At 70.0% G+C, this 56761-nt stretch carries 54 protein-coding genes (2 of these 54 only partly in view); 18 read left to right on the top strand and 36 right to left on the bottom strand.

Translation table 11 applies throughout. From position 1 onward, the window contains the following. The 3 genes from OG883_RS33500 to OG883_RS33490 all read left to right on the top strand — a co-directional run. Positions 1–497, top strand: partial view of a HEAT repeat domain-containing protein gene (locus tag OG883_RS33500; RefSeq protein ID WP_266548873.1) — the 3' portion only. 37 nt of this gene lie to the left of the window's left edge; the window shows 497 of its 534 coding nt (coding positions 38–534); its start codon lies off the left edge, out of view; the stop codon is at positions 495–497. Positions 498–750: 253 nt separating this feature from the next. After that, complete coding sequence (locus OG883_RS33495; protein WP_266548870.1) at positions 751–1344, top strand: type 1 glutamine amidotransferase family protein; 594 nt, start codon at positions 751–753, stop codon at positions 1342–1344. Further along, on the top strand, positions 1341–1826 hold the full coding sequence (locus OG883_RS33490; protein ID WP_266548868.1) for a MarR family winged helix-turn-helix transcriptional regulator: 486 nt from the start codon (positions 1341–1343) through the stop codon (positions 1824–1826). The genes OG883_RS33495 and OG883_RS33490 overlap by 4 nt, the downstream gene beginning before the upstream one ends. Here OG883_RS33490 and OG883_RS33485 read toward each other — a convergent pair. Beyond that, complete coding sequence (locus tag OG883_RS33485; RefSeq protein ID WP_266548866.1) at positions 1780–2280, bottom strand: VOC family protein; 501 nt, start codon at positions 2278–2280, stop codon at positions 1780–1782. The two genes, OG883_RS33490 and OG883_RS33485, sit on opposite strands and share 47 nt — an antisense overlap. A 171-nt stretch (positions 2281–2451) precedes the next feature. On the opposite strand from OG883_RS33485, the gene OG883_RS33480 reads away from it, so the two are divergent. Beyond that, positions 2452–4203: a serine/threonine-protein kinase gene (locus tag OG883_RS33480; protein ID WP_266549690.1), complete on the top strand. Its 1752-nt coding sequence runs from the start codon at positions 2452–2454 to the stop codon at positions 4201–4203. 3 nt (positions 4204–4206) lie between these two features. Here the strand turns inward: OG883_RS33480 and OG883_RS33475 are convergent, their stop codons facing one another. Together OG883_RS33475 and OG883_RS33470 are read right to left on the bottom strand one after the other, a co-directional pair. After that, entirely contained in the window at positions 4207–5433 is a 1227-nt protein-coding gene (locus OG883_RS33475; RefSeq protein WP_266548864.1) for a hypothetical protein, read from the bottom strand. A 76-nt stretch (positions 5434–5509) separates the two neighbouring features. After that, positions 5510–5917, bottom strand: a complete 408-nt coding sequence (locus OG883_RS33470) for a hypothetical protein (RefSeq protein WP_266548861.1) — start codon at positions 5915–5917, stop codon at positions 5510–5512. A 156-nt stretch (positions 5918–6073) separates the two neighbouring features. Here OG883_RS33470 and OG883_RS33465 point away from each other — a divergent pair, with 156 nt between their 5' ends. From OG883_RS33465 to OG883_RS33455, 3 genes are read left to right on the top strand one after another with little or no spacing between them, the layout of a single operon-like run. Then, complete coding sequence (locus OG883_RS33465; RefSeq protein WP_266548858.1) at positions 6074–6910, top strand: helix-turn-helix transcriptional regulator; 837 nt, start codon at positions 6074–6076, stop codon at positions 6908–6910. Beyond that, positions 6907–7143, top strand: coding sequence for a DUF397 domain-containing protein (locus tag OG883_RS33460; protein WP_266548855.1), 237 nt, complete (start codon positions 6907–6909; stop codon positions 7141–7143). Before OG883_RS33465 ends, OG883_RS33460 begins: the two co-directional genes overlap by 4 nt. 20 nt (positions 7144–7163) lie before the next feature. After that, positions 7164–8534, top strand: a complete 1371-nt coding sequence (locus tag OG883_RS33455; protein WP_266548853.1) for a cytochrome P450 — start codon at positions 7164–7166, stop codon at positions 8532–8534. Here OG883_RS33455 and OG883_RS33450 read toward each other — a convergent pair. The 3 genes from OG883_RS33450 to OG883_RS33440 form a co-directional block, all read right to left on the bottom strand. Further along, positions 8521–8784 (bottom strand): hypothetical protein, encoded by a 264-nt coding sequence (locus tag OG883_RS33450; RefSeq protein WP_266548850.1) that lies wholly within the window; start codon positions 8782–8784, stop codon positions 8521–8523. The genes OG883_RS33455 and OG883_RS33450 overlap by 14 nt on opposite strands. Before the next feature lie 148 nt (positions 8785–8932). Next, positions 8933–9334, bottom strand: coding sequence for a hypothetical protein (locus OG883_RS33445; RefSeq protein ID WP_266548847.1), 402 nt, complete (start codon positions 9332–9334; stop codon positions 8933–8935). Next, the gene (locus tag OG883_RS33440) at positions 9331–9594 is read right to left on the bottom strand and encodes a hypothetical protein (RefSeq protein WP_266548845.1); all 264 of its coding nucleotides are present in this window, start codon (positions 9592–9594) and stop codon (positions 9331–9333) included. Before OG883_RS33440 ends, OG883_RS33445 begins: the two co-directional genes overlap by 4 nt. A gap of 309 nt (positions 9595–9903) precedes the next feature. Here OG883_RS33440 and OG883_RS33435 point away from each other — a divergent pair, with 309 nt between their 5' ends. Further along, the gene (locus OG883_RS33435; protein WP_266549687.1) at positions 9904–11430 is read left to right on the top strand and encodes a substrate-binding domain-containing protein; all 1527 of its coding nucleotides are present in this window, start codon (positions 9904–9906) and stop codon (positions 11428–11430) included. 122 nt (positions 11431–11552) lie between these two features. Here OG883_RS33435 and OG883_RS33430 read toward each other — a convergent pair whose 3' ends face one another. Beyond that, complete coding sequence (locus tag OG883_RS33430; RefSeq protein WP_266548842.1) at positions 11553–12836, bottom strand: adenylosuccinate synthase; 1284 nt, start codon at positions 12834–12836, stop codon at positions 11553–11555. A 153-nt stretch (positions 12837–12989) separates the two neighbouring features. Between OG883_RS33430 and OG883_RS33425 the strand changes: the two genes are divergently transcribed. Beyond that, complete coding sequence (locus tag OG883_RS33425) at positions 12990–13841, top strand: diacylglycerol kinase (RefSeq protein ID WP_266548839.1); 852 nt, start codon at positions 12990–12992, stop codon at positions 13839–13841. A gap of 150 nt (positions 13842–13991) precedes the next feature. Here the strand turns inward: OG883_RS33425 and OG883_RS33420 are convergent, their stop codons facing one another. The 20 genes from OG883_RS33420 to OG883_RS33325 form a co-directional block, all read right to left on the bottom strand. After that, positions 13992–15197: a cytochrome P450 gene (locus tag OG883_RS33420; RefSeq protein WP_266548836.1), complete on the bottom strand. Its 1206-nt coding sequence runs from the start codon at positions 15195–15197 to the stop codon at positions 13992–13994. 252 nt (positions 15198–15449) lie between these two features. Continuing rightward, positions 15450–16109, bottom strand: a complete 660-nt coding sequence (locus OG883_RS33415; RefSeq protein ID WP_266548833.1) for a response regulator transcription factor — start codon at positions 16107–16109, stop codon at positions 15450–15452. Beyond that, complete coding sequence (locus OG883_RS33410) at positions 16106–17470, bottom strand: sensor histidine kinase (RefSeq protein WP_266548830.1); 1365 nt, start codon at positions 17468–17470, stop codon at positions 16106–16108. The genes OG883_RS33415 and OG883_RS33410 overlap by 4 nt, the downstream gene beginning before the upstream one ends. A gap of 51 nt (positions 17471–17521) precedes the next feature. After that, entirely contained in the window at positions 17522–18391 is an 870-nt protein-coding gene (locus tag OG883_RS33405; protein ID WP_266548827.1) for an NAD(P)H-binding protein, read from the bottom strand. 111 nt (positions 18392–18502) lie between these two features. Next, positions 18503–19171 carry a response regulator transcription factor gene (locus OG883_RS33400; protein ID WP_266548824.1) on the bottom strand — a complete coding sequence of 223 codons (669 nt, stop codon included), beginning with the start codon at positions 19169–19171 and terminating at the stop codon, positions 18503–18505. Then, on the bottom strand, positions 19168–20460 hold the full coding sequence (locus tag OG883_RS33395; RefSeq protein WP_266548821.1) for a sensor histidine kinase: 1293 nt from the start codon (positions 20458–20460) through the stop codon (positions 19168–19170). Before OG883_RS33395 ends, OG883_RS33400 begins: the two co-directional genes overlap by 4 nt. Before the next feature lie 10 nt (positions 20461–20470). Beyond that, positions 20471–21601, bottom strand: coding sequence for an acyltransferase (locus OG883_RS33390; protein WP_266548818.1), 1131 nt, complete (start codon positions 21599–21601; stop codon positions 20471–20473). Then, entirely contained in the window at positions 21594–22541 is a 948-nt protein-coding gene (locus OG883_RS33385; protein WP_266548816.1) for an alpha/beta hydrolase, read from the bottom strand. Before OG883_RS33385 ends, OG883_RS33390 begins: the two co-directional genes overlap by 8 nt. 275 nt (positions 22542–22816) lie before the next feature. Then, positions 22817–23686 carry an alpha/beta hydrolase gene (locus tag OG883_RS33380; RefSeq protein ID WP_266548813.1) on the bottom strand — a complete coding sequence of 290 codons (870 nt, stop codon included), beginning with the start codon at positions 23684–23686 and terminating at the stop codon, positions 22817–22819. Between the two features lie 85 nt (positions 23687–23771). After that, positions 23772–24965, bottom strand: a complete 1194-nt coding sequence (gene kynU, locus OG883_RS33375; protein WP_266548810.1) for a kynureninase — start codon at positions 24963–24965, stop codon at positions 23772–23774. Then, complete coding sequence (locus OG883_RS33370; protein ID WP_266548807.1) at positions 24958–25779, bottom strand: tryptophan 2,3-dioxygenase family protein; 822 nt, start codon at positions 25777–25779, stop codon at positions 24958–24960. The genes kynU and OG883_RS33370 overlap by 8 nt, the downstream gene beginning before the upstream one ends. Before the next feature lie 136 nt (positions 25780–25915). Then, positions 25916–27037, bottom strand: a complete 1122-nt coding sequence (locus OG883_RS33365) for a DUF3152 domain-containing protein (protein WP_266548804.1) — start codon at positions 27035–27037, stop codon at positions 25916–25918. Positions 27038–27189: 152 nt separating this feature from the next. Next, entirely contained in the window at positions 27190–29484 is a 2295-nt protein-coding gene (locus tag OG883_RS33360; RefSeq protein ID WP_266548801.1) for a DHA2 family efflux MFS transporter permease subunit, read from the bottom strand. Between the two features lie 24 nt (positions 29485–29508). Continuing rightward, positions 29509–30666 (bottom strand): MalY/PatB family protein, encoded by a 1158-nt coding sequence (locus OG883_RS33355; RefSeq protein WP_266548798.1) that lies wholly within the window; start codon positions 30664–30666, stop codon positions 29509–29511. A 106-nt stretch (positions 30667–30772) separates the two neighbouring features. Continuing rightward, complete coding sequence (gene fbaA / locus OG883_RS33350; protein ID WP_266548795.1) at positions 30773–31795, bottom strand: class II fructose-bisphosphate aldolase; 1023 nt, start codon at positions 31793–31795, stop codon at positions 30773–30775. A gap of 220 nt (positions 31796–32015) precedes the next feature. Next, complete coding sequence (pyrE, locus tag OG883_RS33345) at positions 32016–32564, bottom strand: orotate phosphoribosyltransferase (protein WP_266548792.1); 549 nt, start codon at positions 32562–32564, stop codon at positions 32016–32018. A 10-nt stretch (positions 32565–32574) separates the two neighbouring features. Further along, positions 32575–33441: an aldose 1-epimerase gene (locus tag OG883_RS33340; RefSeq protein ID WP_266548789.1), complete on the bottom strand. Its 867-nt coding sequence runs from the start codon at positions 33439–33441 to the stop codon at positions 32575–32577. A 26-nt stretch (positions 33442–33467) separates the two neighbouring features. Continuing rightward, the gene (locus OG883_RS33335) at positions 33468–34352 is read right to left on the bottom strand and encodes an SRPBCC domain-containing protein (protein ID WP_266548786.1); all 885 of its coding nucleotides are present in this window, start codon (positions 34350–34352) and stop codon (positions 33468–33470) included. 158 nt (positions 34353–34510) lie between these two features. After that, complete coding sequence (locus OG883_RS33330) at positions 34511–36106, bottom strand: polyamine aminopropyltransferase (RefSeq protein ID WP_266548783.1); 1596 nt, start codon at positions 36104–36106, stop codon at positions 34511–34513. A gap of 57 nt (positions 36107–36163) precedes the next feature. Further along, on the bottom strand, positions 36164–36682 hold the full coding sequence (locus tag OG883_RS33325; protein WP_266548781.1) for a DUF2617 family protein: 519 nt from the start codon (positions 36680–36682) through the stop codon (positions 36164–36166). Positions 36683–37429: 747 nt separating this feature from the next. On the opposite strand from OG883_RS33325, the gene OG883_RS33320 reads away from it, so the two are divergent. Beyond that, positions 37430–38623, top strand: a complete 1194-nt coding sequence (locus tag OG883_RS33320) for a pyridoxal phosphate-dependent aminotransferase (protein ID WP_266548779.1) — start codon at positions 37430–37432, stop codon at positions 38621–38623. Between the two features lie 334 nt (positions 38624–38957). Here OG883_RS33320 and OG883_RS33315 read toward each other — a convergent pair whose 3' ends face one another. Next, positions 38958–39506 carry a YbjN domain-containing protein gene (locus tag OG883_RS33315; RefSeq protein ID WP_266548776.1) on the bottom strand — a complete coding sequence of 183 codons (549 nt, stop codon included), beginning with the start codon at positions 39504–39506 and terminating at the stop codon, positions 38958–38960. A gap of 103 nt (positions 39507–39609) precedes the next feature. On the opposite strand from OG883_RS33315, the gene OG883_RS33310 reads away from it, so the two are divergent. Further along, positions 39610–40080, top strand: a complete 471-nt coding sequence (locus tag OG883_RS33310) for a hypothetical protein (RefSeq protein ID WP_266548773.1) — start codon at positions 39610–39612, stop codon at positions 40078–40080. A gap of 42 nt (positions 40081–40122) precedes the next feature. Here the strand turns inward: OG883_RS33310 and clpB are convergent, their stop codons facing one another. Further along, a complete protein-coding gene (clpB, locus tag OG883_RS33305; protein ID WP_266548770.1) occupies positions 40123–42708 on the bottom strand; it encodes an ATP-dependent chaperone ClpB in 2586 nt (861 codons plus the stop codon). A gap of 133 nt (positions 42709–42841) precedes the next feature. Here clpB and OG883_RS33300 point away from each other — a divergent pair, with 133 nt between their 5' ends. Then, complete coding sequence (locus OG883_RS33300; protein WP_266548767.1) at positions 42842–43258, top strand: pyridoxamine 5'-phosphate oxidase family protein; 417 nt, start codon at positions 42842–42844, stop codon at positions 43256–43258. Positions 43259–43475: 217 nt separating this feature from the next. Here OG883_RS33300 and OG883_RS33295 read toward each other — a convergent pair whose 3' ends face one another. After that, a complete protein-coding gene (locus tag OG883_RS33295) occupies positions 43476–43793 on the bottom strand; it encodes a (2Fe-2S)-binding protein (protein WP_266548764.1) in 318 nt (105 codons plus the stop codon). Positions 43794–44275: 482 nt separating this feature from the next. Between OG883_RS33295 and OG883_RS33290 the strand changes: the two genes are divergently transcribed. Then, positions 44276–45259: a helix-turn-helix transcriptional regulator gene (locus tag OG883_RS33290; protein ID WP_266548761.1), complete on the top strand. Its 984-nt coding sequence runs from the start codon at positions 44276–44278 to the stop codon at positions 45257–45259. A 218-nt stretch (positions 45260–45477) separates the two neighbouring features. Beyond that, the gene (locus OG883_RS33285; protein ID WP_266548758.1) at positions 45478–45996 is read left to right on the top strand and encodes a hypothetical protein; all 519 of its coding nucleotides are present in this window, start codon (positions 45478–45480) and stop codon (positions 45994–45996) included. Positions 45997–46140: 144 nt separating this feature from the next. Here the strand turns inward: OG883_RS33285 and OG883_RS33280 are convergent, their stop codons facing one another. From OG883_RS33280 to dnaK, 4 genes are read right to left on the bottom strand one after another with little or no spacing between them, the layout of a single operon-like run. Further along, positions 46141–46584 (bottom strand): helix-turn-helix domain-containing protein, encoded by a 444-nt coding sequence (locus OG883_RS33280; RefSeq protein WP_266548755.1) that lies wholly within the window; start codon positions 46582–46584, stop codon positions 46141–46143. A 1-nt stretch (position 46585) separates the two neighbouring features. After that, a complete protein-coding gene (gene dnaJ, locus OG883_RS33275; protein WP_266548753.1) occupies positions 46586–47788 on the bottom strand; it encodes a molecular chaperone DnaJ in 1203 nt (400 codons plus the stop codon). Between the two features lie 30 nt (positions 47789–47818). Then, positions 47819–48469: a nucleotide exchange factor GrpE gene (gene grpE / locus OG883_RS33270; RefSeq protein WP_266548750.1), complete on the bottom strand. Its 651-nt coding sequence runs from the start codon at positions 48467–48469 to the stop codon at positions 47819–47821. Continuing rightward, on the bottom strand, positions 48466–50331 hold the full coding sequence (gene dnaK, locus OG883_RS33265) for a molecular chaperone DnaK (protein WP_266548749.1): 1866 nt from the start codon (positions 50329–50331) through the stop codon (positions 48466–48468). The genes grpE and dnaK overlap by 4 nt, the downstream gene beginning before the upstream one ends. A 249-nt stretch (positions 50332–50580) precedes the next feature. Here dnaK and OG883_RS33260 point away from each other — a divergent pair, with 249 nt between their 5' ends. The 4 genes from OG883_RS33260 to OG883_RS33245 all read left to right on the top strand — a co-directional run bounded on the left by OG883_RS33260 (position 50581) and on the right by OG883_RS33245 (position 56150). Further along, entirely contained in the window at positions 50581–51117 is a 537-nt protein-coding gene (locus OG883_RS33260) for a sugar transferase (RefSeq protein WP_266548746.1), read from the top strand. Between the two features lie 129 nt (positions 51118–51246). Beyond that, entirely contained in the window at positions 51247–53517 is a 2271-nt protein-coding gene (locus OG883_RS33255; protein WP_266548743.1) for a (Fe-S)-binding protein, read from the top strand. A 419-nt stretch (positions 53518–53936) separates the two neighbouring features. Beyond that, complete coding sequence (locus OG883_RS33250) at positions 53937–55058, top strand: VCBS repeat-containing protein (protein ID WP_266548740.1); 1122 nt, start codon at positions 53937–53939, stop codon at positions 55056–55058. Positions 55059–55244: 186 nt separating this feature from the next. Continuing rightward, positions 55245–56150, top strand: a complete 906-nt coding sequence (locus tag OG883_RS33245; protein ID WP_266548738.1) for a Yip1 family protein — start codon at positions 55245–55247, stop codon at positions 56148–56150. A gap of 104 nt (positions 56151–56254) precedes the next feature. Here the strand turns inward: OG883_RS33245 and OG883_RS33240 are convergent, their stop codons facing one another. Together OG883_RS33240 and dcd are read right to left on the bottom strand one after the other, a co-directional pair. Beyond that, complete coding sequence (locus OG883_RS33240) at positions 56255–56752, bottom strand: phosphoribosyltransferase (protein WP_266548735.1); 498 nt, start codon at positions 56750–56752, stop codon at positions 56255–56257. Positions 56753–56759: 7 nt separating this feature from the next. Beyond that, positions 56760–56761 carry a 2-nt sliver of a dCTP deaminase gene (gene dcd, locus OG883_RS33235; protein WP_266548732.1) on the bottom strand. Its footprint extends 574 nt past the window's final position, so only 2 of the gene's 576 nt are visible here; its start codon lies off the right edge, out of view; its stop codon straddles the right edge of the window (only 2 of its three bases are visible, at positions 56760–56761).

Genomic DNA, 56761 nt, shown 5'->3' with positions numbered 1-56761 from the left:
TCAAGGGTGGATACGTCGGCAAGAAGAAAGCCGCCGCCGTCGCCGAGGCCGTGCCGGAGGCGGCGTCACCGGCCGTCCTCGACTGGCTGCGCACGCTGGCCGCCGCCGGCGAGTGGGCACGTTTCGGCAGGTTCGCGGGCCTCGCGGCCGAGCTGCACCCCGAGGGCCTCGCCGAGGTCCTCGTCCCGGCGATCGAGTCGGGGGAGGCCGGGGCGGTCCTGGAGGATCTCGTCGACATCGCGGGCCAGATCGGGGCGCCCGAGGCCGTCCCGGCCCTGTCCCGGGTGATCGACACCCACCGTGAGCCGGACGCGCCCTACTTCCCGCTGTGCATCAAGGCCATCCAGTCCCTGAGCGAGATCGGCACCCCCGAGGCGGAGGCGGTCCTGCGCACGGTGGCGACGGGTGACGGTCCCGCCCCGCTGCGCTGGCACGCGGCGGAGGAGCTGGGCATCGAGGAGGAGCTCGGATACGACGAGGACGAGATGTTGTCCTGACCCCGTCGGGCTCGCCCGCCCGCCCGGCGGGGCGGGCGGGCGAGCCCGACGCGCGAAGTCCGCTTCTGCGCGCGAAGTCCGCCTCGGTGCACGGGGGCGCTCGATGCACGGGCGGACCGTGCACGGGGGCTCGACGCACGGGTGGTCCGACGCACGGGTGGTCCGCCGGCGCACGGCCGAACGTTGACAGCACACTGTCGTCATGACAGTCTTCTGTCATCGAGCTGAGGCAGTTCGCGCCAAGGAGGGCACCATGACCCGCAAGACCGTTCATCTGGCCGTGTACGACACCTTCGCCGACTGGGAGACGGGCCACACCACCGCCCACCTCACCCAGCACGGCTTCACCGTGAAGACGGTCGGACCGACCACCGACCCCGTCACCACCATGGGCGGTGTCCGTGTCCAGCCCGACCTGGCACTGGCCGATCTGAGCCCCGAGGACAGCGCCCTGCTCATCCTCACCGGCGCCCACCTCTGGGACACCGGCGACGACCTCGCCCCCTTCGGCGCCAAGGCACGCGCCTTCCTCGACGCCGGAGTCCCGGTCGCCGCCATCTGCGGCGCCACCGCCGGGCTGGCCCGCGAGGGCGTGCTGGACGAGCGCGCCCACACCAGCGCGGTCTCCTTCTACCTGGACGCCACCGGCTACAAGGGCGGCGAGCACTACCGCGACGCGGACGCCGTCACCGACGGCGACCTGATCACCGCCGGCCCGACCGAGCCGGTCGCCTTCGCCCGCGAGGTCTTTGCACGGCTCGGGGTCTACGAGGGCGAGAAGCTGGATGCCTGGTACCGGCTCTTCCACGACTCCGACGCCTCCGCATACGAGATCCTCGAAGCATGAGGCCGGAAAACCACCCGCAGGAGCTGCTCACCCGGACGGCGCTCGGCGTCTTCCGGCTGAACGGCCAGTTTCTCTCCGTGTCCGACGACCTGGCGAGAGAGGCGGGGCTGACGGCGGCCCGGTGGCAGGTTCTCGGCGCCGTGGTCCGCGAGCCCCGGACCGTCGCCGGGATCGCCCGCGCGATGGGGATCACCCGCCAGAGCGTGCAGCGCATCGCCGACCTCCTGGCCGGGCAGGGGCTCGCGGAGTACGGCCCCAACCCGGCTCACCGCCGGGCCAAGCTGCTCCACGCCACCGACGAGGGGCGCGCGGCGATCGGGAAGATCGACCCCGGTCACGCGTGGCTGGCGGGCCGCCTCGAATCCGCTCTCGGCACCGAGCAGTTCGCCGAGACGGCAAGGGTGCTGGAGCAGCTGTCCGAGGCCCTGGACAGCATCAGCGAGGAGAGCCCGGAGACCCCGGGAAGAAGTCCGCGCCCGTGACGTAGTCCATCGCCTCGGTGAACACCGGGTCGCCGAGGCGGCGTTCCATCTCCTCCTCGCTCACATCCTCGATGTGCGTCTGGATCCAGTAGAGGTTGCCGAAGGGGTCGCGCACGCGCCCCACCCGGTCCCCGAAGAAGAGATGCGTCACCTCGGTCACCGATGTGCCGCCGGCCTCCACCGCCCGCCGGTGGACGGCGTCCGCGTCCTCCACGTACAGCCGGAGGAACGCGGGCGTCGGCGGCCAGTCGGCGCTCGACGCGTCGAACATCATGACCACCGCGTCCCCGATCCGTACCTCCGCGTGTCCGATCCGCCCGTCCCCGCCGGTCACCCGGTGCAGCTCCACCGCCCCGAAGGCGGCCTTCAGAAAGTCGATGACGCCTGCCGTGTCCTGCGAAATGATCCACGGCGTGACGCTGGTGTAGCCCTCGGGAACCGGCTTGACGGCCATGACAGTCTCCTCGCATAGGGGGTCGCGTTCGTGAGACCGACCGTAGCCACCAACGAGGCCAGTTACTGACCTCATTGGCCCCTGCGCGGTCGCACTATCCTTCCTCCGTCGAACGTCGACGTCGAACGCCGAACAGAGCATGTCCGGTATGGGGGGAAGGGCCGCGTGGCGATGGAGCAGCTGGCACCAGGGGATCCGCAGCACATCGGCGCCTACCGGCTGCTGGCCCGCCTCGGCGCGGGCGGCATGGGCCAGGTCTACCTCGCCCGCTCCGACCGCGGCCGCACTGTCGCCGTCAAGCTCGTGCGCGGTGAACTCGCCGAACAGGAGGAGTTCCGCAGCCGCTTCCGCCAGGAGGTCCGGGCGGCGCTGCGCGTCGGCGGCGAGTGGACCGCGCCCGTCCTGGACGCCGACACCGAGGCCCCCGTCCCCTGGGTCGCCACCGGCTATGTCGCGGGCCCCTCGCTCCACAGCGTCGTCTCCGGCGACCACGGCCCCCTTCCCGAGCGCAGCGTCCGCATCCTGGCCTCCGGCCTCGCGCACGCGCTGGAGAACATCCACGGCGCCGACCTCATCCACCGTGACCTCAAGCCCTCCAACATCCTGGTCACGATCGACGGCCCGCGCGTCATCGACTTCGGCATAGCGCGCGCCCTGGAAACGGTCACCGACGGTGGCCTCACCCGCACCGGCGCGCTCATCGGCTCCCCCGGCTTCATGGCCCCCGAGCAGGTGCGCGGCGACCGCGTCACCGCCGCCTGCGACGTCTTCTGCCTCGGCGCCGTCCTGGCGTACGCGGCGACGGGCCGGTTCCCCTTCGGCTCGGCCGACAGCGGCGTCCACGCGCTGATGTTCCGTATCGCGCAGGAGGAACCGGACCTGGCGGGCCTCCCCGAGGGCCTGCTCGGTCTCGTACGCGACTGTCTGAACAAGGACCCCGAGGCCCGCCCGTCGCTCGCGCAGATCCTGGAGCGTACGACCTCCGACGCGGACGGGGAGCCCTGGCTGCCGGGCGCGCTGATCGCCCAGCTCGGCCGCCACGCGGTGCAGTTGCTGGAGGTGGAACAGCCTGCGGACACACCGCCGGCGCCTCCGGCACATCCGGCACCGCCCGCACCGCCCGCACCCGTCGCACCGCAGGGCGAGCACGCGCTGCCGACGATGATCTCGGCTCCCTCGCCCCCGCCGCCGATGCCCGCTCCCCCGGCCCCTGCCCCGGCCCCGGCCCCGCCCCCGCCCCCGCCCCCGGCATACGGCTACCCGCAGCAGCAGCCCCCGCCGTACGGCTACCCGCAGCAGCAGCCGTACCCCCACCAGCCCCACCAACCGCACCAGGCCTTCCCGACGTACGCCCCCGAACCCCCACGCCGCGGCAACCGCGGAGCAACCGCCGCCCTGATCGCGGTGGCCCTGGTCGTCGCGGTCGTCGCGGGCGGCTCGGTCTACGCCTTCATGGGCAAGGACGGCAAGAAGACCGCCCAGCCGGAGGACCCCAAGCCGCAGTCGACGAACTCGGCCCCGACAACCCCTGGCACAAAAACCCCGTCCGCCACGCCCGGGGCCACGCCCGCGACGACCCCCGCGGCCGGGGGCGTCCCGGCGGAGTACGTCGGCACCTGGCAGGGCTCCTTCGAGACCGCCGACGGCACCAACACCCGCGTCATGACGATCACCCAGGGCGGGACGGGCGAGACCGTCATGACGCTGACCGGAACGGGCTCGAACTACGACTGCCGCTGGTCGGCCACCCTCCGCGCCTCGGGCCCCCCGCTCGAACTCGGCCCCACCCAGGTCACCTTCGGCGACCCGAAGACCTGCTCCCCCGGCCAGTGGAGCCGCCTGAACATGCCGAACGACACCACGATCGTGCGCGAACTGGTCGGCTCGAGCGGCGAACCCATCACGTACACGAAGACGAGCTGAGGCTCACACACCGAGCCTGATCCGGTAGACACGCCGCCGCGACGGGTGCTCACCGAGACACCAGAGGCTGGGCCGCGGACTCTCGTCGTAACTGAGGTCTTCGGGACCGATGGCGAGTACTCCGTACACAACCGGCGTGCCGTCCCGGCCCGCATGGCGCCACAGTCTGCCCGGCTCGGCGGGTTTGCCGGCCGGGGTGTCGACGTTGGCGGCGTAGTACGCATCCCTGCCCACGCTGACCGCGCCCTGCACCCTTGCGGTGTTGAGCGGCCAGTCGCCGTCGGACTGTCCGTCGTCGGCTATGTATCCGTTGGTGTCCAGCTCCCAGCGGACGGCGCGCCCCCTGCGCTTGTCCCAGAACTCGCTGACGACGAGCGAGTGCACGGAGCCCTGTGTCCGGTCCAGGGACGCCTGCGAATGCCACGGCCTGCCACTCGTGTTCTCGTACAGGTGGTGCAGCGGAAGGATGTAGTCGTAGCCGTACGCCTTGGCCTTGTCCGCTCCCGTCACCTTGGCCATCTTGCTGATGTCGAAGACGCTCAGTCCGCCCAGCCTGAAGTCCTTGTCGTCCCCGGGCCTGTTGGCGACATAGAGGAAGTTCCCGACCCAGGCGATACCCCCGGCGTGGATTCTCACCGGTTCGAAGGTGGCCCTGCGCTTCGGCCGCTGGACGGGTTCCACCAGCAGCACATGCTGGTATTTCGGATTCTCGGGATCTCCCGTCACGTCGGCAAAGGTGACGCGGGCGCCTCTCGGCTCGTAGTCGCCCTTGCCGTACCAGGTCACCGCCATGACCTTCTTGCCGCTGCTCGGCTCGACGCCGCCGTAGCCGTCGTAGCTGGTGGTGACGCCCTGTGGGTACCACTGCCTGGTCCTGCCGTCCAGTTTCCCGTGCGGGTCCTTGGTCTTGTCGTCCCAGGCAAAGCCGTACGCGAACCCGTCCGGCTTCCGGCCCTTTTCCTTCTCCCCGTCGTGCCAGTCCCCGGGGTCGATCCCGCGGCGAGTGGCGGTGGCGAGCACCGTCGCCACATTCGCCGGGGACAGACGTCCCTGAAGTCCGTCGCAGGCAGCGGCCCAGGTGAGATACCCGGCGTACCTGCCACGTCGCATCGTCAGGGTGAAACCGGGGGCCGCCGCCTGCGCCGTGGAGGGGACGAGAAGCCCGCCGGCCGTCGCCATCAGTGGGGCGGCGGCCATGCCGCGCAGAATGTTTCTCCGTGTGGTGTCCATGGCGATGGACCGTAGACACCGCACGACCGGCCCGTCCCGCTTCTCGCTGTCCGGGACATGTCCCGGACAGCGCAGGTCACTTCAACAGCAGGGCCGCCGCATTGAGCAGCAGCAGCGGGTGGACGAACCGCCCCGGTCCACTCGGCGGAAACCGCCACGACAGCGGCCAGGTACGCCCACGCAGTGCGGGCACGGGTACGTAACTCACGTGAGAGGGACCTGAGTTGAGGCGCGTCACACCGGGCGGCCACGGCCGGTGTGACGTACTCCCCGCCGGCAGGAGGAAGTACACGGACCGCCGCGCGTAGTCCTCTATGACAACGGGACCGGGATCGCCGCCGGTCATGGTCTCCAGCAGATCGGCGAGCCGACGGCCGTCGTCTCCGTCGACGCGGGCGGCATCGAATTGCACACCGGCCTTGCGGAGTTGAAATCCGGAAGCCGGAATCCAATCGAGGTTTACTTCGCGACTTTGCGTATCCACAAGAACAGTGTGGGTGAGCTTGGCTAGCGTTTTCCATGACTCGCAGAGGACGTCGGGCGGGGGTTGACCTGCGCGAACTTCCTTCAAAGTGAGTCGAATTCGGCGGGGACTGGTTGAGACCGGTTGAGTCCGGTTGAGTCGAAATGGTGATCGCAAATGGCACGAGCGGAGAACAAGGAAACGGCGGGTTCAGCGACGCGGTTGGTGGCGAATATTGCCCGCAAGATGCGTGTACGGAAGGGATGGACTCAGGAGCAATTGGGCAGCGAGCTCGGCTTCTCGGGCGCGGCGGTGAGCGCAATGGAGACGTGTGCGCAGCCTGCGAGCGACGAGATGCTGATCAAGCTGGAGCGGGTGTTGGGGGACGGTCTGGGGATCTTCGAGCAGGCGAGGGAGTACGTACGCCTGGACAAGCTCCCGGCTCAGTTCAAGGACTATGCAATGCTGGAGCAGCGAGCCCTGACACTGTGCTCGTACATCACGCTGGTCGTTGACGGCCTGTTCCAGACCGTGGAGTACGCCCGCGCACTGATCGGCGGCGGGTATCCCCCACTCTCGGACCATCGAGTGGAAGAGCTGGTCGAGGCGCGGATGGCCCGCAAGGCGCTCTTCGACCGCGACCCGCCCGCGCTGATCGAATTGGTGCTCGAAGAGTCTGCCCTGCATCGCACCGTCGGTAGCCAGGAGATCATGCGCAGCCAGCTGCTCCAGCTTGCCGAGTGCGCCCAGCGGCGCAATGTCACAGTCCAGGTAGTACCTCTGGACCGTGGGCGTCGGGGCGAACATGCAGGTATGCGAGGTGAGATGAAGCTGCTGGAGACTCCCGAGCATGACCACCTGATCTACATGGAGCCCCAGGACGAAAGCCTGCTGATCAGCGATCCTGCAAAGGTGAGTACCTACACCCAGCGGTATGCGAAGATCCGTTCACAGGCCCTGTGCCCGGACGAATCGCTGGGCCTCATCGAGCGGTTGGCAGGAGACCAGCAATGAGCGACACCCTGCGGTGGTTCAAGTCCAGCTACAGCGACAGCGGCGGTGCCGACTGCATCGAGGTCGCCTTCGACTGGCGCAAGTCCTCGTACAGCAGCGACTGCACCGGCAACTGCGTCGAGGTCGCCGCCTGCCCCCACAGCGTCCACATCCGCGACTCCAAGGTCACCGACGGCCCCACCTTCGCCGTCGCCCCCACCACCTGGACGAACTTCCTCGACTGGGCGAGCTGAACCCCTACGTAGGCGGAGCCATGACGATCACTGGCACACCGGTACCCGGTCCGGCGGGGCTGCCGTTGCTGGGCTCGATGTTCGAGCTCAAGCGGGACTCGCTCGGCACCTTCCTCAACGCACAGCGCGAACACGGAGACGTCGTCAGGATCACCGCGGGCCCTCCCGGACTGCGGGCCGAGCTGTACGCGGTGTTCTCCGCCGAGGGCGCCCAGCAGGTACTGGCCACGGAATCGGCCAACTTCCGCAAGGACAACTCCTTCTACCAGGAGGTCCGGGAGTCGTTCGGCAACGGTCTGCTGACCAGCCAGGACGCCGACTACCTCCGGCAGCGGCGGCTCGTGCAGCCGCTGTTCACGCGCCGCCGGGTCGACGGCTACGCCGACTCCATCACCGCCGAGACCTCGGCCATGCTCTCCACCTGGCGCAGCGCCCCGGACGCCACCGTGGACGTGGCCACCGAGACGACCCGGCTCACTCTGCGTGCGGTCGCCCGCATCCTGTTCGGCACGGACGTCGAGGCGGCGGTCGACGTCGTGGAGCGGTGCTTCCCGATCATCGGGGAGTACACGCTCACCCGCGGCTACTCCCCCGCCAACTTCCCGCGCAGCTGGCCCACTCCCGCCAACCGGCGGGCCGCCGCCGCGACGGACGAGCTGTACGCGGTGTGCGACGGGATCATCGAGAAGCGCCGCGCCCACCGCGGCTCCGCGACCGGCGACGACCTGCTCACGCTCCTCAGCCAGGCCGAGAGCGCGGAGGACGGGAGCCTCGACGCGTCCGAGATCCGCGACCAGGTACTGATCTTCCTGCTCGCCGGGCACGAGACCACGGCGACCTCGCTCGCGTTCGCGCTGCATCTGCTGGCCCGCCATCCGAAGGAGCAGGAGCAGGCGCGGGACGAGGTCGTCCGCGTACTGTCCGGGCGGCGGCCCGAGGCCGCCGATCTCGACGCACTCCCGTATCTGACGAAGGTCCTCAAGGAGGCCATGCGGCTCTACCCGGCGGGGCCGGTCGTCGGACGCCGGGCCGTCGCCGCTGCCGAGGTCGGGGGGCACACGATCCCGGCCGGTGCGGATGTGATCGTGGCGCCGTGGGTGACGCACCGCCATCCCCGGTACTGGGACGACCCGGAACGGTTCGACCCGGAGCGGTTCACGCCGGAGCGCGAGAAGGAACGCCCCCGGTATGCCTGGTTCCCGTTCGGGGGCGGGCCACGGGCCTGTATCGGTCAGCACTTCTCGATGCTGGAGTCGGTGCTGGCGCTCGCGATGATCCTGCAGGAGTACGAGCTCGCGGCCGTCGATGTCGAGGTCCCGGTGGACACGGGCATCACCCTGCGGGCGGCTGGTCCGGCGAGGTGTGTGCTGCGCCCCGTCACCGCCCGCTGACGGCCGACCCGCCGGGCCGGGGAGCCCTGACCTGCTTCCTGCCCGGGAAGTCGACGTCGGCCCCGGCGGGAGGAAGCGGCCGGTGGCCTTCGGAATGATCGTTGACCCAGCCGCAGACGCCGCAGGCGTATCGCCCGTCCAGACCGGCGACGCGTGTGCCGCACTGACGGCACTCGGTCTCGGTGATGTCCGGAGCGATGACCGCCTCGGGATCGGACAGCGGCTCGGTGTCCGGCAGCCAGTTACTCATGGCCGCAGGCTACCGCCGCGGGGTCGGGGCGCGGGCCTGATGCCCCCCGTACCGCCGGCACAGGAGAAGCCCCCGGGGGAGCGCCCGTCTGCGCCTGCGCGCCGGCTGCGGGGCCCGGGCGCGATCCCGGGCCCCGCGGCTGGGCCTGTCAGCGCTGCTCGGGCAGCCTGATCGTCCGTACGAGCGGCATGTCCGCGTACAGATCCGGCAGCGCGGTCACCACAGGTCTTCCGTCCGGCCAGTCGATGGTCGGGCGGGAGAGGTGGATGGCGTGGCCGATCCGCCACTCCACACCGTCACGCACGAGCGCCCCTACTGCCGAGGCGCCCGCGAAGTCCAGCTCCACGATCTCTGCGGCGGGCAGAGCCCCGATGTGGTCCGCCAAGCCCCTTCGTGCGCCGTCGGCCGCCGCAAGACACATGGCCGGGACAAAGACGTGCCGGGTTGGTCCCCGCTGCGTGTTGGCAATGAACTGTGAAGCCAGGACATTGCCCGAGCCCAGCGCGAGCAGTGCAGAGTTGTCGTAGACGACTGCCGTGGAACGACTCACAGGCTGTCCACAGGCCGGCCGGCCTCGAGCTCCTGCCATACGTTCTCGGCCCTGTCGTGGTCCTCGTCCGTGAGGGTCACGCCGAAGTGGGTCTCGCAGTACGCCTTGGTCTCCTCGTACCGCTTCTGGAGCTCCTCCTTCGTCGGCGTCGCTCCCGCCAGCTCCGCGATCAGGTCGCGCATCGTCATGCCGCGCTCGCGGGCAAGCACCAGGAGGCGGTCGCGGACAGCGGGGTCAACCTTGACGGTGGTGTCAGCCATGACGGCAGTATACCGCCGGTATACCGTCTCGGGCGGGGCAAGTAACAAGGTCATTCGTCTTCGCTTCCGTTCGGCCGGATGGCACGTCATGCGCCATGGATTGGGCATGTGCCAACGGACTATGCCAGCGCCAGAGTTGACCCACCCGCCACATCGAGATCGTTCACCCGTCAGAGTGAGGTCGCCCCACCCCCGCCCGACACCCTGAACGGTCGGCGAACATCCGGCGTCGGAACCGCCAAGCCGCTCCCCCGCCGCTCGCACTCTCGTACGGTGGCCGCGCCCGCGAAGGAGTGCGAGGAGAACCCCGTGGAGTGGCTCAGCGCCGAGAACGTCGTTGCCGTGCTCACCGCCGTGCTCGGCATCCTGGCCTCCGCCGGCGTGCTCTGGTACGAGCGCCGGGTACCGCGCCGCAAACGCATCGGCTACCGCGTACAGATGGACACCCCCATCGGCAGCAACGTCCGCAGTGGGCGGCCGAACATCCGGCTCGGGCTGTTCAACGAGACCCCGGACATGTCCGACGCCACCCTCGTACTGCTGCGCATCGAGAACGACGGCTCGCAGAGCATCGCGGACAACGACTACACCGGCCGCGAACTGCACGGCCTGACCGCCGAGTTCACCGACCGCACCATCCGGGCCATCGCCGTCACCCAGCCGCCCGGCGCCGACCACCTGATGGACCACTTCGCCCCGGCCGCGGGCATGCGGCACACCGGCAGCACGATCTATCTGCCGCGCGTCCCGCTCAACCGCGGCCAGCACTTCAAACTGCTGGTGCTGCTCACCGGCGCGGGAGTGGGCAGCGAGGTCACCGTCACCGGCGGCATCCGCGACGGCGAGGTGATGCCCAACCGGAGCACGACGCCCGACGACAAGCCCCCGCAGTTCAGCAGACCCGCCCGGCTGATCACCGTGCTGCTCACCGCCTGTGTGGTCACGCTCGCGTCCATCATCGTCGTACGGGAGGACGCTCCGCCGCCCATCGGCTGCGCGAAGGGCGCGCTGACCGTGACCGGATCCACCGCCTTCGCCCCGGTGGTGCAGGAGCTGGCGAAGAAGTACGAGAACGACTGCGAAGGGGCCACGGTCACCGTGGACGCCCATGGCAGCACGGCGGGGATACGGGCACTGGCCGACACGGGCGCCCGTGCCAAGAAGGGCTCCCCGGCGCTGATCGCCCTCTCCGACGGTCCCAAGCCGGACGGCTATCCGCAGCTGCGGGACACCCGCGTCGCCGTCTCCGTGTTCGCCCTCGTCGTCAATGACCGTGTGCCGCTGCGGAACCTGTCGATCGCCGACATCCAGAAGCTCTACCGGGGAGAGATCAGCAACTGGAAGGACCTCGGCGGCCCCGACCTTCGCGTCCACCTGGTCAGCAGGGACGCCAACTCCGGCACCCGCGAGGTGTTCCAGCGCCGCGTACTGGAGCGGAACGAGCCGGCCAACTCCTCCCGCGACTGCGAGCGCAAGGACGATCCGGAGGCGACGGTCGTACGCTGCGAACTCGACAGCACGGAACAGGTGCTGACGACCGTGGCCCGGCTGCCGGGCGCGATCGGCTACAGCGAGCTGCGGGCCGGGACCGGCCTGAAGGGGCTGCACCGGCTCGACATCGCGGGAGACGCCCCGTCCGTCGACGACATCGGCAAGAGCGCGTACCCGTACCGGGAGATCGAGTACGCCTACACCTTCGGCCAGCCGCCCGCCGACTCACTCGCCTCCAGCTTCCTCGGCTACCTGAGCCGGGGCAGCGGGCAGGACGTCATCCGCACCCATGGCCATCTGCCGTGCGCGACCCCGAAGGGACTGCGCATCTGCGGCGAGGACTGAACGCCGGCGCCGCGCCGCACGTACCGGTATCTGGAGGAACGCAGAGCGCCCCGGCCGGCCGAAAGGCCGGCCGGGGCACTCTGCGAGAACCGGGGCGCTCTGCGGGAAAACGGACTCCCGGATCAGATGAACGAGTTGATCTCGATCGTCTCGGTACGGCCGGGGCCGACGCCGATCGCCGAGATCGGCGCGCCCGACATCTCCTCCAGCGCCTTCACGTAGTCCTGCGCGTTCTTCGGCAGGTCCGCGAAGGTCTTCGCCTTGGTGATGTCCTCCGACCAGCCCGGCAGCATCTCGTAGATGGGCTTCGCGTGGTGGAAGTCGGACTGGCTGTACGGGAGCTCCTCGACGCGCTTGCCGTCGATCTCGTACGCGACACACACCGGGATCTGCTCCCAGCCGGTCAGCACGTCGAGCTTGGTGAGGAAGAAGTCCGTGAGGCCGTTGACCCGGGTCGCGTACCGCGCGATGACCGCGTCGAACCAGCCGCAGCGGCGGTCACGGCCGGTGGTCACGCCCCGCTCGTGGCCGATGCGGCGCAGTGCCTCGCCGTCCGCGTCGAAGAGCTCCGTGGGGAACGGGCCCGCGCCGACACGCGTGGTGTAGGCCTTGAGGATGCCGATGACCCGGCTGATCTTCGTCGGGCCCACGCCCGCACCCGTGCAGGCGCCGCCCGCGGTCGGGTTCGACGAGGTCACGAAGGGATACGTGCCGTGGTCGACGTCGAGCAGCGTGCCCTGGCCGCCCTCGAAGAGGACGACCTTGCCCTCGTCGATGGCGTTGTTCAGGATCAGCGTGGTGTCGGCGACGTACGGCTTGAGCTGCTCCGCGTACTGGAGCATCTCCTCGACGATCTTGTCGGCCTCGATCGCGCGCCGGTTGTAGACCTTGGCGAGCAGCTGGTTCTTGGACTCCAGCGCCGCCTCGACCTTCTGCTCCAGGATCGACTCGTCGTAGAGGTCCTGGACGCGAATGCCGACGCGGTTGATCTTGTCCGCGTACGTCGGGCCGATGCCACGGCCGGTCGTGCCGATCTTCCGCTTCCCGAGGAACCGTTCCGTCACCTTGTCGACGGTGACGTTGTACGGAGTGATCAGGTGAGCGTTTCCGCTGATCAGCAGCTTGGACGTGTCGACGCCGCGGTCGTTCAGCCCGCTCAGCTCGGAGAGCAGAACCGCCGGATCCACAACGACGCCGTTGCCGATGACCGGAGTACATCCGGGCGAGAGGATTCCGGAAGGGAGGAGATGCAGCGCATACTTCTGGTCGCCGACGACAACCGTGTGGCCGGCGTTGTTACCGCCCTGATAGCGCACAACATAATCCACGGATCCACCGAGCAGGTCGGTGGCCTTTCCCTTGCCTTCGTCACCCCACTGAGCACCGAGCAGCACAAGTGCGGGCACAGGCGTACACCCCTTCCGGGCGGGGCAAGACCAAGGTCAGGGGGCCTGAGCCGTGCCTGAGTCTTCGGACCGGTTGCCCCGGAATAGACGAAGCCCCTGGCGCAATAGCGCAAGGGGCTCTTGCACAAAGATGCTACCCGAGGAAGGACCGAGGTGTCGGCTCACGACCAGCTACTGGTGGTCATCGACCCGGTCGCCCGCCGAAGTGACGGCGAGTCCGTGCGAATCGCGAAGGATGTGCTGTGTGGCGGGGCGGAGGCGAAAATCTGCCTCCCCGAGGGACCGGAGGAGTTTGCGCGGGCGCTCGCCCGCAGAGGCAGTCGGCGGCCCGTGGTGGTCGGCGACGACCGGGCTCTGCTGCGGGCGGTGGCACTGCTGCACCGGGACCGGTGGCTGGGCGACGGGGCGCTGGGGCTGGTCCCGGTAGGGGCGTCGGTGGAGCTGGCGCACTCGCTCGGCGTGCCGGAAGGGCCGGTGGCGGCGGCGCGTGCGGTGCTGGACGGGGCCGTACGCCGTCTTGACCTGCTGGTGGACGAGAGCGACGGAGTGGTGCTCGGCGACCTGAGCATCCCGGCGGCACGGGGACCGGCGCGGGGAGCGACCACTTCCGTCACGGGCGTCTGGGTGTGGGACACCTGCCGCTCCCTGGTCCGCACCCTGGTGCGGCCGGCGGCGCCGCCCGCCCAGGTCGTGCGTACGCACCGGCTGCGGGTCGAGGCGGACGGCGTGCTCCTGACCGACCTCGACAGGGTGGTGGAGGCGGTCACGGTTCGCGCGGGCGACGGGCGCGCGGAGGTGACGGTCCGCCACGGCGCGGACACGGAGCCGGTGAAGGCGCGTGCGCTGACGGTGACGGTGTCGGGAGCGGACTTCCGATACCGGGCGGATGCGCTGATCACGGGGCCGGTACGGACCCGGACGTGGACGTTGCGGCCGGAGGCGTGGGGTTTGACGCTGCCGGCGGTGGCGGGTGCGGAGGCGGCGGCTGCCGGGGCGGGGAGTTAGCGGGGCCGGGGGCCGGCGGGGCCGTACGCCGTCCGGCAGCCGGTTCGTCCTCAGACGCCGGACGGGCTGATCCGCTCGGGCTGCCCCGAGGAACGCGCGGTGCCCGGACCCGTGGCGGAGTCCGGGCGCCATGCCTTTCGTACCGGTCGGCTACAGCTGTACGAGGAGCTCCTGGACGCCGCGGATGACATAGCCCGGCTTCCACACGGGCTCCGCCGCGAGCTTCATCGTCGGGGCCTCGCGGAGCAGCTCACCGAAGGACGCGGCCAGCTCGATGCGGGCGAGTGGGGCGCCGAGGCAGTAGTGGATGCCCGCGCCGAAGGTGACATGAGGATTGTCGGGGCGGGAGAGGTCGAGGGTGTCCGGGTGGTCGAACTTCGCCGGGTCCCGGTTGGCCGAGCCGAAGAGCAGAGCGAGCTCGGAGCCGCGCGGGATGACCGTTCCGTCGATCTCGATGTCGTCGAGAACCCAGCGCTCGAACATCTGGAGCGGGGTGTCGTAGCGCATCAGTTCTTCCACAGCTGTGGACAGAAGGGTGGGATCGGCACGGAGGGCGGCAAGCTGCTCGGGGTGGCGGAAGAGGGTCCACCAGCCGTTCGCGGTGGTGTTGACCGTCGCCTCGTGACCGGCGTTCAGCAGCAGCACACAGGTGGAGATCATCTCCTGCTCGCTGAGCCGGTCGCCCTCGTCGTGCGCGGCGATGAGCGCGGAGATCAGGTCCTCGCCTGGCGCGGTGCGCCGCCGGGCTATCAGCTCCCTCAGATACGCGCTGAATTCCAGCGATGCCCGCACGGCGCGGGCCGCCGTCTCCTCGGAAGGGTTCAGCTCGAACATCCCGCAGATGTCCGCCGACCAGGGACGGAGCAGTGCGCGGTCGGCGGCCGGGATGCCGAGCATCTCGGCGATGACGGCGACGGGCAGCGGCTCGGCGACCTCGGCGAGCAGATCACCCCCGCCGGCGTCCCGGACCCCGGCGACCATCTCGGCGGCGAGCCGCTCCACGGTGGGTACCAGCGCCTCGACGGTCCGCGGAGTGAAGGCCTTCGACACGAGCCGCCGGATGCGGGTGTGGTCGGGGGCCTCCAGATCGAGCATCCCGTTGTCGTTGAGCGTGTGGAACGGCTCGTGCGCGGCGGGCGGGGCCGTACGCCCGAACTCCTCGTGCGTGAAACGGTGCAGATACGTCCGGCCCAGCCGCCGGTCGCGCAGCAGCGCGGAGACATCGGCGTACCGCGGGACGAGCCACTGCCGCGTCGGCTCGTAGTAGTGCACCCGGCCACGGGAGCGGAGCTCGGCGTAGGCGGGGTAGGGGTCGGCGACGAATGCGGGTGACCAGGGGTCGAACGTCTCTGCCATGGCCCGACGCTACCGGCCGGGGTGCGCTTTCCCCAGCCCCCAGCCCCCAGCCCCCCAGCCCCCTGCCTTCCCGGCCCCGCAGCTCGGCGTACCCGCGTACCCCCGCCTCCCCGGACCCCGCGTCTCCATCGCCGGCGGGGGCCGCATGGCAGCCCGTCCGGCGATGGAGGACACGGCCGAAGGCCGTACGGGCTCTGGGGGCCTGCCCCCAATTACGGGAAGGGGCGGAAAGGGCGGGCAGGGGCACACCGCCTAGCCCGGGGTCACCAATCGCGCCTCGTACGCGAACACCGCCGCCTGCGTCCGGTCCCGCAGCCCCAGCTTCACCAGCACCCGGCTCACATGCGTCTTGATCGTGGACTCGGCCACCACCAGATGCGAGGCGATCTCCGCGTTCGACAGGCCCTGCGCGATCAGGACCAGGACCTCCGTCTCGCGCTCCGTGAGATCGCCGACCTGGGTCAGGGCCGCCGGGCGCGGGGTCTGCGAGAGCTTGGAGAACTCCGTGATCAGGCGGCGGGTCACGGTGGGCGCCAGCAGAGCCTCGCCCGCCGCCACCACCCGTACGCCGTCGGCGAGCTGGCGGGCGGAGGCGTCCTTCAGCAGAAAGCCGGACGCTCCGGCACGCAGCGCCTGGTACACGTACTCGTCCAGGTCGAAGGTCGTCAGCACCAGCACCTTGGACTCGCTGTGCGCGGCGACGATCTCGCGGGTCGCCTCGATGCCGTTGAGCTCCGGCATACGGATGTCCATCAGCACGACGTGGGGGGCGAGCTCGGCGACCTTGGAGACCGCCTCGCGGCCGTTCACCGCCTCACCGACGACCTCGATGTCGGGCATCGCGTTCAGCAGGACCGAGAAGCCCTCGCGCACCATCATCTGGTCGTCGACGACCAGAACACGGATCGTCATGAGGTCTCCCCGGAGTCGGCCGCGGCAGCGGTTTCGGTTGCGGCGACCGCGGCGACCGGAATGAAGGCGGTCACCTCGTAGCCGCCCTCCTCCGTGGGCTCCGCGGTCATCTCGCCGCTCAGCATCGTCACCCGCTCCCGCATGCCCGTGATGCCGTGGCCTGCTCCCGGCGAGGCCTTGACCAGGCCCTGGGGCGCGGTGTTCACGATCCGCAGGCCCAAGCCGCCCAGCACATACGAGAGCTCGACCTTCGCCGACGAGCCCGGCGCGTGGCGCAGTGCGTTGCTCAGCGCCTCCTGGACGATCCGGTACGCCGACAGTTCGACGCCCTGCGGCAGGTCGCGGACCGCGCCCGTCACCGTCTTCTCCACCTCCAGGCCCGCCTCGCGGACGTTGGAGAGCAGGTTCTCGATGTCCGCGAGCACCGGCTGCGGAGCATCGGGGGCCTGGTAGTCCTCCGCCCGTACGACTCCGAGGACGCGGCGCAGCTCGGTGAGGGCCGCCACCGCGTTCTCGCGGATCGTGGCGAACGCCTTCTCCAGCTCGGGGGGCGGGTTCTCCACCCGGTACGGCGCGGCCTCCGCCTGGATCGCGACGACCGACATGTGGTGGGCGACCACATCGTGCAGCTCGCGGGCGATGGTGGTGCGCTCCTCCAGCAGCGTGCGCTTGTCGCGCTCGACGGCCGTGACGGTCTGCTGCGCCGCGACCTCCTGCTGCGCCGCGCGGCGCACATGCAGCACGGTCACCACCAGCAGTACGAGCGCGGAGACGAAGAGCATCGCCGGGGTGTCGGAGACTCCGCCCTGGGAGAGCACGACCTCGGCGAAGAGGCCGTACGCCCCGGTCAGCGCCCACATCCAGCCGGCGGTGCGCGGCCGGGTCCTCATCGCGACCACCGTCATCACCGTGAGGTGTGCGAGGAAGGTGCTCGGCAACCACGGCCAGCCGTCCCAGTAGTCGGCCATCACACCGGCAACGGGCGTGGAAGCCAGCGAGAGCCACCAGGCGCCGACCGGCCTGAGCAGCGTCATGACGACCGCGGCGGCCGGGACGAGGCCCGTCACGATGTATTGGATGCCGTCCTCGTGGAAACTCGCCAGGATCATCACGAACAGGGCGAGGCCCACCACCGTGGCGTGCGGCATCCAGCCCGCGCACTCACGTATCCGGCCGGGGAGCCGGCGGGCGAGGCGACCGCCCGTCCGCCTCTGCGGGAGCGGGCGGTAGGCGAAGGCGTCATGGAACAGGTCCTGGCGGAGGCCGCTCAATGCGCCCATGGCCAGGCGGTACTCGGGGCTGCGGGTCTTCTCGGTCACGCTATGAACGGTAAGCGGAAGGACGGACGCGGTCGTCAGCATCGCTATGGATCCTGCCGCGTCCGTCCTGAGTACTATCCGCCGTGCTGAGTGTTACGCGCAGAACGCGTCCGCGTGCTCCTGTGCCCACTCGGCGAAGGTCCGTGCCGGGCGGCCGGTGACCTGCTCGACGGTGTTGAGTACGGTCTTTCCCTCCGGCGGGGTGTCCCGGTAGACCATGATCAGGAAGTCGATGACGTCCTGCGGATGGCCCGACGCCTCCCACCGCTCCCGCGCCTGCTCCTCGCTCAACTCCACCAGACCGATCTCCCGGCCGCGGGCCGCGGCCAGGATGTTCACCTTGTCCTGGACGGTCAGCGCCTGCGGCCCGGTGATCAGATAGTCCTTGCCGCCGTGACCGTCCTCGGTGAGCGCGACCGCCGTGACCGCGCCGATGTCGGTCTCGTGGACCATCGCGCTGAGCCGCCCGACGAACGGCTCCTGGACCTCGTTGTCGCTGCGGATCGACTCGGCCCACTCCAGCGCGTTCGACATGAACTCCACCGGCATCACCACGGTCCAGGCCACCTCGCTCGCGCGCACCGCGTCCTCCAGCGGGGACGGGCCCCCGCCGTGCAGCACGGTGATCCGTCGTACGCCCGCCTTGCGCGCCAGCCCGACGATCTCCCCGCCGGTCTCCAGCGGGGCGAACAGTGCGCCGCCGAAGGTGATCAGATGCACGCCGGAGACGCCCTCCAGCGCGGGGACCAGACTCGCCGGGTCGGTGAGGTCACCGCGCACGACCTCGACACCGTCGGGGAATTCGGCCGTGGCGGGGTTGCGGGTGAGGGCGCGGACCGTGTGGCCGCGACGCAGCAGTTCGGCGACGATCTGCCGGCCGACGCTGCCGGTCGCTCCGGTGACCAGGACGGTCTGGTGGTTGCTCTGGTGGTTGCTCTGGTGGGGGCTCTCTGGATGCGTCATGGGAACACCGTAGGAAGGCTTGCGGTCAGTTTCTGTCCTCGACCAACCCGACGTCCTCGACCGACCGGACGTCCTCGGCCGACCGGACGTCCTCGGCCGACCGGACGGCTGTCAGTAGCCCGTGGGGCGTACGAGTCCTGTCTCGTACGCGAACACCGCCGCCTGCGTACGGTCCCGCAGCCCCAGCTTCACCAGGATCCGGCTCACGTGCGTCTTCACCGTCTGCTCCGCCACCACCAGCCGGCCGGCGATCTCGGCGTTCGACAGGCCCTGCGCGATCAGGGTGAGCACCTCTGTCTCACGCTCCGTCAGATCGCCGACCCGCTCCTTCAGCGGGGCCCGTGGTGCGCCGGCCGTCCGGGAGAACTCCGATATCAGCCGCTTGGTGATGTTCGGCGAGAGCAACGCGTCGCCGGCCGCCACCACCCGTACCGCTTCGGCGAGCTGATGGGCCGACGCGTCCTTGAGCAGAAAGCCGGACGCGCCCGCGCGGAGCGCCTCGTAGACGTACTCGTCCAGATCGAACGTGGTCAGCACGAGGACCTTGACGGTGGCACCCGGGGCTTTGGTGACCCGGCGGGTGGCCTCGATGCCGCCCAGCTCGGGCATCCGGATGTCCATCAGGACGACGTCGGGGCCGAGTTCGGTGACCTTGGTGATGGCGTCGAGGCCGTCCACGGCCTGGCCGATCACCTCGATGCCCGGCTCGGCGTTGAGCAGCACCGTGAATCCCTGTCGGACCATCGCCTGGTCGTCGGCGATCACCACCCGGATCGTCATGCGTTGTCCTTCGAAGCTTGCAGGGGCAGGTGTGCGGTGACTTCGTAGCCGCCGTCGGGGGTGCGTCCGGCGGCGAGACCGCCGCCGAGCATGGCGGCGCGTTCGCGCATGCCGAGCAGACCGTGGCCCGCACCGGGGGACGGCGGGGCGGGCTCCGTCGGGGCGGTGTTGATCACCCGGACGCCCAGCATGCTCTTCTTGTACGCGATCTCCACGCGTACGTGGGTCCCGGGTGCGTGCCGTATCGCATTGCTGAGCGCCTCCTGGATGATCCGGTACGCGGACAGTTCGACGCCGGGCGACAGCGGGTGCGGCGTGCCGGAACGGTCGGTGGTGATGCTCAGGCCGGCGCTGCGGACGTTCTCGACGAGGGAGTCCAGCCGGGCGAGAGTGGGCTGCGGTGCGTGCGGGATGCCCTCCGAGTCCTCGGGGTTCTTGGGGTTCTCGGAGCGCAGGACGCCGAGCACGCGGCGGAGTTCGGTGAGCGCTTCGAGGGCGTTCTCGCGGATGCCCTCCAGATTCTCCTTGAGTTCGTCGGACGGATTCTGTACGAGGTGCGGAGCGACCTGCGCCTGGATGGAGATCACCGACATGTGGTGGGCGACGACATCGTGCAGCTCGCGCGCGATCCGGTTGCGCTCCTCGAGCAGCGTGCGGCGGGAGCGCTCCTCGGCAGTCAGCGACTCCTGCTCGACGAGCTGGTCACGGGCCACACGGCGGCCGTGCAGCGACGTCCCGATGAGGACCACGACCGCGTACACGAGCGCGGCCGTGACGGACGTCGAGCTGTACGCCGCGTGCTTCCCGAGCACGAACGCCTCGAGGACGAACCCGACGGTGACGGTGACCAGCAGCGCCTTGACGGCGACACGTGTCCGGACGCGCAGGGCGAGAAAGAACAGCACGGCGGCGTTGGCTATGATCCCCGCTACGGTCCACGGCCAGATCTGCCCTCCGAGCGAAGCGTTGGCCAAGGCGATCGCGGTCACTACGGCGATCGCCAGCGATATCCACCAGCCTGCGAGCGGTCGGCGCATCGCACACAGGATCGCGGCGGCGGTGGCGGTCCCGAGCAGGACGCCGTAGCCGCCGCCCACCCCGTGGCTGATCAGATCGTTCGAGCCGAGGATCGCGTGGGCAACGATGCCGTAGACAATCACGACGTGCGGCAGCCACCGCAGCAAGCGGGGGCGGGCCATGGGCGGAAGCGGCATCGCTTCGAAGTTCCACAGCTCAGGGGGGCGCACAGCCGCGCGCTCCCATCTGTTCAGGTTCTTTTCGTCCGCCACGGGATGAAGCCTAGGCATCGCGCACCACCTGTCCCCGGGCGGGCCGTCGGCCCTGTTCGTACAGCCGGAACGCTCCCCAGCAGACGGACAGCGCGAGCGCGAAGACCGGCAGCCAGGCAAGCCGGGCCAGCACCCAGCCGGCGCTGTCGGGTGTGGTGTGCAGTCCGGGGAGCGCGCCCGCGAGCAGGCCGGTCGTGGTGACCGCCATCAGCGCGGTCTGGTGCCAGAGGAAGACCGTCATCGCGGAGAGGTTGACCAGTGCCACGGCCGCCCAGGCCACGGGGCGTTGCAGCACCCGGCGCAGCGGGCCGAGCAGCAGGAGAGCCCCTCCGCACTGCGCGAGCCCGAAGGCGACGGCGGCGAGGGTCGGCGGGTTGAGGTTGGAGATCTCGGCGCCGGGCACCCCGACCATGGACGCGGGATACCCGGCCCACAGGACGAGGGCGGCGGTGGCGGCTGCGCCGCCGAGCAGGAGCGCCCATCCCGTCGCACGGCCGCGCAGGCCGCCGCGGGCCCAGGCCGCGCCGAGGCAGTACGGGACCAGCCAGCCCGCGGCCACATTGATCCACCCCAGCCAGGCGGGTCCGCCGAGGCCGAAGCGGAACAGGTCGATGTGGAGGACGACGGCGAGCGGCCAGAGCGGATGCAGCTTGGCGACGAGCGGGGTGGCGGCGGTGAGTACGGCGAAGACCAGCAGGAACCAGAGCGGGGAGAGGGCGAGTTTCAGCAGGGTGCGTACGGTCTCCAGGCTCGCGCCCGTGGCGAGCATCCCGGTCGCGGCGACCGTCCACAGCACCAGGACGGCCGCGACCGGCAGGAAGAGCCGGGACAGCCGGGTGGCCAGCCACGGCCGGTAGCCGGTGCCGCGGGCCCGCGCCGCGGCATGGCTCCTGGCGCCCATGTGCCCGCCGACCAGGAAGAAGACGGCCAGGGTCTGAAAGATCCAGGAGACCGGGGCCAGCCACGGCATGTACTGGAGCGGGCTGGCGCCGTGGAGCACGCCTCCGCCGTCGGTGACGAGGGCGGTGACCAGCCAGTGGCCGAGGACCACGCCGAGGATCGCGAGCCCGCGCAGGGCGTCGACGGCACGGTCGCGCTCGGGCGGAGTGGCGGCGTCGATACGGCGTACCAACTCATGCATGGGTGACCTCCGTTGCGCGGCCGAGGGCGATCCGGGCGAGGTTCTTCAGCGGTACGGAGCCGGGCTTCAGGTAGTCGCTGTGCCCGCCGTCACCGGCGGCGAAGGTGCGGGCGCCGAAGGCGGGCGACACGGGGTCGGTGCCGTGACCGACGGTGGTGCCGAGGATGTCGAGCCGGACGTGCGGGACCTCGGCGACCCAGTCGTCGGCGCCGCGGCCGGCCCAGACGGTGGCGGGGGTGTGGAGGTCGGCGGCGCTGTCGGCACCGGCACCGGGGCTGCCGTAGAGGACGATGTCGGCGACGTCGAGGGAGGGTGCGGCGCGTCCGCAGACGACGGAGCCGTACGAATGGCAGAGCAGCGAGACCTGTGCGCCGGGCTTGGCGGTGCCCAGCTCCCGTATGAACGAACGCAGTTGAGTGGCCGCGCCGTCGGCCCGTCCCTCCGTCAGGACGTCGGAGCTGATGGTGCCGGGCGTGGCGTAGCCGAGCCAGGCGACGACGGCGGTGCGGCCGCCCATTTCGTCGTGGAGCGCCACCGCTCCCTCCCGGAAACGTCCGTACGTATCGAGGTTGGTGTCCGAGCCCGGCACCAGGACGGCGATCCGCTCGGCCCGCGCGAGGTCACCGAAGACCTCGGCGGTGCGGCCGCCGTCGCGCCCGTCGAAGGTGAGGAAGTGCCGCGCCGGGTCCGCCATGGCGCGCAGCCGGGCGGCCCGCGCCCGGTCGCCGTGGCCGTCCGCCATCCGGGCGGCCTCGCGGATGTTGCCGCGGTTGGCCGCGAACCGGTCACCGAGGGCGGGGAGTTCGGCGGCGGAGAGGCGTGCGAGGGCGGCCGGTGCGGGCGCGGGGACTGCGGCGGGCCGCGCCGCCGCGGACACCGGCACGGACACCGCGGCGGTGACGAGCGCGGCGAGCAGGGTACGACGCAGGCGGGACGCCATGAGTTCTCTTCCTTCTGTTCCAGGTGCTGTCCGGTCTGTCTCTGGAACAGAAGTTATGGATCACGGCCTGTGGTCGGCGTCCCGCTGGAGAGCGCACCTGTGTCGTAGCTCTGAGGTATGACGGGTAGGGGTGAGCGGGCTCGCGGTGGCTACCGAGCCGGCCGGGCGCGCACCCGCCGAGGCTACCGAGCCGGCTGAGCGCGGTCGGGATGACCACCAGGCCCGGCTGGCGCGCCCGCGGTGACCACCAGGCCCGGCCGGCGCGCTCGTGGTGACTACCAGGCCAGTTGGGCGATCTCCTCGGCGACGACGGCGCATGCGTCGGCGGCCGGATCGATCAGCGGGAAGTGCCCGACGTCCTCGAGGAGGGTCAGCCCGACCGCCTCCCCGGCCTTCGCCGCGGCGTCGGCATACGCCTCCACGACGGCCTGCGGCACCACGATGTCGTCCCGGCCCTGCACGACGGCGGTGGCGATACCGGTGGGCAGCAGTGCGGCCGGATCGACATGCGCACACCGCGCCTCGAACTCCGCCTCCCCACCCAGCAGTTGAACGACCGCGCCACTGCACACATCGAGCTCGACGGCCTGTGCGAAGTCCGCGATCGGCGCGAGCGCGACGACACCGCGCAGCGCGGGCGGCGCGTCCAGCCGCCACGGCGATCCGATGGGCAGCACATGCCGGGCGGCGGCCCAGAGTGCAAGATGCCCGCCGGCGGAGTGCCCGGTGACGACCGTGCGGCGGGCGTCCGCCTGCGGCAGGACGTCCTTGACCATGCCCGGCAGGGCGTCCATCGCGGCGGCGACGTCGTCGAAGGTCTCCGGCCACCGTCCGGCGACGGGCTCGCTGCCCCGCTGCTGCGGAATCTCGCTGCCGCGCCGGTACTCGATGTTGGCGACGGCGAGCCCCCGGCGGGCAAGGAAGTCCACGAAGGGAGTGATGTGCTGCCGGTCGTACGCCGCCCGCCATGCCCCGCCGTGCAGCACGACGACCAGCGGCGCAGCGGACCGACTCCCGCGCGGTGCATAGAAGTCGACGACCTGGTCGGGATGCTCCCCGTACGCGACGGAGACGTCCGGCGCGACGCGGGGATGCGAAAAAGCCGACTCGGCCTCGGCGGCGTCGCGAGCGACGGGGTCCGGCATGCTGCTCCAACCTTCCAGCAGGGTGGCGGAATTGACCTGACCAGCGGGGACGGTATCAGTCCCCGCTGGTCAGCTCATCGCAGCCTCAGGCGGTCAGCACCTCCGCCAGGACCGCCGCCGCGCGTTCCGCGTCCCCGAATCCCACATAAAGGGGTGTGAAGCCGAACCGCAGCACGTCCGGGCGGCGCAGATCGCCGATCACACCCCGCGCGATCAGCTTCTCCATCACCGCCGGCGCGTCCGCGCACCGCAGGGCGATCTGGCTGCCCCGCGAGGCGTGCTCCACCGGCGTCAGGGACGTGACCCTGCCCTCCGGCGCGTACGACGCGACGCACTCCAGGAAGAAGTCCGTCAGCGCCAGGCTCTTCGCCCGTACGGAGTCGATCGAGACGCCGTCCCACACCTCGAGCGCCGCCTCCAGCGCCAGCATCGACACGATGTCGGGCGTCCCGACCCGGCCCCGGGTCGCGCCCGGTGCCGCCTCGTACCCGGCCGCCATGGCGAACGGATCCGTGTGGGAGTTCCAGCCCGGCAGCGGGGAGTCGAAGGCCCCCTGATGGCGTTCGGCGACGTACAGGTACGCCGGCGATCCCGGCCCGCCGTTCAGGTACTTGTAGGTGCAGCCGACCGCCAGGTCCACCCCATGGGCGTCCAGGCCGACCGGGAGCGCGCCCGCGCTGTGGCACAGGTCCCAGACCGCCAGCGCGCCCGCCTCGTGGATCGCCGCCGTCAGGGACGGCAGATCGTGGAGGCGGCCCGTACGGAAGTCGACGTGGTTGACCAGCGCCACCGCCGTGTTCGGGCCGAGCGCCGCCGGGAGGTCCGCCGGGTCGACCGAGACGAGGCGCTTGCCGGTCATCCGGGCCGCCGACTGAGCGATGTACCCGTCCGTCGGGAACGTGGTCGCGTCGACCACGATGTCCGTACGGGAGTCGTCCCCGCGCAGCCGTACCGCGCCCACAACCGCCTTGAAAACATTGACGCTTGTGGAGTCGCCGACCACGATCTGCCCCGGTCCCGCACCCACCAGCGGGGCGATCCGGTCGCCGATCCGCTCCGGCGCGGTCCACCAGCCGCTCTCGTCCCACGAGCGGATCCGCAGCTCGCCCCACTGCCGGGTCACCACATCGGCGACCCGCTCGGGGACATGGGCGGGCAGAGCGCCCAGTGAGTTGCCGTCGAGGTAGACCGCCTCGTCGAGCGTGAACAGTTTGCGCAGTCCGGCCAGATCGTCTGCGGCGTCCAGCGCCGCGGCCCGCCGGGCCAGGGACTCAGACATGGCTGCGCGCCGACCACAGCTCGGGGAAAACGTTCTTGCGGGCGCGCTTCTCCAGCCACGCCACCCCCGCCGAACCACCCGTGCCCACCTTCGAGCCCATCGCCCGCCGCGTCGCCACCAGATGATCGTTGCGCCAGCGCCACACCAGCTCGCCGACGTCGGTCAGCGCCTCGCCGAGCGTCACCAGATCGGTGTCCTGGTCCGCGTCGCCGTACACCGTGGCCCAGACCTTCTCGATCTCCGCCGACGGCTCGTACTTCTCCGAGAGGTCCCGGTCCAGGACGGCGGACGGGACCGCCATCCCGCGCCGCGCGAGCAGCCGCAGCACCTCGTCGTACAGACTCGGCTCCTGGAGGGCCTTCTCCAGCTCCGCGTGGACCCGGGGCGCGCCCCGGTGCGGCACCAGCATCGACGCCGACTTCTCGCCGAGCAGGAACTCCATCCGGCGGTACATCGCCGACTGGAAACCGGAGCCCTCGCCCAGAGCGCTGCGGTACGCGTTGAACTGCGCGGGCGTGAGGTGGGCGAGCGGCTTCCAGGAGGCGTTGAGCGACTCCAGCTCGTACGTGCTGCGCTTCAGGGCGGCGAGCGCGACAGGCAGATTGTCCTCGCGGAGGGCGCCGGCGGCGGTCTCCCACTCATGGACGATGACCGTGAACCACAGCTCCATCACCTGGGTGGTGACCAGGAAGACCATCTCGCCCGGGTCGTCCGAGAGCGGATGCTGGAGGTGGGTGAGGACGTCCGCCTGAACGTAGTCCTCGTACGGAGTGGTGCCCGCGAAATCCAGGTTCGGGGCCGCGTCATGTGACATTGCTGTCTCCTCGACGTGTCCGGGTAGCGGTCCGCCCCTTCCTGTCCGGAAATGGGAGCCCCGGTCCCCACCGGCATCATAATCCGGGCATCAGCCGATCCGGAGATCGGGATACGCACCGCAGACGCGGGGATCATCACAGTGTCGGGCCGGTGACATACGTCCCGTTCTCGTCGTATGGCCAGGCATTGGAACGGCAGCCGTCCAGCCCCTTGATCTGCTGCATCATCACCGGCGCGAGCTTTCCGGGGCCCGCGCAGCCCATGTGCCTGCGGATGCCGATCTCGTGCCCGATCTCGTGGTTGATGATCAGATGCCGGTACTCCTCGGCCGCCCCTGCGAAGGTCGGCGAGCCCAGCAGCCAGCGGCGCAGATTCACCACGACGCCCTCGTCGGTCTCGCAGTTCAGCTCGCCGCGGGTGTCGAGGCCCACTTCGAGACAGAGTTTGTCGGCGGTGGCCGGGGTGGCGATCCGGATCACGAAGTCCGCCTCGGGGGCATCGGCGCCGCCAGAGTCGCCGGGCGCCGCGGGCGCCGTGGGGTCTGCGGGCGCCGTGGAGTCTGCGGGCGCCGTGGAGTCTGCGGGATCTGCGGGGGCGCCGTTCGAGTCGCCGGAGCCGTTCGAGGCGCCTGAGTCGGCCGAGTCGTCGGAGTCGTCGGAGTCGTCGGAGGAGACCAGTTGGAAGGAGCCCTTGCCGTGCGCGGCCCAGCCGCGCGGATGGGCGAGGATCGCCTGGATCTCGGCGGCGGCCTCCTTCGCGGAGACGCCGATGCCGTCCTCGACCTCGACGCGGTAGCGGCGCAGCGGGCCCGACCCGGCCGCCTTGCCGGAGGCCTGCGCGCCGGTGAAGGTCCCGTCGCCGGAGGCGGGGACCTTCTTGGGCGGCTTGCGCGGCTTCCCCGTGGACGGGGAGGGCGTGGGGGAGGGGGACGTACGGCGTTCCGCCGGCGTCGAGGGGGCGGCAGGCGGCGGGCGGTCCCTGGACTCCTCCGGGGACGGGGAGCTCGGCGGGGATGCCGGCGGCAGCGGGTCGTCGGCGGCCACGTCGGCGGCATTGCCGCCACGCCAGTGCGCGAGGGCCGCGCCGCTGCCGAGCGACAGCACGACGAGGGCAAGGCCGAGCAGGAGTATCCGGGCGAGCGGACTGCGGCTGCGGTCCGGTTTTCGGCGGCTGCGGCCCGCGGTACGGCTACGACTACCGGTACGGCTGCGGCTTCCGCCGCTCCGCCCGGTACGGACGCCGGCGCGCTTGCCCAAGACAGACCTCTCCCCAGGGAACATCGACACCGGCCACCCGTAGGTAAATCGCCAGTGCGTGCGAGCGTACCGGCCGAAGGCCCGTACACCCCGTACAGACAGGGGATACGGGCCTTCGGTTCCACGCGTTCACGGGAGCCGGGGCTGTGGGCTCAGCCCAGCGTCTGCGCGGCAGCCTCGGAGGAGTCGCGCAGGAAGGCCGTGCAGCGCTCGTACTCCTCCTGCTCACCGATCGACTGCGCGGCGCGGGCCAGCGCGTGCAGGGCGCGCAGGAAGCCGCGGTTCGGCTCGTGCTCCCACGGCACCGGGCCGTGGCCCTTCCAGCCGCTGCGGCGCAGCGAGTCCAGACCGCGGTGGTAGCCGGTGCGCGCGTAGGCGTACGACTCGACGACGCGGCCGTTCTCGAAGGCGTCGTCGGCGAGCTGTGCCCAGGCCAGCGAGGAGGTCGGGTACTTGGCGGCGACGTCCGCGGGAGCCGCTCCGGCCGCGAGAAGCTCGCGCGGCTCGGGCTCGTCGGGCAGGTGGGTCGGGGGAGGTCCCCCGAGCAGGTTTTCATGGATGGACATGGGCTCCAGTGTCACAGGTCGGTGGGGAATCCGTGGCAGCGGTGCGGGGGTTACGCGCCGGAGGCGATCATTCATTTCATGGGCAGGACGACGGACGCGACGATGGCCCGGCACGCGCCGTCCACCCAGCCGCCGCTGTCCCCCACCGGTACGACGCCGCCACCGTCCTGGTCCCCGCCCGCTGCGTCCCCCTCGTCCTCGGGCAGCAGCCCCTCCGCCACCGCCGGGCCGACCCGGATCTTCCGCTACCGGACCGACCCGGAACGCATCTGGATCTTCAACCAGGTAGACCCGGGTCAGCACAAGGGGCCCGGGCGCGGTCGGCTCCAACGGCGGCGCCGCCACGCCACAGTTGATCTTGCACTCGGGGTGGCAGTACTCCACTCCGGGCTCCGGGTTCCGCACTGCCCACAAGGCGATCAGCGACCCCACCACCAGCACGCCCGCACACATCGGCATCGCCCGCCGGAACGTCTCCTCGAACTCCGCCGCCGAGCGGTAGGCCTCCGGGCCCATCCCGGCCAGCAGCGGCAGCGCGGCCACTGCCAGCAGGCCGGCCGCGCGGGCCGCCGCGTTGTTGATGCCGCTCGCCAGCCCGGCCCGCCCGGTCTCCACGGAGGCAAGCACGGTGGCCGTCAGCGGGGCGACCAGGGTCACCATCCCCATGCCCATGACCAGCAGCGCGGGCAGCACATCGCGTACGTATGAAGCGTTCTCGCCCACGCGCAGCATCAGCATCATCCCGGTTGCGCAGAGCAGTGGTCCGACGGTGAGCGGGATGCGCGGGCCGATCCGTTCGCCCAGCTCGCCCGACTTCGCCGACAGCAGCAGCATCAGCACCGTGGTGGGCAACAGGGCCGTACCGGCACCGAGCGCCGAGTAGCCCGCCACCACCTGAAGCTGAAGGGCGACCAGGAAGAAGAACCCGGCGAAGGCGGCGTACACGCACACCGTCACCAGATTCACGGCGGTGAACTGCCGGTTCTTGAAGATCGACGGCGGCAGCATCGGATCGGGCCGCCGCCGCTCGACCATGACGAACACCACCCCCACCACCACGCCCACGACGCCGACCCACAGGGACGGCGCGATCAGCGCGTACGTCACCAGCCCCAGCGCCGACGCGCCGAGCACCGCCCCCAGCACATCGAAGCGGCCGTGCGCGTGGGGGTTGCGGGACTCCGGCACATGCTTCAGCGCCACCGGCACGCACAGCGCGGCCAGCGGCACGTTGAGCAGGAACACCCAGCGCCAGCCGGGCCCGTCGACCAGCCAGCCACCGACGAAGGGACCGACCGCGGCGCCGACGCCGCCCAGCCCGGACCACAGTCCCACCGCGCGGGCCCGGTCGTCCGGGTGGAAGCTCGCCTGGATCAGGGCCAGCGACCCGGGAGTGAGCAGCGCACCACCAATTCCCTGGAGGGCGCGGGCGCCGACCAGGACCAGGTCGTTGGGGGCGAGACCGCACAGCAGCGACCCGAGGGCGAACCACACCACACCGAGCACAAAGATCTTGCGCCGGCCGTAGCGGTCACCGAGCGCACCGCCCAGCAGGATCAGCCCGGCCAGGGTGAGCATGTAGGCGTTGACGGTCCACTGGAGAACGGCCATGTCGGCGTCGAGATCGGTACCGATGCGGGGCAGGGCCACATTGACGACGGTCGAGTCCAGCAGCGCCATGCTGGACCCGAGCACGGTCGTCAGAACCACCCAGCGGCCGGTGGCCGACGACAGCCTGATGTCGCCCGCCCCGTCGTCACGCGGCCAATCGTCGCCCGGCCGGTCCTGGCCCGCGCCGTCCTGGCCCGGCCGGTCCTCGCCCGCGCTGCCCTGGCCCAGCCGGTCCTCGCCCGGCCGGTCGTCGCCCGGCCTGTTGTCCATACCCGGATCATCCCCGGGTCCACCTCATCGGGCCAGCCGGTGAAGGGCACGGATCAGAGCGTCCACACCCTGCTCGGCCTTGGCGCGCGGACAGCCGACGTTGAACCGCACGAAACCGTCACAGCCGTACGTCGTGCCCGGCATGATCGCGACCTTCTCGTGCTCGATCAGCTCCCGCTGCAGCGCCTCGTCGTCCACGCCGAGCGGCCGCAGATCGATCCAGGCGAGATAGCCCGCCTGGGGCGGCTGCCAGCCCAGTTCGGGGAAGGCGGAGTGGATCCGTTCGGCGACCATCCGCAGATTGGCCGCCACATAGGCGTTGAGCTGCTCCAGCCAGGGTCCGCCCTCCCGGTACGCCGCGATGTGCGCGGTCAGCGAGAGCACGGAGGGTGAGGCGAGCCCCTCCCCCGTCTGTATCCGGCGCAGAAACTCCGCATGGTCGTCCGGGTCGCCGATGATCCCGTACGAGCCGCTCAGCGCCGGGAAATTGAAGGCCTTGGTGGCGGAGGTGACCAAGGCCCAGCGGCCCGCGGCGAACCGCGTCCATGGCAGATGGACATGTCCCGCGTGCACGAAATCGGCATGGATCTCGTCGCTGACGACCGCGACGTCGTACGCGGCTGCCAGCCGGGCGGTCTCCGTGAGCTCGGCCTCCGTCCACACCTTGCCGGTGGGATTGTGCGGCGAGCAGAGCACCAGCACCTTGCTGTCGGCACGGGCGAGCTGCCGCTCCAGGGCCGCCGTGTCGCCGACCGGCACCCCGCGCGGCTCGCGCCCGAGACCGGTGATCACCTTCCGGAAGCCGTCGTACGTGGGGGTGTGGACGACGACGCCGTCGCCGGGCTCGGTCCACATCCGCAGCAGCTGCGAGAGCTGGCTGAGCACCGAGGGCGCGTACACCATGCGACCGGTGTCGATCTCGGTGCCGTAGCGGCTGCTGAACCAGTGGCGTACCGCGGAGAGAAAATCCTCGGTCCGCCAGTCGGTGTAGCCGAAGACACCGTGCGCCACGCGCCTCTGGAGCGCGTCGAGCACTTCGGGCGGGGACGTGAAGTCCATGTCGGAGATGGTGAAGGGCAGCAGCCCGTCGGCGCCGAAACGGTCCGCGGCCCCGTCCCACTGGACGCACCAGGTGCCGCGCCGGTCCACGGGGGTGTCGAAGTCATAGCTGTCGAAGCTCACGCTGAGTCCTCCCCTGACATGCCGCGGGCCCGGCACCCCGCGAAGGGATGCCGGGCCCGGCTGCGTACGAATGGCAGCGTACGAACGGCTGCGTACGAAACGGCGCCTACTTGAGCTTGGTGCCCGTGGAGCGCAGGGCCGCGCAGGCCTCGGCAACGCGCGTGGCCATACCGGCCTCGGCCGCCTTGCCCCAGGTGCGCGGGTCGTAGGTCTTCTTGGAGCCGACCTCGCCGTCGACCTTCAGCACACCGTCGTAGTTCTTGAACATGTGGTCCGCGACGGGGCGGGTGAAGGCGTACTGCGTGTCGGTGTCGAGGTTCATCTTCACGACGCCGTTCTCCAGCGCAGTGGCGATCTCCTCGGCCGTGGAGCCGGAGCCGCCGTGGAAGACGAAGTCGAACGGGCTGGACTTGCCGTGCTTGGCGCCGACGCCCGCCTGCAGGTCCTTCAGCAGCTCGGGACGGAGCACGACATTGCCGGGCTTGTAGACGCCGTGGACGTTGCCGAAGGAGGCGGCCAGCAGGTAGCGGCCCTTCTCGCCCAGGCCGAGCGCCTCGGCGGTGCGCAGCGCGTCGTCGACGGTGGTGTACAGCTCGTCGTTGATCTCGTGCGTGACACCGTCCTCCTCGCCACCGGTCGGGGTGATCTCGACCTCGAGGATGATCTTGGCGGCGGCGGCCTGCGCCAGCAGCTCCTGGGCGATGGCCAGGTTGTCGGCGAGGGTCTCGGCCGAGCCGTCCCACATGTGGGACTGGAACAGCGGGTTACGGCCGGCCTTGACGCGCTCGGCGGAGATGTCGAGCAGCGGGCGGACATAGCCGTCCAGCTTGTCCTTGGGGCAGTGGTCGGTGTGCAGCGCGACGGTGACGTCGTACTTCGCAGCGACGATGTGCGCGAACTCGGCGAGGGCGACCGCGCCGGTGACCATGTCCTTGCTGTGCTGGCCACCCAGGAACTCGGCACCGCCGGTGGAGATCTGGATGATGCCGTCGCTCTCGGCCTCCGCGAAGCCGCGCAGAGCAGCGTGCAGGGTCTGGGACGAGGTCACATTGATGGCCGGGTAGGCGAACTTGCCTGCCTTCGCCCGGTCGAGCATCTCGTTGTAGACCTCGGGGGTTGCGATGGGCATCTGTCCGCTCCTTGTGATGTGCGGGTGTGCGATATGTGCGGGCCCTGACCTTGGGGCGACGTCATCGTCGGCGCCCATCTTTCCAGACTCTCGGCGCGACTCCACCCCGCGTGGGGCGCGCACATGCGTGAGGGGCGGAATGTTTCACGTGAAACAGTCCGCCCCTCATCATCACCGCAGGTCAAACCCTATGTCGCGCCCAGGTCACGACTTGCTCGGCTCAGGCGAGACCGAGCTCGTCGAGCGAGTACGCGTAGAGGTAGGGCACCCCTGCCGTCCCGCTGATCTTCTCGCCGGCGCCGGTCGCCCGGTCCACGATCGTCGCCACCGCGACGACCTCGCCGCCGGCCTCGCGCACGGCCTCGACGGCGGTCAGCGGCGAGCCGCCGGTGGTCGAGGTGTCCTCGACCACCAGGCAACGCCGGCCCGTGATGTCCGGGCCCTCGACGCGGCGCTGCATGCCGTGCTCCTTCGCGGCCTTGCGTACGACGAAGGCATCGACCCGCTTCCCACGGGCGGCGGAGGCATGCAGGATCGAGGTCGCCACCGGGTCGGCGCCGAGGGTCAGCCCGCCCACACAGTCGAAGTCGAGCTCTGCCGTCAGGTCGGACATCACCTGGCCCACCAGCGGCGCGGCCGCGCCGTCCAGCGTGATCCGGCGCAGGTCCACGTAGTAGTCGGCCTCAAGACCCGACGAGAGGGTCACCTTGCCGTGCACCACGGCCTTGTCCTTGATCTGCTGGAGCAGCTCAGCGCGTACGTCAGTCATGGTCGCCAGCTTAGAGGCGGCGCCAGCTCCAGGTCGCCGCGATCTCGAGGGGCTCGATCGGGGTGACGAGCTGCGGGTGGGTGTTGAGGCCGTTCGGCGGGCCCGACTGCGGTTCCACGCAGACGGCCTCGGTCTGCTCGTCGTAGATCACGACCCACTCCGCGCGACTGGTGACCTTGAGCTCCAGCCGCTCCGGCCAGGTGAGCGTGACGTCGACCCCGTCGGGCATCCCGAAGCAGTCGTCCCAGGGACCGGGCAGGGGGGCGATGCGCTGCCCGGTCGGCAGGTGGCCGTCCCCGCGTTGCTCCTGCCACTCGGGGGTGAAGTCGATCCGTACGTCCTCGCCGCGCCCGGTCCCGCCGCTCCCGCCCTCACCGCCCTCGCCCTGGCCGCCCTCGCTGCTCTCGCTCTCGCCGCTGCCGAGGTTGCGCAGGAACCAGGGGTGCCAGCCGGCCTGGGCCGGGAAGGACGTCCCGTACGTCTCCACGCTCATGGTCAGCGTCAGCGAGTCCTCGGTCAGCTCGAAGGCCTGGGTGACGCGTCCGGTGTACGGCCATGGGTCGGCGAGGTCGTAGGTGAAAGCCGCATCGCTCTTGTTCGCGCGGGCGGTGCGCCAGGCCGCGTCGCGGCCGGTGCCGTGGATGGCGTGCGGCGGGGAGTTGAGCGGTAGTTGATGCTGTACGGCTCCGTTGCGGAACTGTCCGTTCTCGACGCGGCCGCACCAGGGGACCATGGGGAAGCAGCCGTAACGCTCGCCCTGGTGCAGGACTTCGGTGCCGCCGATGCGCAGGCTTCCGATACGGCAGCCGATCTGCGGATGCACGGTCAACTCGACGTCTCCGGCGGCCAGCCGGATGCTCTCTTCGCTGCTGCTCACACCACGACAGTACTGGCGGGCGACGCCTATGCGCGGCGGCGCAGCACTCGTCGGACGACGACGGCGGAGGCGATCGCGAGGGCCGCGGCGGGAGCGACCCAGCGCAGGGCCGCGCCGGCGGTGGTCGGCTCGGGCGGCGGCGTGGGGGCGTAACGCCCGCGCGGCGGGGCGTGGTCGACCTCCTCGGCGCTCCGCCCGATCATCGTGCGGCGGGCGTGGGCGGCTTCGGCCGGCGGCTCGTCGGGCGCGACGGGCAGCTCGTGAATCTCGGGCAGCTCCGCCGCGCCGGGCGCATCCGGCACGTCGGAGGCGTCGGAGGCGTCGGACACACCGGACACCTCTGACGCCTCGAATTCGGACTCGGCGACCGGGTCGAGCGGCGGCGGCGGCACGGGTGCGTCGAAGACGGACGGCTTGGTGGACGGCTTCGGGGCCTCGGCGTCATCGGCAGGCCCTTCGCCGGTCACCCCCTCGGCAAGCGGGTCCTCCGCCGTCGTCGCGAGCCGGTCGGCGAAACGGTCCAGCAGCCGGTGCGCGGCGGATGTCGTCGTCGTGTCCTCCAGCTCCGCCAGACGGCCCTCCGCGCGGGCCGTCCCCGCGAACGAGAGCGTCGTACCGCCCTCCGCCTCCGCCGGGCGGATCGTCAGGGTCACCTTGGCCGAGCCCGTACCGCGGGCCTCCAGGCCCTCGCCCTCGACCGCGAAGACATCACCCTGCTCCAGGATGCGCAGGGTGCCGCGGTAGGTGATCGTGTGCCCGCCGATCCGGACCTTCAGCCGGCCGTGGAGGGGGCCTGCCGACTCGTCGGCGTCCTGCTGGAGTCCCGGTACGCAGCGGGCGACCCGGGCAGGGTCTCGCAGCACCTGTCGGAGAGTCTCTGCCGGAACCGGAACGAACACCTCATGCTCCATGGGAGTCGAGCCTACTCAGACCGGCCCGCCACGTCACCGTTTCCGCCCGTGTACGGCTCGACCCACTCACCCACTCACCCGCTCGGTCACGCACCCGCTCACCCACGCACCCACGCACCCGCTCGGACCGCTCGGACCGCTCGGTCCGCTTCGTCCACTCAGTCCGTGTAGCGCGGGTGCACCAATGTCGACGGCGGCAGCTCCGGCAGCCTCGTGCGCTCCGCGCCGTACACGCCCTCGGCAAGGTCGGGAGCGGCCAGCGAGCGCAGCCGGGGCGCGTCCCGGTCGAGACCGAGGTGCGGAGGCCGCCCGGCGGCGGCCAGCAGGAAACCCCAGTCGTTCGGCGGGGAAGCGGTGTCCGTCGCGCGGTCCGGGCCCGCGGCGAAGGCCGCGAGCCTCCCTGAGGCGCCGTACGGCCGGGTGCCGAACCCGGCGGCACGCAAAGTCGCGTCGACCGTCCAGTACGTGTGCGGGCGCGAAGCGAGCGGGCCGGCGTGGACCACGAGCCGCCCGCCGTCCGCGAGAACCCGCGCGGCGAGTGCGTAGAACTCCTGGGAGTAGAGCTTGGTGCTCGGGGTGATGCCCGGGTCGGGGAGGTCGGAGATCACCACGTCGTACGTCCCCCGGGGCGCGCGCAGCCAGGAGAACGCGTCCATCGTGATGACCCGCACCCGCGGGTCCCGGTACGCGTGGTCGTTGAGCGCGGCGAGCGCCGGGTCGGTACGCGCCAGCCGGATGACGCCCGGGTCGAGTTCCACGACAGTCACCGAGCGGACGCCGCGGTAGCGCAGCACCTCGCGCGCGGCGAGGCCGTCGCCGCCGCCCAGGACCAGCACGCGCGCGTGCCGCCCCCGCATCGCCGGATGGACCAGCGACTCGTGGTACCGCTGCTCGTCGCGCCCGCTGACCCGCAGCCGCCCGTCCAGGAAGAGATCGGGCGGGCCGGCCCGCCCGCCGGTGAGCACGACTTCCTGTACGTCGGTGTGGACGGCGACCCGCACCTGGTCGCCGTAGACCGCCCGGCGCGCCGCCCGTTCGAAGTCGTCGACCAGGACGGTCGCGGTCGCCAGCACCGCGAGGACCGTCACATTGGCGACGATCAGCCAGCCGCGCGAACGCACCGTCAGATCCCGGCGGAAGAGCCACAGGACGAGCGCCCCGCCCGCCACGGCGTTGACGGCGCCCGTCAACAGCGCGCCCGTCAGCTGACCGAGCCACGGCAGCAGCAGAAACGGAAAGGCGAGCCCGCCGACGAGGGCGCCCACATAGTCGGCGGCGAACAGATCGGCGACCGTGCCCTCCGCGTCGCGCCGGGAGATGCGCTGGATCAGGGACATCAGCAGCGGGATCTCGGCACCGATCAGTACGCCGATGGCGAGGGAGAAACCCACCAGCGCATACCGGGACTCGCCGATCCAGGCGAAGCAGGCGTACAGCACCATGGCGGAACAGCCGCCGATCAGGGCCAGCGCCGCCTCCAGCAGACCGAAGCCGACCGCGGCGTGGCAGCGCAGCCGCTTGGCGAGGAGCGAGCCGATGCCCATCGCGAACACCATCACCGACAGGACGACTGACGCCTGGGTGACGGAGTCGCCGATCAAGTACGAGGCGAGGGCGACCAGTTCGAGCTCGTACACCAGTCCGCAGGCGGCGCAGACGAAGACCGCCATCAGCACCAGATACCGACCGGCGTCGGGGCGCACGGGCAGCCGCGCCGCGCTCTGCGGCCGTGATGTCGGATGCCGGTCGACCATGTTGTTTGTAACGTTACGTCACAGAAGTTCCACTACCTGTCACCCACAAGGGTGTAACTACAGCGCGGCGCGCATACGGGCACCGACGCGCGTACGAGTGACGACGAGGCTGCCCTCCTGCGGATACGCGTGCCACGTGCGCCATCGCACCTGACCCTCGGTCCGCTGCGCCAGCATCGCCGTGAACGCGTGCGGGGAGCCGGGAAAGGTGCCCGCCAGACCGTTGGGGTGATCGGCGACGAGCGCCAGCAGCTCCTGCGCCCGCCCCGCGAACGACCTCTGCGAGAGCGTCTCGACGCGGGCCGCGAACTCGTACTCCCAGACACCGAGCCGCTTGGCCACGCCGAGCGGGAGCGGGGTGCTGCTGCCGGGCATGCAGGCGACGGTCTCGGAGCAGGACTCCTGCTCCTCCTCGAGCAACACCTGATGGGAGGCACCGAGCAGCCTCAACTGGAGCTTTGCCCCGGACAGTTCGAGGTCGAGTACAGCCAGGGCGGGGAGCGGCTCCCGGCCCAGCGCCCAGGCGAGATCGTCGGCGCGGGTGTCTGTGTAGGCGGTCTTCAGGGTCGTGAGCATGGGTCGGCTCCGCAAACACGCTTCGGCGGGTGGACAACGTGGACCGGGGGCGTCCCGGGAAGGGGGATCAAGATGATCTGGGAACGCCTGCTCGGGTCCACTTGAGGTCCGAGGGCTGGATGGTTCCAACAGGTTCCAACAGGGAGGGAATCACGAAGTGCGCTGCGTCCACAGCGTTTTTTACCCAACTTGACTGGGTTTCCATCCCCCCGGGGGCTCCCCGTTCAACTGTTCAACAAAAAACCGGGTGAGAAGGTCAACAGGGCGCCCCGGTCAGTCAACAGAAAGGAACCCGGCGGGAGTTCACCCGCCGGGCACCTTCATCGGTCGCGGACCAGCTGCCCCGTGTCAGCTGCCTCCGCCACATCCCCCGCCTCCGCCACCACAGGACGAGCTGCCACCGCAGGACGAGCTGCTCCCGCAGGACGAGCTGCTGCTGCCGCAGGACACGCCGTTGCCACCCCCGTGGCTGTTGCCCGCCCACCAGCTGCCGCCACCCCCTGCCGCGCTGCGCCTGCGGCCCCTGCGGCTCCGGCCGACCCCCACCGAGATGATCAAAACCAGCACCGCCACGACGATCAGAATTCCCACGAAAGCTGCCATTGCTCTCACCATCCTTCCGTTCCCCCGAAGCGAGACCCCCGCGCCATCGCGTGACCGCTTCTTGCGTGTGACTGGGATGCCCCCACCGTCGGAGACGCAAAGCTGACTTGAGCAACTCCAGAGGTTCGGCACAGGATGGCGCCCATGACACCACGCGAAGAGGGACCACGACCGCTGCTCAACCGCCGTCTGGCGGCATTCGGCACGACCATCTTCGCGGAGATGTCGGCGCTGGCCGTACGGACCGAATCGATCAACCTCGGGCAGGGCTTCCCCGACACCGACGGCCCGGAGGAGATCAGGGAGGCGGCGGTACGGGCGCTGCGCGACGGCCGCGGCAACCAGTACCCGCCGGGCCCCGGCGTCCCCGAGCTGCGCTCCGCGATCACCGACCACCAGCAGGGGCGGTACGGCCTGGCGTACGACCCCGACACGGAGGTCCTGGTCACGGCGGGCGCGACCGAGGCGATCGCGGCGTCCCTGCTGGCGCTGGTGGAGCCGGGTGACGAGGTGATCGCGCTGGAGCCGTACTACGACTCGTACGCCGCGTGCATCGCGATGGCGGGCGGCACGCGCGTCCCGGTCACGCTGCGGCCGTCACCGTCCTCCGGGACGTACACGCTCGACCTGGACGAGCTGCGCGACGCGGTCACCGACCGGACCCGGCTGATCCTCCTCAACACCCCGCACAACCCGACGGGCACGGTCCTGAGCCGCGACGAGCTCGCGGTGATCGCCGAACTGGCCGTCGAGCGCGACCTGCTGGTCATCACCGACGAGGTCTACGAGCATCTCGTCTTCGAGGGCGAGCACGTCCCGATCGCGTCGTTCCCCGGGATGCGCGAGCGGACGGTCTCGATCTCCTCGGCGGGCAAGACGTTCTCCTTCACGGGGTGGAAGGTGGGCTGGCTGACGGGGTCCCCGGAGCTGGTGACGGCGGTGCGCTCGGCGAAGCAGTTCCTGACGTATGTGGCGTCGGGGCCGTTCCAGTACGCGATCGCCGAGGCGCTGCGGCTGCCGGACACGTACTTCGACGGACTGCGCGACGATCTGCGCGCCAAGAGGGATCTGCTGAGCACGGGTCTCGCGGCGGCGGGCTTCGAGGTCTACCGCCCGTCGGGCACGTACTTCGTCACCACGGACATCCGCCCGCTGGGCGAGAGCGACGGCTTCGCGTTCTGCCGCGCGCTGCCGGAGCGGTGCGGGGTGGTGGCGATCCCGAACGCGGTGTTCTACGACCACCGCGAGCAGGGGGCGCCCTTCGTCCGTTTCGCGTTCTGCAAACGCGAGCCGATCCTCCAGGAGGCGGTCACCCGCCTGAAGGCACTTGCCCCCTGACGGGGGTCAGGGGCGGGGAACTCGGGGCGGAACCCCGCAGGCCACGGGAGCGGCAGCTACGCGGCACAACAGACCGGCGGGGCCCGGCGCGGCCAGTCGCCGCAACGTGAGGCCGCCGACAGCCGCGAGTGCTACTCGATCCCGGGCGGGCCAGTACCCCGCCGGCACGCGCGCCACAGTGAGCCGGCCCGGGGCTCCCTGGCACAACAAGGGCCAGGGAGCTGCCGCCGCCGCTCGCAAGCGCATGCGCCATAGGCCATAGGCAATGCGAAAGCCCGGCCCAGGGCAGCGGTCGCGATGACCGCCGCCCCGGCCGGGCTGTCGGCAGGGGCCCTCAGGCCTCGTCGTCCATGAGCTTCTCGTCCGCGGCCTTCTCGTCCGCCGGCTCCAGGCCGAACTGCTCCACGAGCCACTTGTCGAACTCGATCGACGCACGTACCCAGCTCACCGTGGAGGACACGAAGTGTTCCAGGCTGACGCCCGTGCCGATCAGCATCTGGGCCTCGCCGATGAGGCGGACCGTGGTCGGGCCGTCCTCCTCTTCGTGGATGTGCGTGTAGACCTTCGGCCACAGAGTGCGGCGGTTCCAGTCGTCGATCGCGTCGAGGATCTTGGACTTGTCCTCGAGCGCGTGCGGCCGGTCGTAGAACGTCCGTACCGAGAAGACCTGCTGGTCGTCCTCGCCGCGGAACATGAAGTACGTACGGAATTCCTCCCACGGCGCCGCGAGGTCACCCTCGTCGTCGACGACGTACTTCAGCTCCATCTGCTCGAGAAGCTGCTTCACCAGGTCCTGGTCGGGAACGACGGGGCCCGCCGGTCCTGCGGCCTGAGGCTGGGGCTGGCCCCCGAAATGAGGAATCGAGGACGGATCGATGGTCACCGTGTATTTCCCTTCGTACGGTTCCTCCCATCCTCTCCCATCCCGGGCGGGGGCTGGCAAGCCCGAGCCACGGCGATCCGCTCCCGGCTGACATGATCTGGGCATGACGGGGGCGGAACGGGAGCGGCGCAGCCGCAAGCCACGGTGGATCCGGGTGTCGGTGACGGTGCTGGCCGTGTGCTCCCTGCCGGTCGCCTGCATTGTCTGGCTCGGGTTCGTCATGCGCGAGGCCGGCGAGTCGCAGCAGGTCGAGTGCGCGGAGGCGATGCGGTTCGTGGGCGGCTCGCTGCCCGAGGGGGCGCGGGACGAGAAGTGCGGGGCCGCCCACTGGATGGACACCCAGTACACCGCGACCTTCCGGATGCCGGGTTCGGACGTCGCCGGGTGGCTGGCGAAGACCTTCCCGGGGCACGAGCCCCGCAACTACTGCGAGAAGGACGTCTGCCTGGACGTCCAGTACGGCGACCCGGAGGCCCCGTCCGGCGCCCCCGACGGGGCGGACGTGGTGAACCTGACGGTGGTCCACGAGGACGGGGACACCGCCCTCGTGGATCTCATCGCCTTCACCGTGTGACCCGCTCCGGTCGCCTTCACGGTGTGACCCGCTCCGGTCGGCCTACCGGACGGCGCCGACGATCAGGCCGTCCTCGAAACGGTCGACCCGGACCGTGTCGCCCTCGGTGATCTCGCCCGCGAGAATCTCCTTGGCGAGCTGGTCGCCGATCGCCGTCTGCACCAGACGGCGCAGCGGCCGCGCTCCGTACGCAGGGTCGTTGCCCTCGTCGGCCAGCCACTCCAACGCCGCCGGGGTGACGTCCAGCGTGAGCCGGCGCTCGGCCAGCCGCTGCGCGAGGCGCTCGATCTGGAGCCCGGCGATATGCGCCAGCTCGTCCCTGGTCAGGGCGGAGAAGACCACAAGGTCGTCGAGCCGGTTGAGGAATTCCGGCTTGAAAGAGGCGCGTACGACCTCCAGAACCTGCTGCTTCTTCTCCTCCTCGCTCGTCGTCGGCTCGACGAGGTACTGGCTGCCGAGGTTCGAGGTCAGCACCAGGATGGTGTTGCGGAAGTCCACCGTTCGGCCCTGGCCGTCGGTGAGCCGGCCGTCGTCGAGCACCTGGAGCAGGATGTCGAAGACCTCGGGATGCGCCTTCTCCACCTCGTCCAGGAGCACCACGCTGTACGGACGGCGGCGCACCGCCTCCGTGAGCTGGCCGCCCTCCTCGTAGCCGATGTAGCCGGGCGGAGCGCCGACCAGACGGGCGACGGAGTGCTTCTCGCCGTATTCGCTCATGTCGATGCGGACCATGGCCCGCTCGTCGTCGAAGAGGAAGTCCGCGAGCGCCTTGGCGAGCTCGGTCTTGCCGACGCCGGTCGGGCCGAGGAAGAGGAACGAGCCGGTGGGCCGGTCGGGGTCGGCGATCCCGGCCCTCGAACGGCGTACCGCGTCGGACACCGCCTGCACGGCCTCGGTCTGCCCGATCAGCCGCCTGCCCAGCTCCTGCTCCATGCGCAGCAGCTTCTGCGTCTCGCCCTCCAGCAGGCGTCCGGCCGGGATGCCGGTCCAGGAGCCGACCACGTCCGCGATGTCGTCCGGGCCGACCTCGTCCTTGACCATGGTGTCCTTGGCCGCTTCCTGCTCGGCCTCGGCGGCTTCCTCCAACTCGCGTTCCAGTCCCGGGATTTCCCCGTACAGCAGCTTGGAGGCGGTGTCGAAGTCGCCGTCTCGCTGAGCACGCTCGGCCTGGCCGCGCAGCTCGTCGAGCATCTCCTTCAGCTCACCGACGCGGTTGAGGCCCTGCTTCTCCTTCTCCCAGCGGGCGGTGAGGCCGCGCAGTTCCTCCTCCTTGTCGGCGAGGTCGCGGCGCAGCTTCTCCAGACGCTGCTTGGAGCCGGCGTCGGACTCGTTCTTGAGGGCGAGCTCCTCCATGCGCAGCCGGTCGACGGCACGCTGCAGCTCGTCGATCTCCAGCGGCGAGGAGTCGATCTCCATACGGAGCCGGGACGCGGCCTCGTCGACGAGGTCGATGGCCTTGTCGGGCAGAAAGCGGGAGGTGATGTACCGGTCGGAGAGGGTCGCGGCGGCGACCAGCGCCGAGTCCGCGATCTGCACCTTGTGGTGCGCCTCGTACCGGCCCTTGAGCCCGCGCAGGATCGCGATGGTGTCGTCGACATTGGGCTCGGCGACCAGCACCTGCTGGAAGCGGCGCTCCAGGGCGGGGTCCTTCTCGATCCGCTCCCGGTACTCGTCGAGCGTGGTGGCGCCCACCATGCGCAGCTCGCCGCGCGCCAGCATCGGCTTGAGCATGTTGCCCGCGTCCATGGCGGAGTCACCGCCCGCGCCGGCCCCGACGACGGTGTGCAGCTCGTCGATGAAGGTGATGATCTGGCCGTCGCTCGCCTTGATCTCGGACAGGACGGTCTTGAGCCGTTCCTCGAACTCACCGCGGTACTTCGCGCCCGCGACCATCGCGCCGAGGTCGAGCGCGACCAGCCGCTTGTTCTTGAGCGACTCGGGCACGTCCCCCTTCACGATCCGCTGGGCGAGGCCCTCGACGACGGCGGTCTTGCCGACGCCGGGCTCACCGATGAGCACCGGGTTGTTCTTGGTCCTGCGCGAGAGCACCTGCACCACGCGCCGGATCTCCTGGTCCCGGCCGATGACCGGGTCGAGCTTGCCCTCGCGGGCCGCGGCGGTGAAGTCCGTACCGAACTTCTCCAGTGCCTTGTACTGCCCCTCAGGGTCGGGTGTGGTCACCCGGCGCCCTCCCCTTACCGTTTCGAACGCTTCCAGCAGCTTCTTCGCCGAGGCCCCCTCATGGGCCAGCACCTCCCCGGCCTGGCCGCCCTTGGCGGCGATACCGATGAGCAGATGCTCGGTGGAGAGGTAATCGTCCCCGAGCTCCTTGGCCCGCTGCGAGGCGTCGGCGATGACGGCGAGCAGCTCGCGGTTGGGCTGCGGCGGCGCCACGGTGGACCCCGTCACGCTGGGCTGCGCGGCCAGCAGCCGCTCGGCCCCCGACCGTACGGCAGCCTGGTCGGCCTCGGCGCCGGCCAGCAGGTCGATGATGTTCTCGTTGTCCTCGCCCGCGAGCAGCGCGAGCAGCAGATGTACGGGGGTCAGATCGGGATGCCCCTCGGACACCGCCCGGCTGGTGGCAGCGTTGATCGCATCCCGGCTCTTGTTGGTCAGCTCGGCGTCCACGTGGGGTCTCTCCTCCTTGCTGGTAGGGCTCTGCTGGCTCTTCCGACTCTCAACTCTGACTCATTGAACCTGCACAAAGTTGAGTCTAGTGCACTCAAGCAACGATTCGGTAGGCGTGACTACCCTTCTGAGCATGGCCGTAGACGTACGTAACCCCAGTCCCGAGTACCTTGCGTTCTGGCGCGAATACCATCTGTGCACGCTCACCACCTCGCGCCCGGACGGCAGCCCACACGTGGTGCCGGTGGGCGTGACGTACGACCCCGAGGCGGGGCTCGCCCGCATCATCACCAACAAGAGCAGCACGAAGGTGGCCAACATCCTGGCTGCGGACCGGCTGGGCGGCGGAGGCGGGGCACGGGTGGCCGTCTGCCAGGTCCACCGAGGGCGCTGGGCGACGCTGGAGGGGCGGGCGACCGTACGCACGGAGCCGGAGCTCATCGAGGACGCGGTACGGCGTTACGCGGAGCGCTACGAGCGGACGCCGGCACCCAATCCGGACCGGGTGCTCATCGAGATCGTCCTCGAGCGGGCGATGGGGCGGGGCTGATCACCGCCCCTGCTCCCGCACCCGGCCCGTACGGACCCACCCCGCACGGACCCACCCCGCACGGGCACAGTCGGTACGGGCACAGTCGGTACGGACCCACCTCGCACGGAGTCAGCCTGTACAGACACAGCACAGCGGCGCCATCGTGTTTCAGGTCCACGATGGCGCCGCTGTGTGGGGGAAGCGCCTGAGCGATTTACAACGACGGGGGAATCGCTCAGGCACTGCGGGGGGTGGCGGTGGTGTCTGGCTCGACCAGCTGGTGGTCGCGCTGATCAAGATTGACGAAAATCATGCCGTACCGGATGGCACAGCGGACGGGTTGCGGGGCTCCTCGGGGCCGGCGCAGGCAGCGGTAGGCACGGACGTCCTCGTCCTCCTCACGCGCCACGACCACTGGCTCTCCGAACAGGGTGACCATCAACGAGTCGCCACGGTGGGGGATTGCCGTGACGAGGTCGATGAAATGCCACCCCGACCGATAAGCCGAAGCCATTTCGCGCCGAAAGACCCGGTCGTCCGGTGGAACGGTCACGCGTCCGCGAGGCCCGGAGCGACGCCCCACGAGGGCTCGCCCTGAGCGGCCGCAGGTGCGACACCCCATGACGGCTCACCTGGGTTCGCCGCAGGAGCAACACCCCAGGAGGGCTCACCCTTGGTGGCCGCGGGAGCAACACCCCACGACGGTTCGCCGGGGTTCGCCGCAGGAGCAACACCCCATGACGGCTCACCCTTGGTGGCCGCGGGAGCAACACCCCACGACGGTTCGCCGGGAGCCGCCGTCACCGCACCGGCGGGAGAGCTACCCCAGGAGGGCTCACCGGAGGCAACCGCACCGAACGCGGCCGCCGCCACGGCAAGAGCACAAAGAGCTCGAAGCTTCCTAGACATGGGCGATCTCCACCTCTTCTGATCATTCCTCCTCCCCCGCGCATAAGACGATGTCTCACTCCGAACGCTTGCACCAGCGACGGCAGGCATCATGTTCCTGTAATGCAGGAGCCTGAGGGGGTGCATATGCCATCGAAAGAGGGCGATTCAGGACACCCTCACACGGACGGCGAGCTGTGTGAGGCGGGGAAGGGTCTTTACACCACTGCCCTGCGTACGGGGCGAATCACCCGCTCAGAGGCGGAGGCCACACCCTGTCTCTTCGATCTCGCCCTGCTTCACCCGGACCCGGACGACGCTCAATGGCTGCGTCCGGTTCCGCCAACCACTGCGCTGACACAGCTGATACACCCCATTGAGCGGGAGATCCAAGAGCGTCGACGTCGAACCGTGTCTCTGACCGATGCTCTTGAGCCATTCATGGCGTTCAGCGCGCAGAACTCCACCGTCCCACAAGGAATTACCGTCCTCGAGGGTCTCAACCGCATCAACACAACCCTCGACCAAGTCACCGCAGATTGCTCGGAGGAGCTTCTCACGGTGCAGCCCGGCAGTGGGCGACAGCCACACATCCTGGAGAAGGCACTGCGTCGCGTCGAGCCACTTATCAACCGCGGCGTCCGAATGCGGACCCTCTATCAGCACACGGCCCGTCACCACCCGGCCACGCTTTCGTACATGGAGCAGGTGGGGCCGTCCGGAGTGGAGGTGCGCACGCTCGAGGAGATCATCGACCGGCTGATCATTGTCGACCGGAAAGTAGCCTTCATCCCGGCAAGCAGCGACCGTCTGTCGGCACTTGAGCTACGGCACAAGGGCATCGTCGAGTATCTCGTGGGCGTCTTCGAGCAGTTCTGGCTGCACGCCATCCCATGGGAGGAGCAGATCTCGTACGGGCCGCAGATGGACGGCATCACGGGGGTGCAGCGCTCGATCGCCAAGCTGCTCGTCGAGGGCCATGTCGACGAGGCCATCGCGCGACGCCTCGGGATGAACGTGCGCACCTGCCGCGCCCATATCGCCAAGCTCGGCTCGGCGCTCGGCAGCGGCAGTCGGACCCAACTCGGCTACCTCATCGCGCAGTCGGCGATTCTGGAGCACGAGGGCTGACCCGGGCCGGCTCGGGCGGACCGAGCCGGTCCGGGCCGGTCCGGGCCGGCTCAGGGGGACTCACGGGGGACTCACGGGGGACTCACGGGGCGCCGAAGAAGAATGATTGCCACCAGGAGCTGACCACGGCGCAGCAGACCACAGCGCAGGCGACCGCGGGGCCGAACCACCCCCGGCACACCGTCAGTTCTGACCCACTGAAGGACCGAAGGACCCTCATGAACGACACAGCCCCCACGCCCACCTCCACTCACGACGACCTCTTCGGCGAGGTCAGCGTCCAACTGGACGGCCAGGAATCCCTGGTGGTGGACGGGGAGCAGATCCCCCGCATCACCCTGACCCGCGCCCCGGGGGCGGAGGTGGACGATCACATCGCCATCGGCACCCGTGACCCCGAGCGGCTCACTCTGACGATCGACGGGACCGAGGTGAAGCTGGCGCCGGCCAAGGGCAAGCTGAGCCGCCGCTCGTACCGTGTCGACGTGGAGTACGACGGAGCGTCGTACCGCCTGGTCCCCGATTCCATCCCGAGCAGCAGGCTGACCCGGGACGGGAAGCACATCGGGGACTTCTCCTCGGACGGCGACGGAAGGGTGCTGGCCGACTGGCGCGAGGACGCGGAGGTGAAGCCGCTGGACGCCTCGCTGGGCTATGCGCTGGCCGCGGCATTCGGCACGGGCGGGCAGCCGATGTGGATGATGGCAATCGACGCGGTCAGCACCGCGCTCCCCTAGCCAGGACACCGCCTCCGCCACGCCCCGCACGCGGCCGTCCTGTCTGTGCCGGAGTCCGCACAACGCGGACGGGCCGGGAGAGCGAATGCTCTCCCGGCCCGTCCGGACGTACAACGCGTGGGGCAGGCCCGTACAACGCGTGGGTCACTCGGGGCGCTTGGGCCGCCAGACCACCAGCGCGCTCGCCTGCTGCACATCCTGGTACGGCACGAGATCACGCCGGTAGGAGGCGTGCACCTGTGCCTCGCGCTGTTGCAACGTCGCCGCCGCGCCCTCTACTGCCGACGACAGCTCCGCAACCCGCTGCTGAAGCGCCGCGACCTGGTTCTCCAGTTCGATGATGCGCTTGATTCCGGCCAGGTTGATGCCCTCGTCCTGGGACAACTGCTGGACGGTGCGCAGCAGTTCGATGTCACGGGCGGAGTAGCGTCGGCCCCGGCCCGCCGTACGGCCCGGGGAGACCAGGCCCAGCCGGTCGTACTGCCGCAGGGTCTGCGGGTGGAGTCCCGACAGCTGGGCCGCCACCGAGATGACGTACACCGGCGACTCTTCTGTCAGTTCGTAAGGGTTGCGGCGACGTCCGTCCATGTCATGCTCCCTTCGCGGCCTGGAACAGCACAGCCCGCGGGTCCTCCTCCGCGGTGGCTTCGCGGTAGGCCTCCAACGCTTCCTTCGCCTTGTCGCTGAGCTCGTCGGGAACGGCGACCTCGACGGTCACCAGCAGGTCGCCGCGGGTGCCGTCCTTACGGACCGCGCCCTTGCCCCGCGCCCGCATCGTACGGCCGTTGGGCGTCCCTGCGGGCAGTTTCAGCGTGACCGGGGGGCCGCCGAGGGTCGGGACCTTCACCTCGCCGCCGAGCGCCGCCTCCGGGTAGGTGACGGGCACGGTGACCGTGAGGTTGTCGCCCTTGCGGCCGAACACGGGGTGCGCGTCGACATGCACGACGACGTACAGATCGCCTGCCGGACCGCCCCGTTCGCCCGGGGCGCCCTTGCCGCGCAGCCGGATCCGCTGGCCGTCGGAGACGCCCGCGGGGATACGGACCTGCATGGTGCGCGAGGAGCGGGCGCGCCCGCTGCCCTTGCAGACCTCGCAGGGGTCCTGGGCGATCAGCCCGCGGCCCTTGCAGTCCACGCACGGATCGGTCAGCGAGAAGGAGCCGCTGCCGCCGCGCGAGACCTGGCCGGTACCGACACAGGTCGGGCACACCCGAGGAGTACCGTTTTTGTCGCCGGTGCCCGAACAGGCCTTGCACGCGGCCGAGCTGGACATCCGCAGCGGGACCGTGGCCCCGTCGACCGCCTCGGTGAAGCTGAGCGTCACCTCGGACTCGATGTCCTGGCCGCGGCGCGGCTGGGTGCGCGTACCCGGACCCGCACCCGTGCCGGCGCCGCGGTTGAACAGACCGCCGAACACATCGCCGATCCCGCCGCCGAAGCCGCCGGCGCCACCCTGCGTCCCGCCCTGGGCGCCTCCGAAGAGGTCGCCCAGGTCGAAGTTGAAGCTGCCGCCCGGGCCGCCGGGCCCACCGGGCCCGGCGCGGAAGCCACCGTTGCCGAAGAGGGCGCGCGCCTCGTCGTACTCCTTGCGCCGCTTGGGGTCGCCGAGGATGTCGTTGGCCTCGGAGATCTCCTTGAAGCGCTCCTCGGCCTTGGCGTCGCCCTTGTTGGCGTCCGGGTGGAACTCGCGGGCGAGCTTCCGGTACGCCTTCTTGATCTCGGCCTCGGTGGCGTCCTTGGGGACGCCGAGGACCTTGTAGTAGTCCTTCTCGACGAAGTCCTTGGTGTTCATCGACGTCCCTCCTCTCGGACGATCATTGCGTCAGCCCTCGTCCGGGCCACCGCTCTCCTCGTCGTTTGCCGACTCGTCCTTCGAGGCCGCCGGAGTGGCGCCCGGCTGGGGCTCGGCCACCGCGACCCGCGCGGGTCGGATGGTCCGCTCGCCGATGCGATACCCCGGCTGAAGGACCGCAACGCACGTGGTCTCGGTGACATCCGGTGCGTACGAGTGCATGAGGGCTTCGTGGATCGTCGGGTCGAAGGGCTCGCCCTCCTTGCCGAACTGCTGCAGGCCCATCTTGGCGGCGGCTGTCTCGAGAGACTCGGCCACCGACTTGAACCCGCCCAACAGCTCCCCGTGCTCACGGGCGCGGCCGATGTCGTCGAGCACGGGCAGGAGCTCGGTCAGCAGAGTCGCCGTGGCGATCTCCTTGACCGTGACCCTGTCGCGCTCCACGCGGCGACGGTAGTTCTGGTACTCGGCCTGGAGCCGCTGGAGGTCGGCCGTGCGCTCGTTGAGCGCCGTACGGACCTGGTCCAGCTGGGCCGTCAGGCCTGCGATCTTTGCTGCGTCCCCTGCCGGGGCCGCCGGGCCCTCCTTCTCGGAGGGCTCGGCGGTTTCGGCGGCGTCGTCAGAGGTGGCGCCGGAAGGGACGTCGGGCTTCTCCTCGAAACCCGGGGTCTCCTCCGTCACGCGGCACCGTCCTTCTTCGGCTTCTCGTCGTCCACGATCTCGGCGTCGACGACATCGTCCTCGGCCTGGGCCTGGCCGTGCTCGGCGCCCGCGGCACCCTCGGCGCCGGGAGCAGCGCCACCCTCGGGGGCGGCGTTGGCGTACAGCGCCTGGCCGAGCTTCTGGCTGACCGCGGCGACCTTCTCGGTGGCCGTACGGATCTCGGCCGTGTCCTCGCCCTTGAGCTTCTCCTTCAGCTCGCCGAGCGCCTCCTCGACCTCGGTCTTCACATCGCCCGGGACCTTGTCCTCGTTGTCCTTGAGGAACTTCTCGGTCTGGTAGACGAGCTGCTCGCCCTGGTTGCGGGACTCGGCGGCCTCGCGGCGACGGTGGTCCTCGTCCGCGTACTGCTCGGCCTCCTGGCGCATCCGGTCGACCTCGTCCTTCGGCAGCGAGGAGCCGCCGGTGACGGTCATCTTCTGCTCCTTGCCCGTGCCCAGGTCCTTCGCGGTCACGTGCATGATGCCGTTGGCGTCGATGTCGAAGGCGACCTCGATCTGCGGGACCCCGCGCGGGGCCGGCGGCAGGCCGGTCAGCTCGAACATCCCGAGCTTCTTGTTGTACGCCGCGATCTCGCGCTCGCCCTGGTAGACCTGGATCTGCACGGACGGCTGGTTGTCCTCGGCCGTCGTGAAGATCTCGGACCGCTTGGTCGGGATCGTGGTGTTGCGCTCGATGAGCTTGGTCATGATGCCGCCCTTGGTCTCGATACCGAGGGACAGCGGGGTCACGTCGAGGAGCAGAACGTCCTTGACCTCACCCTTGAGGACACCGGCCTGGAGCGCGGCGCCGATGGCGACGACCTCGTCGGGGTTCACACCCTTGTTGGCGTCCTGACCGCCGGTCAGCTCCTTGACGAGCTCGGCGACGGCGGGCATCCGGGTCGAACCGCCGACCAGCACCACGTGGTCGATCTCGGACAGCTGGATGCCGGCGTCCTTGATGACGTTGTGGAACGGGGTCTTGCAGCGCTCGAGCAGGTCCGAGGTGAGCTGCTGGAACTGCGCCCGGGTGAGCTTCTCGTCCAGGTGCAGCGGGCCCTCGGCGGAAGCCGTGATGTACGGCAGGTTGATGGTCGTCTCGGTCGAGGACGACAGCTCGATCTTCGCCTTCTCCGCGGCCTCGCGGAGACGCTGGAGAGCCATCTTGTCCTTGGACAGGTCGACGCCGTGGCCGTTGGCGAACTGCTTCACCAGGTAGTCGACGACGCGCTGGTCCCAGTCGTCTCCACCGAGGTGGTTGTCGCCGTTGGTGGCCTTGACCTCGACGACGCCGTCGCCGATCTCGAGCAGCGAGACGTCGAAGGTGCCGCCACCGAGGTCGAAGACCAGGATGGTCTGGTCGTCCTTGTCGAGGCCGTAGGCCAGGGCGGCCGCGGTCGGCTCGTTGACGATGCGCAGGACGTTCAGACCCGCGATCTCACCGGCTTCCTTGGTCGCCTGACGCTCGGAGTCGTTGAAGTACGCCGGGACGGTGATCACCGCGTCGGTGACCTTCTCGCCGAGGTAGGACTCCGCGTCGCGCTTCAGCTTCTGCAGAATGAAGGCGCTCATCTGCTGAGGGTTGAAGTTCTTCCCGTCGAGCTCGATCTTCCAGTCGGTGCCCATGTGGCGCTTGACCGACCGGATGGTCCTGTCGACGTTGGTGACCGCCTGACGCTTCGCAACCTCGCCGACCAGCACCTCACCGTTCTTCGCGAAGGCGACGACGGACGGCGTGGTCCTGGCACCCTCGGCGTTGGTGATGACGGTGGGCTCGCCGCCCTCCAGAACGCTGACGACGGAGTTAGTCGTGCCCAGGTCGATGCCGACCGCACGTGCCATTTCAATTCCTCCAGCTGACTTGAGTGGATCTGGCTCAAGGATGCACGACCGAGCCGAACCAGTCAACAGACCTGAGTCGACCCCACTCAGCTTTTATCCCGCTCTTACGTGCACCCTTGCGTCGCGCGCGTGGCGCACCTGCCCACATGGCGTTCACCGTGCGAGAGTCGTAGCCGCAAAAGCGGTCAATCACCGTTGATCGTGACACCAGTCGTGATGTCGTGATGTCGTGATGAAGGGCGCGCGCCCATGCCGGCCAAGCGAGCCGTCGACCTGACAGCCAGTGTGATCCTGCTGCTGGCCCTGTCCCCGGTGCTGTTCACCGTCGCCGTCGCCGTCGCGCTGACCTCGCCCGGCCCCGTCCTCATCCGCAGAGAGCGGACCGGCCTCGGCGGCCGGACCTTTGCGATGCTGACGTTCCGTACGAGGCGGGCCGGACCTGTGCGCGACCTCACCCCCGCGGGACGGCTGCTGCGCCGCCACCTCCTCGACGGGCTGCCGCAGTTGCTCAACGTGGCACGCGGCGAGATGTCGCTGGTCGGCCCGCGGCCGCTGCCCCCGCAGGGCTCCCGCCCGGCCGTCGGCGCGGCCCGCGCCCGGCTCGGCGTACGCCCGGGTATCACCGGGCTCTGGCAGGTCAGCGGACGTTCGGAGCTCCCCTGGGAGGAAATGGCCGTCCTCGACCTGCATTATGTGGAGCAGCACTGGCTCGGACTCGACCTGTTGATCCTGGCCCGTACGGTCCCCGCGGCCGTCGCCGGACGCCGCTCGGTCAGGGTTGCCTGAGCGACACAGATCACCGCGTGCGCAGCTACAGTGCGGCGGAATAAGTGGGTAGTCTCAGCACGGACTGCATAAGTTACCGCTTAGTAGCAGTCGCTGATTCCCACCCTCGCAGGCCCGAGGAGCCCCGAAATGCAGCTCGCCGCGATCATCGTGTCGCTGGTCCTGACCGTGGTCGGCGTTGCGCTCATCGCCCGAGCCGTCGCGCAGATCTACCGCTTCGTCAGGCTCGGCCAGTCCGTGCCCGCGGGCAGCCGTACCGACGACCCCAAGCAGCGCACGATCGTCCTGGCCAAGGAGTTTCTCGGCCATACGAGGATGAACCGCTGGGGGATCGTGGGCTTCGCCCACTGGTTCGTGGCGATCGGCTTCCTCACCCTGCCGCCGACGCTGGCACAGGCGTACGGACAGCTCTTCCAGGCGGACTGGACGCTGCCGATCATCGGCGGCTTCCTGCCCTTCGAGATGTACATCGAGTTCATCGGCCTGATGACGGTCGTCGGCATCGTCACTCTGATGGCGATCCGGCTGCTGAACCTGCCTTCGCGGGCCGGCCGCAAGTCACGCTTCGCCGGCTCCAAGGCCTGGCAGGCGTACTTCGTCGAGTACGTCATCCTCACCATCGGTCTCGCGATCCTCGCCCTGCGCGGGCTCGAGGGCGCGATCCACCACATCGAGGGCTACGAAGCCGCGTACTTCGTCTCGTATCCGCTGGTCCTGGCCTTCAAGGGCCTGAGCCTGGCCACCCTCCAGACGCTGATCTACTTCACCGCGATGATCAAGATCGGCACCTCGCTGATCTGGATGATCACGGTCTCGCTCAACACCAACATGGGTGTGGCCTGGCACCGTTTCCTCGGCTTCCCGAACATCTGGTTCAAGCGGAACGCGGACGGCTCCACGGCCCTCGGCGCGCTGCTGCCGATGACGTCCGGCGGCAAGGAGATCGACTTCGAGGACCCGGGCGAGGACGACGTCTTCGGCGTCTCCCAGGTCGAGCAGTTCTCCTGGAAGGGCATCCTCGACTTCTCCACCTGCACCGAGTGCGGCCGCTGCCAGTCCCAGTGCCCCGCCTGGAACACCGGCAAGCCCCTCTCCCCCAAACTCCTCATCATGTCGCTCCGCGACCACGCGCACGCCAAGGCCCCCTATCTGCTGGCCGGCGGCGGCAAGACCATGGAGGGCGAGGAGAAGGCTTCGGCCGAGGCTCTCAAGGACGTCCCCGCCGCCGCCCTGGCAGAGGCCGAGCGCCCGCTGATCGGCACCGCCGAGGAAAACGGCGTCATCGACCCCGACGTCCTGTGGTCCTGCACCACCTGCGGCGCCTGCGTGGAACAGTGCCCCGTCGACATCGAACACATCGACCACATCGTCGACATGCGCCGCTACCAGGTGATGATCGAGTCCGCGTTCCCCTCCGAGGCCGGCACGATGCTCAAAAACCTGGAGAAAAAGGGCAACCCCTGGGGCCTGGCCAAGAAGCAGCGCGTGGAATGGACCAAGGAAGTCGACTTCGAGGTCCCCATCGTCGGCAAGGACATCGAAGACCTCACCGAGATCGAATACCTGTACTGGGTCGGCTGCGCCGGCGCCCTGGAAGACCGGGCCAAGAAGACCACCAAGGCCTTCGCCGAACTGCTCCACATCGCCGGCGTCAAGTTCGCCATCATGGGCGGCGACGAGAAGTGCACCGGCGACTCCGCCCGCCGCCTGGGCAACGAACCCCTCTTCCAGCAGCTCGGCCAGGAAAACGTGGCCATGCTCAACATGGCCTACGGCGAAGACGACGACGACGAGACGACCAAGAAGCCCAAGTCGTCGAAGAAGATCGTCGCGACCTGCCCCCACTGCTTCAACACCATCGCCAACGAATACCCCCAGCTGGGCGGCGAGTTCGAAGTCATCCACCACACCCAGCTGCTCCAGCACCTCATCGACGAGGGCCGGCTCATCCCCGTCACACCCGTCGACGGCCTGATCACCTACCACGACCCCTGCTACCTGGGCCGCCACAACAAGATCTACACACCCCCGCGCGAGATCATGTCCGCCGTCCCCGGCCTGCGCCAGCAGGAAATGCACCGCCACAAAGAACGCGGCTTCTGCTGCGGCGCCGGCGGCGCCCGCATGTGGATGGAAGAGCGCATCGGCAAACGCATCAACACCGAACGCGTCGACGAAGCCCTCTCCCTCAACCCCGACATCGTCTCCACCGCCTGCCCCTTCTGCCTCGTCATGCTCACCGACTCCGTCAACGGCAAGAAGAACGACGGCCAGGCCAAAGAAACCCTCCAAGTCGTCGACGTCGCACAACTGCTCCTCGACTCCGTACGCACACCCCCCACCGACCCCACCCCCACCCAAGAACCCCACGACACACCAGAACCCGAACCAGCCAAGTAACCCAGACACCCCACACACAGAAGCGGCCGGACCTGCCTCGGGGGCAGGACCGGCCGCTCCTGCATACAGACCCCACAGCCGACGGCGTCTCGGCGAAGGCCGCGCCGGCCGCGTCGGGTGGCGCGCCCTGGGGGCTCTTTCTCGCGATTTCGTGGCGTCGCATCCGCTCTACCGTGTCCACGAAGTTATGGATGGGATGTTTGTGCCATCCGTCGGGAATGTAACGGCCCTCGGCAGGGCGCGGCGCAGAATGTAAATGCCTTCAATTTCCACCAACCCACTACATTGCGCTCACGGCCCACTACCCGCCGCATAACCATTGGCCTGCGATCCCGGCGGATCCATTGCCCTCGCGGGGGCTGCGCACGAGCATCGAATGGCAGCTGAGCACAGGCGAGGCGGACGGGACGGAGTAGGTCGTGCGGATACGGATGGCAGCAGCGGGGGCGATCAGCGTGGCCTGCGCCTGCGCGGTCCTGCTGGCGGGCTGTGAGACCACACCCGAGCCCGACACCCGCCCGGCCGCCGCCAAGAACGGCGACACCCGCCCGCTCGCCGGCCAGGCAGCCGCACCCCGTCTCCCCGTCCCCCGGGGCGACGGCAGCCGCGTCCCCGCGGACTTCAACGGCGACGGCCACCGCGATCTCGTACTGAACGGCCTCGTGAAGGCCCCCGGCGACACCCACGGCGACGACGCGGGCATCGGCATCGTCTACGGCACCGCGGCAGCCCGCGGCCTCGATCCCGCCGTACGCCAGCTCCTCACCCCGCGCGCCAACGCCGCCGAGGTCAAGGGCACCCTGCCCGCCGCCTTCGACGCCGAGGCCTCCTGCGACCTCGACAAGGACGGCTTCGCCGACCTGATCGTCGCCACCGACCCGCCGTACGACGGCATCGGCCGCACGCCCGTACCGCTCCAGCTCCTCTTCGGGTCCCCCACCGGCCTCGGCGGCAAGGCGGTCGTCCTCCGCATCCCCGACGAGGCCCGGTACGGCAACGACTGGCCCGACAACCCCGTCTGCGGCGACTTCGACGGCGACGGCAGCACCGACCTGGCGGTCACCGCCTCCGCGGGCCGCATCAGCTTCCTGCCCGGCCCCTTCACCCGTACCGGCGCCCCGCGCACCGCCGTGGCCCCCTTCCCGGGTGGCGGCACCGCCCTGGCCGCACCGGCGATGGAGGCCGACATCAACGGCGACGACGCCGACGACCTCGTCGTCCTGTCCCGCCCCCACGCGCCGGGCGCGGCATCGAAGGGCAAGCTGCTGCTGGGCGGCCCGGACGGCCCGCGCCGCCCTGGCGGAACCCATGTCTTCGACGCCGTGGCGACGCCGCCGCCCCCGGCGCTTTCCGCCGGCGAGAAGCAGCCGACCACGGATGTACTCATCCAGGCGGACTTCGACGGGGACAAGCGCCCGGACCTGGTGACGCGTACGCACCGGGGCGAGCGGGCGGATGTGGTGGCGCTGTACCCGGCGAAGCCCGCGAAAGCGCCCCCGCTGATCACTTTCAGCACCTCGGTGTTCCTGAGCGGACTGTGAGCCGCCCCTGAGCAACTCCTGAGCCGCTCCTGGGTGAATCCGGGGCGACCCCGCTGACCTGGTCCGGAGGGCACGGGGGCAGGCCCCCCAGGGTTCCCCTAGGGGATGTCACAGCTCGGCCGCAAAGGCGGGCCCGTTCCCGCTCTCCTCACACCCGGCGGTCGCGGACCAGGTACGTTCGATTGTGTGGCTGGATTCAGGATCGGACGCGGCCGGGACAACCGCAGCAGGCAACAACAACCGCAGCAGGCACCGCCGCCGCCCTACGGGGCCGCAGGCGGCCGTGCGGCTCCGCCGTATGCGCAGCAGCAACCGCCGCCGCAGTGGCCCCAGGCGGGCGGCGGCAGACCTCAGCAACCCCAAGGCCCGTACGGCGAACCGGAGTACTTCGGCGACCCGTACCAGCAGCCCCAACACGGCGGCCAGGGCGGACCGCACGGGGACCCGTATGCCAACAACCCTGGCCACACCCAGGCGTTCAGCATCAACGAGGACCCGTACGGCGACGGCGCGACCTATCGCGCAGGCGCGGCCGCGGCGGCTCCGGCCGGCCCGCGACTGCACTGGAAGCAGCTGCTGAGCGGCATCGTGCTGCGTCCGGGCCCGACGTTCTGGCAGATGCGGGACTACCCGGTGTGGGGCCCCGCGCTGGTCGTCACGTTCCTCTACGGACTGCTCGCGATCTTCGGCTTCGACAAGGCCCGCGACGAGGCGATCAACGCGACGATCTCCGCCGCCGTCCCGTACGTACTGACCACGGCGGTCGCGTTCGTCATCGGCGGTCTGATCCTGGGCACGGTGACCCACACCCTGGCCCGCCAGCTCGGCGGCGACGGCGCGTGGCAGCCGACGGTCGGTTTCTCCATGCTGATCATGTCGATCACGGACGCCCCGCGCCTGGTCTTCGCCCTCTTCCTGGGCGGTGAGAACTCCCTGGTCCAGGTGCTGGGCTGGGCGACCTGGCTGGCGGCCGGCGCGCTGTTCACGTCGATGGTGAGCAAGTCGCACGATCTGCCGTGGCCGAAGGCGCTGGGCGCGTCGGCGATCCAGCTGATCGCGCTGCTGTCGATCATCAAACTGGGCACGATCTGAGGCGTACGAACGAGCAAGGGCCCGGCACTCGAGAGTGCCGGGCCCTTCTTGCGTCTCCTGGTCCTTCTTGCGTCTCCTGGTCCTGCTTGCGTCTCCGGGTCCTGCTACGCGTCCAGCACCTGGCCGACGCGCTGCACGACGGGCTTCTCGACACTCCAGGGGAAGTTGATCCACTCGTCGGTCCGCTTCCAGACGTACTCGCACTTCACGAGGGAGTGGGACTTCTCGTAGATCACAGCGCTGCGCACCTCGGCGACATGGCCGAGGCAGAAGTCGTGCACCAGCTTCAGGGTCTTCCCGGTGTCGGCGACATCGTCGGCGATGAGCACCTTCTTGTCCGAGAAGTCGATGACGTTGGGCACCGGAGCCAGCATGACGGGCATGTCGAGCGTGGTGCCCACGCCGGTGTAGAACTCCACGTTCACCAGGTGGATGTTCTTGCAGTCCAGCGCGTACGCCAGTCCGCCCGCGACGAACACTCCGCCACGCGCGATGGAGAGCACGACGTCGGGCTGGTACCCGTCGTCGGCAATGGTCTGCGCGAGCTGCCGCACCGCGCTGCCGAACCCCTCGTACGTCAGGTTCTCCCGTACGTCACTCATGCCGCGCTC

Source organism: Streptomyces sp. NBC_01142 (genome assembly GCF_026341125.1).
Lineage (GTDB): Bacteria > Actinomycetota > Actinomycetes > Streptomycetales > Streptomycetaceae > Streptomyces.
The sequence above is the reverse complement of the archived record's forward strand: the minus strand, read 5'-3'. Positions and strand labels throughout refer to the sequence as shown.

Excerpts from the sequence above, each read along its gene's own strand:
- OG883_RS33260 (WP_266548746.1), top strand. The coding sequence starts at position 50,581 with ATGCCGGCCAAGCGAGCCGTCGACCTGACAGCCAGTGTGATCCTGCTG.
- OG883_RS33240 (WP_266548735.1), bottom strand. The coding sequence starts at position 56,752 with ATGAGTGACGTACGGGAGAACCTGACGTACGAGGGGTTCGGCAGCGCG.
- OG883_RS33410 (WP_266548830.1), bottom strand. The coding sequence starts at position 17,470 with ATGCTGACGACCGCGTCCGTCCTTCCGCTTACCGTTCATAGCGTGACC.
- OG883_RS33335 (WP_266548786.1), bottom strand. The coding sequence starts at position 34,352 with ATGGAGCATGAGGTGTTCGTTCCGGTTCCGGCAGAGACTCTCCGACAG.
- OG883_RS33280 (WP_266548755.1), bottom strand. The coding sequence starts at position 46,584 with ATGGACGGACGTCGCCGCAACCCTTACGAACTGACAGAAGAGTCGCCG.
- OG883_RS33400 (WP_266548824.1), bottom strand. The coding sequence starts at position 19,171 with ATGACGATCCGGGTGGTGATCGCCGACGACCAGGCGATGGTCCGACAG.
- OG883_RS33450 (WP_266548850.1), bottom strand. The coding sequence starts at position 8,784 with ATGAGTAACTGGCTGCCGGACACCGAGCCGCTGTCCGATCCCGAGGCG.
- OG883_RS33440 (WP_266548845.1), bottom strand. The coding sequence starts at position 9,594 with ATGGCTGACACCACCGTCAAGGTTGACCCCGCTGTCCGCGACCGCCTC.
- pyrE (WP_266548792.1), bottom strand. The coding sequence starts at position 32,564 with ATGACTGACGTACGCGCTGAGCTGCTCCAGCAGATCAAGGACAAGGCC.
- OG883_RS33310 (WP_266548773.1), top strand. The coding sequence starts at position 39,610 with ATGACGGGGGCGGAACGGGAGCGGCGCAGCCGCAAGCCACGGTGGATC.
- OG883_RS33255 (WP_266548743.1), top strand. The coding sequence starts at position 51,247 with ATGCAGCTCGCCGCGATCATCGTGTCGCTGGTCCTGACCGTGGTCGGC.
- OG883_RS33325 (WP_266548781.1), bottom strand. The coding sequence starts at position 36,682 with ATGCTCACGACCCTGAAGACCGCCTACACAGACACCCGCGCCGACGAT.
- OG883_RS33290 (WP_266548761.1), top strand. The coding sequence starts at position 44,276 with ATGCCATCGAAAGAGGGCGATTCAGGACACCCTCACACGGACGGCGAG.
- OG883_RS33455 (WP_266548853.1), top strand. The coding sequence starts at position 7,164 with ATGACGATCACTGGCACACCGGTACCCGGTCCGGCGGGGCTGCCGTTG.
- OG883_RS33380 (WP_266548813.1), bottom strand. The coding sequence starts at position 23,686 with ATGCCGGACCCCGTCGCTCGCGACGCCGCCGAGGCCGAGTCGGCTTTT.
- OG883_RS33495 (WP_266548870.1), top strand. The coding sequence starts at position 751 with ATGACCCGCAAGACCGTTCATCTGGCCGTGTACGACACCTTCGCCGAC.
- OG883_RS33465 (WP_266548858.1), top strand. The coding sequence starts at position 6,074 with ATGGCACGAGCGGAGAACAAGGAAACGGCGGGTTCAGCGACGCGGTTG.
- OG883_RS33360 (WP_266548801.1), bottom strand. The coding sequence starts at position 29,484 with ATGGACAACAGGCCGGGCGACGACCGGCCGGGCGAGGACCGGCTGGGC.
- OG883_RS33330 (WP_266548783.1), bottom strand. The coding sequence starts at position 36,106 with ATGGTCGACCGGCATCCGACATCACGGCCGCAGAGCGCGGCGCGGCTG.
- OG883_RS33390 (WP_266548818.1), bottom strand. The coding sequence starts at position 21,601 with ATGCATGAGTTGGTACGCCGTATCGACGCCGCCACTCCGCCCGAGCGC.
- kynU (WP_266548810.1), bottom strand. The coding sequence starts at position 24,965 with ATGTCTGAGTCCCTGGCCCGGCGGGCCGCGGCGCTGGACGCCGCAGAC.
- OG883_RS33485 (WP_266548866.1), bottom strand. The coding sequence starts at position 2,280 with ATGGCCGTCAAGCCGGTTCCCGAGGGCTACACCAGCGTCACGCCGTGG.
- OG883_RS33475 (WP_266548864.1), bottom strand. The coding sequence starts at position 5,433 with ATGGACACCACACGGAGAAACATTCTGCGCGGCATGGCCGCCGCCCCA.
- dnaJ (WP_266548753.1), bottom strand. The coding sequence starts at position 47,788 with ATGAACACCAAGGACTTCGTCGAGAAGGACTACTACAAGGTCCTCGGC.
- OG883_RS33415 (WP_266548833.1), bottom strand. The coding sequence starts at position 16,109 with ATGACGATCCGTGTTCTGGTCGTCGACGACCAGATGATGGTGCGCGAG.
- OG883_RS33490 (WP_266548868.1), top strand. The coding sequence starts at position 1,341 with ATGAGGCCGGAAAACCACCCGCAGGAGCTGCTCACCCGGACGGCGCTC.
- OG883_RS33370 (WP_266548807.1), bottom strand. The coding sequence starts at position 25,779 with ATGTCACATGACGCGGCCCCGAACCTGGATTTCGCGGGCACCACTCCG.
- OG883_RS33420 (WP_266548836.1), bottom strand. The coding sequence starts at position 15,197 with ATGGCAGAGACGTTCGACCCCTGGTCACCCGCATTCGTCGCCGACCCC.
- fbaA (WP_266548795.1), bottom strand. The coding sequence starts at position 31,795 with ATGCCCATCGCAACCCCCGAGGTCTACAACGAGATGCTCGACCGGGCG.
- OG883_RS33460 (WP_266548855.1), top strand. The coding sequence starts at position 6,907 with ATGAGCGACACCCTGCGGTGGTTCAAGTCCAGCTACAGCGACAGCGGC.
- OG883_RS33285 (WP_266548758.1), top strand. The coding sequence starts at position 45,478 with ATGAACGACACAGCCCCCACGCCCACCTCCACTCACGACGACCTCTTC.
- OG883_RS33300 (WP_266548767.1), top strand. The coding sequence starts at position 42,842 with ATGGCCGTAGACGTACGTAACCCCAGTCCCGAGTACCTTGCGTTCTGG.
- OG883_RS33405 (WP_266548827.1), bottom strand. The coding sequence starts at position 18,391 with ATGACGCATCCAGAGAGCCCCCACCAGAGCAACCACCAGAGCAACCAC.
- OG883_RS33385 (WP_266548816.1), bottom strand. The coding sequence starts at position 22,541 with ATGGCGTCCCGCCTGCGTCGTACCCTGCTCGCCGCGCTCGTCACCGCC.
- dnaK (WP_266548749.1), bottom strand. The coding sequence starts at position 50,331 with ATGGCACGTGCGGTCGGCATCGACCTGGGCACGACTAACTCCGTCGTC.
- OG883_RS33320 (WP_266548779.1), top strand. The coding sequence starts at position 37,430 with ATGACACCACGCGAAGAGGGACCACGACCGCTGCTCAACCGCCGTCTG.
- OG883_RS33480 (WP_266549690.1), top strand. The coding sequence starts at position 2,452 with ATGGAGCAGCTGGCACCAGGGGATCCGCAGCACATCGGCGCCTACCGG.